General features: G+C 44.2%; 42 protein-coding genes and 2 pseudogenes (2 of these 44 running past the window's edge). 14 read left to right on the forward strand and 30 right to left on the reverse strand.

The annotated features are described in order from the left end of the window. Positions 1-2,202, reverse strand: the 5' portion of a protein-coding gene (locus tag MHH56_RS22700) for an FAD-dependent oxidoreductase (RefSeq protein WP_339203955.1). Its footprint begins 42 nt before the window's first position; 2,202 of the gene's 2,244 nt are visible here — the first part of the coding sequence; it begins with the start codon at positions 2,200-2,202; its stop codon lies off the left edge, out of view. 123 nt (positions 2,203-2,325) lie between these two features. Here MHH56_RS22700 and MHH56_RS22705 point away from each other — a divergent pair, with 123 nt between their 5' ends. Then, entirely contained in the window at positions 2,326-3,132 is an 807-nt protein-coding gene (locus MHH56_RS22705) for an AraC family transcriptional regulator (protein WP_339203956.1), read from the forward strand. A gap of 118 nt (positions 3,133-3,250) precedes the next feature. On the opposite strand, the gene MHH56_RS22710 is transcribed toward MHH56_RS22705, so the two are convergent. The 7 genes from MHH56_RS22710 to MHH56_RS22740 all read right to left on the reverse strand — a co-directional run bounded on the left by MHH56_RS22710 (position 3,251) and on the right by MHH56_RS22740 (position 15,924). Further along, complete coding sequence (locus MHH56_RS22710) at positions 3,251-8,377, reverse strand: S-layer homology domain-containing protein (protein ID WP_339203958.1); 5,127 nt, start codon at positions 8,375-8,377, stop codon at positions 3,251-3,253. A 135-nt stretch (positions 8,378-8,512) separates the two neighbouring features. Next, positions 8,513-9,361, reverse strand: a complete 849-nt coding sequence (locus tag MHH56_RS22715) for a carbohydrate ABC transporter permease (RefSeq protein ID WP_339203960.1) — start codon at positions 9,359-9,361, stop codon at positions 8,513-8,515. Positions 9,362-9,379: 18 nt separating this feature from the next. Continuing rightward, a complete protein-coding gene (locus tag MHH56_RS22720; protein ID WP_339209709.1) occupies positions 9,380-10,249 on the reverse strand; it encodes a sugar ABC transporter permease in 870 nt (289 codons plus the stop codon). Between the two features lie 121 nt (positions 10,250-10,370). Next, positions 10,371-11,723 (reverse strand): extracellular solute-binding protein, encoded by a 1,353-nt coding sequence (locus MHH56_RS22725; protein ID WP_339203961.1) that lies wholly within the window; start codon positions 11,721-11,723, stop codon positions 10,371-10,373. 102 nt (positions 11,724-11,825) lie between these two features. Next, positions 11,826-13,262 carry a response regulator gene (locus tag MHH56_RS22730; protein ID WP_339203962.1) on the reverse strand — a complete coding sequence of 479 codons (1,437 nt, stop codon included), beginning with the start codon at positions 13,260-13,262 and terminating at the stop codon, positions 11,826-11,828. Next, complete coding sequence (locus MHH56_RS22735; protein WP_339203963.1) at positions 13,234-15,048, reverse strand: histidine kinase; 1,815 nt, start codon at positions 15,046-15,048, stop codon at positions 13,234-13,236. The genes MHH56_RS22730 and MHH56_RS22735 overlap by 29 nt, the downstream gene beginning before the upstream one ends. Before the next feature lie 606 nt (positions 15,049-15,654). Further along, the gene (locus tag MHH56_RS22740) at positions 15,655-15,924 is read right to left on the reverse strand and encodes a hypothetical protein (protein ID WP_339203964.1); all 270 of its coding nucleotides are present in this window, start codon (positions 15,922-15,924) and stop codon (positions 15,655-15,657) included. A gap of 814 nt (positions 15,925-16,738) precedes the next feature. Between MHH56_RS22740 and MHH56_RS22745 the strand changes: the two genes are divergently transcribed. From MHH56_RS22745 to MHH56_RS22755, 3 genes are read left to right on the forward strand one after another with little or no spacing between them, the layout of a single operon-like run. After that, positions 16,739-17,593 (forward strand): ABC transporter ATP-binding protein, encoded by an 855-nt coding sequence (locus tag MHH56_RS22745; protein ID WP_339203965.1) that lies wholly within the window; start codon positions 16,739-16,741, stop codon positions 17,591-17,593. Beyond that, a complete protein-coding gene (locus tag MHH56_RS22750) occupies positions 17,586-18,239 on the forward strand; it encodes an ABC-2 transporter permease (RefSeq protein ID WP_339203967.1) in 654 nt (217 codons plus the stop codon). The genes MHH56_RS22745 and MHH56_RS22750 overlap by 8 nt, the downstream gene beginning before the upstream one ends. Beyond that, entirely contained in the window at positions 18,239-18,604 is a 366-nt protein-coding gene (locus MHH56_RS22755) for a GntR family transcriptional regulator (protein ID WP_339203969.1), read from the forward strand. Before MHH56_RS22750 ends, MHH56_RS22755 begins: the two co-directional genes overlap by 1 nt. 71 nt (positions 18,605-18,675) lie before the next feature. Here the strand turns inward: MHH56_RS22755 and MHH56_RS22760 are convergent, their stop codons facing one another. After that, positions 18,676-19,044 (reverse strand): DoxX family protein, encoded by a 369-nt coding sequence (locus MHH56_RS22760; protein WP_339203970.1) that lies wholly within the window; start codon positions 19,042-19,044, stop codon positions 18,676-18,678. A 348-nt stretch (positions 19,045-19,392) separates the two neighbouring features. Then, the gene (locus tag MHH56_RS22765; RefSeq protein ID WP_339203971.1) at positions 19,393-20,271 is read right to left on the reverse strand and encodes an SDR family NAD(P)-dependent oxidoreductase; all 879 of its coding nucleotides are present in this window, start codon (positions 20,269-20,271) and stop codon (positions 19,393-19,395) included. A 165-nt stretch (positions 20,272-20,436) separates the two neighbouring features. Here MHH56_RS22765 and MHH56_RS22770 point away from each other — a divergent pair, with 165 nt between their 5' ends. Further along, positions 20,437-20,907, forward strand: a complete 471-nt coding sequence (locus tag MHH56_RS22770) for a MarR family transcriptional regulator (protein WP_339203972.1) — start codon at positions 20,437-20,439, stop codon at positions 20,905-20,907. 237 nt (positions 20,908-21,144) lie between these two features. Here MHH56_RS22770 and MHH56_RS22775 read toward each other — a convergent pair. Continuing rightward, positions 21,145-21,603 (reverse strand): annotated as a pseudogene (locus MHH56_RS22775) (SRPBCC domain-containing protein). Positions 21,604-21,654: 51 nt separating this feature from the next. Continuing rightward, positions 21,655-22,230: a TetR/AcrR family transcriptional regulator gene (locus tag MHH56_RS22780; RefSeq protein WP_256711031.1), complete on the reverse strand. Its 576-nt coding sequence runs from the start codon at positions 22,228-22,230 to the stop codon at positions 21,655-21,657. 260 nt (positions 22,231-22,490) lie between these two features. On the opposite strand from MHH56_RS22780, the gene MHH56_RS22785 reads away from it, so the two are divergent. From MHH56_RS22785 to MHH56_RS22795, 3 genes are all read left to right on the forward strand, one after another. Beyond that, complete coding sequence (locus tag MHH56_RS22785) at positions 22,491-23,012, forward strand: pyridoxamine 5'-phosphate oxidase family protein (RefSeq protein ID WP_339203973.1); 522 nt, start codon at positions 22,491-22,493, stop codon at positions 23,010-23,012. Positions 23,013-23,089: 77 nt separating this feature from the next. Further along, on the forward strand, positions 23,090-23,833 hold the full coding sequence (locus MHH56_RS22790) for a YggS family pyridoxal phosphate-dependent enzyme (RefSeq protein ID WP_339203974.1): 744 nt from the start codon (positions 23,090-23,092) through the stop codon (positions 23,831-23,833). A 10-nt stretch (positions 23,834-23,843) separates the two neighbouring features. Next, positions 23,844-25,070: a benzoate/H(+) symporter BenE family transporter gene (locus tag MHH56_RS22795; RefSeq protein WP_339203975.1), complete on the forward strand. Its 1,227-nt coding sequence runs from the start codon at positions 23,844-23,846 to the stop codon at positions 25,068-25,070. 62 nt (positions 25,071-25,132) lie between these two features. Here MHH56_RS22795 and MHH56_RS22800 read toward each other — a convergent pair whose 3' ends face one another. The 7 genes from MHH56_RS22800 to MHH56_RS22830 form a co-directional block, all read right to left on the reverse strand. Next, a complete protein-coding gene (locus MHH56_RS22800) occupies positions 25,133-26,563 on the reverse strand; it encodes a PLP-dependent aminotransferase family protein (RefSeq protein ID WP_339203976.1) in 1,431 nt (476 codons plus the stop codon). Between the two features lie 533 nt (positions 26,564-27,096). Beyond that, positions 27,097-27,255 carry a hypothetical protein gene (locus MHH56_RS22805; RefSeq protein WP_339203977.1) on the reverse strand — a complete coding sequence of 53 codons (159 nt, stop codon included), beginning with the start codon at positions 27,253-27,255 and terminating at the stop codon, positions 27,097-27,099. 230 nt (positions 27,256-27,485) lie between these two features. After that, positions 27,486-27,935 carry a DUF1569 domain-containing protein gene (locus tag MHH56_RS22810; protein ID WP_339203978.1) on the reverse strand — a complete coding sequence of 150 codons (450 nt, stop codon included), beginning with the start codon at positions 27,933-27,935 and terminating at the stop codon, positions 27,486-27,488. 353 nt (positions 27,936-28,288) lie between these two features. Beyond that, positions 28,289-30,190: a beta-L-arabinofuranosidase domain-containing protein gene (locus MHH56_RS22815; protein ID WP_339203979.1), complete on the reverse strand. Its 1,902-nt coding sequence runs from the start codon at positions 30,188-30,190 to the stop codon at positions 28,289-28,291. Positions 30,191-30,235: 45 nt separating this feature from the next. Beyond that, entirely contained in the window at positions 30,236-31,105 is an 870-nt protein-coding gene (locus MHH56_RS22820; RefSeq protein WP_076270453.1) for a carbohydrate ABC transporter permease, read from the reverse strand. Continuing rightward, a complete protein-coding gene (locus tag MHH56_RS22825; protein WP_339203980.1) occupies positions 31,102-32,025 on the reverse strand; it encodes a sugar ABC transporter permease in 924 nt (307 codons plus the stop codon). The genes MHH56_RS22820 and MHH56_RS22825 overlap by 4 nt, the downstream gene beginning before the upstream one ends. A 72-nt stretch (positions 32,026-32,097) precedes the next feature. Further along, positions 32,098-33,507, reverse strand: coding sequence for a sugar ABC transporter substrate-binding protein (locus MHH56_RS22830; RefSeq protein ID WP_339203981.1), 1,410 nt, complete (start codon positions 33,505-33,507; stop codon positions 32,098-32,100). A gap of 361 nt (positions 33,508-33,868) precedes the next feature. Here MHH56_RS22830 and MHH56_RS22835 point away from each other — a divergent pair, with 361 nt between their 5' ends. Then, a complete protein-coding gene (locus MHH56_RS22835) occupies positions 33,869-34,759 on the forward strand; it encodes a helix-turn-helix domain-containing protein (protein WP_339203982.1) in 891 nt (296 codons plus the stop codon). A gap of 858 nt (positions 34,760-35,617) precedes the next feature. Here MHH56_RS22835 and MHH56_RS22840 read toward each other — a convergent pair. The 3 genes from MHH56_RS22840 to MHH56_RS22850 form a co-directional block, all read right to left on the reverse strand. Then, a complete protein-coding gene (locus MHH56_RS22840) occupies positions 35,618-43,816 on the reverse strand; it encodes an immunoglobulin-like domain-containing protein (protein ID WP_339203983.1) in 8,199 nt (2,732 codons plus the stop codon). 728 nt (positions 43,817-44,544) lie between these two features. Continuing rightward, a complete protein-coding gene (locus tag MHH56_RS22845; RefSeq protein ID WP_339203984.1) occupies positions 44,545-45,237 on the reverse strand; it encodes a DUF4367 domain-containing protein in 693 nt (230 codons plus the stop codon). Beyond that, positions 45,218-45,778: a sigma-70 family RNA polymerase sigma factor gene (locus MHH56_RS22850; RefSeq protein WP_339209710.1), complete on the reverse strand. Its 561-nt coding sequence runs from the start codon at positions 45,776-45,778 to the stop codon at positions 45,218-45,220. The genes MHH56_RS22845 and MHH56_RS22850 overlap by 20 nt, the downstream gene beginning before the upstream one ends. A gap of 425 nt (positions 45,779-46,203) precedes the next feature. Here MHH56_RS22850 and MHH56_RS22855 point away from each other — a divergent pair, with 425 nt between their 5' ends. Both MHH56_RS22855 and MHH56_RS22860 read left to right on the forward strand, forming a co-directional pair. After that, positions 46,204-46,611: a BlaI/MecI/CopY family transcriptional regulator gene (locus MHH56_RS22855; RefSeq protein WP_339203986.1), complete on the forward strand. Its 408-nt coding sequence runs from the start codon at positions 46,204-46,206 to the stop codon at positions 46,609-46,611. 2 nt (positions 46,612-46,613) lie between these two features. Continuing rightward, positions 46,614-48,257 (forward strand): M56 family metallopeptidase, encoded by a 1,644-nt coding sequence (locus MHH56_RS22860; RefSeq protein WP_339203987.1) that lies wholly within the window; start codon positions 46,614-46,616, stop codon positions 48,255-48,257. 181 nt (positions 48,258-48,438) lie between these two features. Here MHH56_RS22860 and MHH56_RS22865 read toward each other — a convergent pair whose 3' ends face one another. Further along, positions 48,439-48,660, reverse strand: coding sequence for a DDE-type integrase/transposase/recombinase (locus tag MHH56_RS22865; RefSeq protein ID WP_339209711.1), 222 nt, complete (start codon positions 48,658-48,660; stop codon positions 48,439-48,441). Positions 48,661-48,997: 337 nt separating this feature from the next. After that, the gene (locus MHH56_RS22870) at positions 48,998-49,471 is read right to left on the reverse strand and encodes a MarR family winged helix-turn-helix transcriptional regulator (protein WP_339203988.1); all 474 of its coding nucleotides are present in this window, start codon (positions 49,469-49,471) and stop codon (positions 48,998-49,000) included. Between the two features lie 151 nt (positions 49,472-49,622). On the opposite strand from MHH56_RS22870, the pseudogene MHH56_RS22875 reads away from it, so the two are divergent. The 3 genes and pseudogenes from MHH56_RS22875 to MHH56_RS22885 all read left to right on the forward strand — a co-directional run. Continuing rightward, positions 49,623-50,032: pseudogene (locus MHH56_RS22875) on the forward strand (DUF3238 domain-containing protein); the annotation flags it as partial. A gap of 118 nt (positions 50,033-50,150) precedes the next feature. Beyond that, the gene (locus MHH56_RS22880; protein ID WP_339203989.1) at positions 50,151-50,735 is read left to right on the forward strand and encodes a DUF3238 domain-containing protein; all 585 of its coding nucleotides are present in this window, start codon (positions 50,151-50,153) and stop codon (positions 50,733-50,735) included. Positions 50,736-50,805: 70 nt separating this feature from the next. Further along, the gene (locus tag MHH56_RS22885) at positions 50,806-51,432 is read left to right on the forward strand and encodes an FMN-dependent NADH-azoreductase (RefSeq protein ID WP_339203990.1); all 627 of its coding nucleotides are present in this window, start codon (positions 50,806-50,808) and stop codon (positions 51,430-51,432) included. Positions 51,433-51,895: 463 nt separating this feature from the next. On the opposite strand, the gene MHH56_RS22890 is transcribed toward MHH56_RS22885, so the two are convergent. The 6 genes from MHH56_RS22890 to MHH56_RS22915 form a co-directional block, all read right to left on the reverse strand. Continuing rightward, complete coding sequence (locus MHH56_RS22890; RefSeq protein ID WP_339203991.1) at positions 51,896-52,615, reverse strand: suppressor of fused domain protein; 720 nt, start codon at positions 52,613-52,615, stop codon at positions 51,896-51,898. Positions 52,616-53,099: 484 nt separating this feature from the next. After that, on the reverse strand, positions 53,100-53,621 hold the full coding sequence (locus MHH56_RS22895; protein ID WP_339203992.1) for a DUF4303 domain-containing protein: 522 nt from the start codon (positions 53,619-53,621) through the stop codon (positions 53,100-53,102). Between the two features lie 353 nt (positions 53,622-53,974). Next, positions 53,975-54,556 (reverse strand): hypothetical protein, encoded by a 582-nt coding sequence (locus MHH56_RS22900; protein ID WP_339203993.1) that lies wholly within the window; start codon positions 54,554-54,556, stop codon positions 53,975-53,977. A 125-nt stretch (positions 54,557-54,681) separates the two neighbouring features. Beyond that, the gene (locus tag MHH56_RS22905) at positions 54,682-55,161 is read right to left on the reverse strand and encodes a DUF4265 domain-containing protein (protein WP_339203994.1); all 480 of its coding nucleotides are present in this window, start codon (positions 55,159-55,161) and stop codon (positions 54,682-54,684) included. A gap of 105 nt (positions 55,162-55,266) precedes the next feature. Beyond that, entirely contained in the window at positions 55,267-56,025 is a 759-nt protein-coding gene (locus MHH56_RS22910) for an ABC transporter ATP-binding protein (protein ID WP_339203995.1), read from the reverse strand. 4 nt (positions 56,026-56,029) lie between these two features. Continuing rightward, positions 56,030-57,671, reverse strand: partial view of an ABC transporter permease gene (locus MHH56_RS22915; protein ID WP_339203996.1) — the 3' portion only. It continues 680 nt past the right edge of the window; only the last 1,642 of its 2,322 coding nucleotides appear in the window; its start codon lies off the right edge, out of view; its stop codon occupies positions 56,030-56,032.

The raw sequence follows: 57,671 nt of genomic DNA on the forward strand, positions 1-57,671 counted from the left end.
GGGGCTGCCATTCGTACTTTCGACAACCAATCTTAACTTATTGGTTTGTACTTCATTTATGGAATGAACTCTTTTTCTTATTCGGTTATTTGTTTCTCTATGCAAAACAGTCCACCCGTTGTTTACCCAAGCTTCAATTCGGTAGTCTTTGACGAGCTCCGGAATAACTAAAAAAGGCGTTTCGTGATGATGAAGGTTAATTAAATCCTCGTTTACATCATCGTTGAAGGTCACATGGATTTCGGACACATTCGTCGCTTCGATTAAATCAACCTCAATCCATTCGTCAACACAGGCTTTCAGCGGTTCCGATACCCAAATATGCGGTCCGCCGAACGGTCTTGCGTAACCATCGTTTACCTTGTTCGCCGCATAGGCTCCCGTTGCCGCCGAGAAACAAAATGGCTCGCGAACCAGTCGCTTCATGCTCCATTCGGTGACAGGCGTATACCGCTCGTCATCATCGCGACTGGAGTGTTCAGTATGCATGCTCTCGAAAGATAGTACGCCGGTTAGCGGAACAGCCGACTTGAACAAGCTGATTCGGTCGTTTGCGCGGACGATGAGAAATGCATTTTTCGCCGCTTCATCGCTACCCTGCACGAGCGGAATCTCGACCCATTGCCGCTCACCCATGCTTACTTTCACCTTCACACTATGACGCAACGTTGCCGGAACGTAGTTTTCCGCACGTCCGGTATCCCACAGCTCAACGGTAAGCTCACTTTCCCCGCTTGCCGACAGCAGCAGCTCGAACTGTCCCATCTCACCTTCAATTGGAAATAGCAAACCGACGTCCTTTGCAAGGGGGTACGCCTCCGATGGCTGATCCAAGCAAATTCGCGTTAAAGTACTCGAAGCGCTCATGGTTCCTCTCCTAGCCAAGTCCAATGCATCCATGTTCCGTAATCCGATGATTGAAGCATCACTCTTAAGCAAGATCTGCTGAAGTTCAGCAATATGGTACTCACGCAGCTCGCGCGGGGTAACACCTTTCATAACGGATAACGCGGCGCCTGCCCCAGCAGCTTCTCCAATTACCGCGCAAGTTGCCATTACCCTCGTCGTGCCAAAAGCAACATGCGTCGCGCTGATGTTCCGTCCGGCAAATAACAGATTGCTCACGTTTCTTGAATACAAAGAGCTGAACGGAATATGGTAGATTCCATCCGCATGCAGATGCTTAGATCCACTCTCAGATGCATACATGCCTTGAGGGGGATGCAAGTCGATCGACCATCCACCGAAGGCGATGCTGTCGTCGAATGGATGCTGCGCCATAATGTCGTTTTGATTCAACACCGTGTCGCCGATAAAGCGGCGGTACTCTCGCTTTCCCGGGATCGAGCCAACCCATTCGAGCGTCATCGTCTCCGCATCGAATTGACCTGAATTTTTGATATAGTCCCATATCCCATATATGACCGACCACAGTTCATCGCGGATTCGCTCGTTCTCATGAACGCTATCCAGCTCTCCACCCCATTCAATCCACCAATAGTGGCAGCCCGAATCGCCGCTGCGTATGACTCGTTTGATCGGAATGGATGTCTTCAAAATGTCCTTAGCGAATGACGGAGCGACAAAACGAACCGGCTTGCCGGTATCCTTCGTGTAGAACAGCAGGGTGCTGCCTAACGTAATGTCGTCTGCAACCTCTGGCGCCCAATCTTCCTCGTATTCGTGCTGTGCTTCACGCCCTAGACGATAGGCGGCTCCCGCTAGGAAACCGACCAAACCATCTCCCGTGCAATCGAGGAACACTTCGCTCTCGAAACGAATAAGCCGCTCCGAGCCCATCATCCATCCGGTAACAGCACGAATAACTCGCTCTTCAAGCTCTCCATCCGCTTCGACTTCCCGGACGTCTGTGTTCAAGTACAAGCTGATGTTCGGTTCCGCGCGAACGGCTTCCAGCAATGTCAAATCCCACAAATAAGGATTCCCCTCGGGATTGCGGTACTGGTTCTGGATGAACAATTCTCCCATGATCCCTGTCTCACGGGCATAACGATTTACTCCATGACCGGTTGCACCGCATACCCACACTCTCACCTCCGAGCTGGAATTGCCTCCCAGAACTGGACGGTTATGAACAAGCGCCACTTTCAAGCCCAATCTTGCCGCGGCGATGGCCGCGCAGATGCCCGCCAATCCGGCTCCAACTACGGTAATATCCGTCTTCACTAACTCATTTCTCATGGCAATCTCCCCCTGAATATAAGTTGTGTGTATCTTCAATTTCAAATATATTGCTATTCAAAGTATAAGAAAATGCACTATAATTACTTTAAGGATATACTTTATTTCAAGGAGTTTATAAGAATGGATCATCCCGCGCTATGGTCGCACACACCGACTGTAATACACTATAACTATTGGCAAAATATCGATCGATTCCAGCTTTCCGTGGACACTTACGCCAACTGGGTTATGTTCATACCTGAAAGTGGCCGATTTTCATTCCAAATTGAAGGTCAAGAGGGGGAATCCAGCTTTGGCAGCATCGTCATATGCCCTCCTCATATTGCATTCCATAGAGAAACGCTTGAAAAGTTAACTTTTCATTTCATTTTGTTTCATGTAGCCGAAACGAACACCAACATTCACACAACGACAGAAAGCTATCCACATGGCCAAGTAATTATAGGGGACCCGGATCGCCTAAAATCTAATCTTCGAATGCTTCGTAAGCTATCGGGGCATTCGAATCAACAAGCGCAGCTTTGGAAGAACACGATTATTCACGATATCCTCCTGCTTGCCAGCGATCACTTCAATCCATTTCAGGAATCCATGCCAAGCGCGGAAGATCCTATGCTTGAAGCCATACTCGAGCGTTTGCAAACACTCGCCTATACACCTTTCAACATCAATAGAGTAGCCGCTGAATTTGGTTTAAGCGCTGTGCAGTTGACGAGAAAGTTTAAACAAACTTTTTCTGTCAATCCTAGCGAGTACATCACATCCTTACGAATCAATCGAATAAAATCTCTTTTGATGGAAAGCGATTATACTTTGCAGGAAATTGCTGTACAGTGCGGTTATGACAACGGATATTATCTCAGCCGTATCTTCTCGTCACGTGTCGGAGTAAGTCCATCTGACTATCGGAAAAATAACAAAGTATAACGATATGAAAAGGCTCAAATGTTGAAGATTGACCTTTCACTCCTATTCGTTTACTCTGCCAAACGCACAAGAAGCTGTCCATGAACCAAATCGGTCATGAACAGCTTCTTTCCTTCTTTTATTGCCGCAGCTTCTCATTCATTTCAAGCAATCTTACGATGATCACTGCCGCTTCAGCCCGAGTGACAATCCCTTCTGCGGCGAAACGGTTGCCTCCGCGGCCTTCAATCAGGCCGTTCTCTGCCGCAGCTGCAGCATAACCTTTGACCCAGGCAGGGATGCTCTCGTTATCCGAGAATCCGGTATTCCCGTTGCTGTTCTGTTTCACCGGAAGATTCATTGCACGAACAATAATAGCTGTCACTTCGGCACGAGTCATATTGGCTTGAGGGCGGAAGTTTCCGTCCCCAAAGCCTGTAACCCATCCTTCTCCGACAGCTGCCGCAACCTCTGTTGCTGCCCATACGCCGATTTGTTTTTGATCTGCAAAGTCAGACGCAGTTGCTTCATTTGACGGCTTAAGAGCATGCACCAGCATATATACCATCTCCTGACGGCTTACCGTTTTATTCGGCTGGAAGGTATGATCGCTATAGCCCTGTATAATACCTAGCTGCGCTGCCTTTTCGATCCAGGCTTGTCCCCAATGCCCGTTAATATCGGTCAGTAAAACTTGCTTCGGCTCTCCTCCGTCTTTGGAAAATACAGCGAATTTACCTAAACTTCCAATCTCCGCCTTGATCACGTCACCGACAGCTTCCCCGCCGACTTCAATCCATTTCTTTTGCTTCTCGTCATACTGCCATATAGAGGGATATTGCGATTCTTTCAGCTTCTTCTTGTCGAAAGCAAGACTAAGTATCACTGGCTTATGCAGCTTAACTTCCGGCTCCCCTTGTACCTCGATAAGCGAGCTTAGAAGCTGCCGTGACAAACCAGCGTTGCCGATATTCTCTTTATCATCCAGCTCCAGCAGCGACAACTTCGTGCCTTTGTCTGTCGTGCCTTCAAAAATGACCAGCTTCGCAATTGTGCCTAGGCTTACTTCCCCAGCAGCTTTTACCGGTAGATATAATTGACCCGTAAGTGAGATATTTGGACTTGGGCTATGATTATTTCCACCCTGATAAGGAGGTGTAACGGTATTTTCTTCAATGTTGACCTTTACTGTCGCAATATTAGAATATTCGTATCCATCAAATACTCGGAACGTAAAAGCATCTTCTCCCGCTGCGGTGGCATCCGCTCTGTAGACAAATTTGCCCTCACCAGTAGCGACAAGCTCGGCTGTACCTTTCTTGCCGTTTGCAACAATTTCAAATGTCAGCTTTGCCCCTTCTGCATGCTCCGCTCGCAGCGTTCCTTGCACTTCTTCACCTGATTTGACGGTATAAGTTGCTTCATAGACGGATGGAGCTGCCTGATTATACATCCACTGCATCGACCGGAACATACTTGGCCGTTTCTCATTGCCAATTCCAGAGCCCCATTCCAACCAGCCTCTTCTTCCCTTGCCGTCATTCTCATTCACGAGCAGTGAGAAGCTCATAACATCACCGCGCTGGGGCTGTATCGGCGTCAGCTCCGACCAAGGCAGAGCAAGCTTATAGATCGTCAGCTTATGCTCCTCATCCCTTGTTACAGCTGCTTCACCATTTTGCAGCGGCCCTGCCGGCAATCCTCCCATCGTCGTCCAGCGATAAATTTGCGGACCATTCGGCGTATCCGATATACCATACTCATACCAGCCCCGGCTTTCCCCAGGAATTCCAGGAGACAAGGCAAACTGGATGCTGTCATTATTCCATATATCAGCACCGGAGGCCGATGCCGCATGAACATCGTCCTTTATTTTTGCAGTCATGTACAAATGATCCTGATCATAGTGGAGCCAAGCTTGTCCACTCAATTCAATCTGGCCGCTATGACCGGAGAGTAAGACAGGTTTGCCTTGCGATAAATCCATTGTAGGCGATAATGTATCAATTTCTGGCTCTATGCGGTCATTGACCGAAATCGCTCCCTGGTAGATGGGATTAAAACTGAAATTCCCTTCATAAACATAAGGCTCCTGCTCCTCAAACTCAACTCGGATGGAAGCCGGCTGGTCCCCTCCAAGTGCGATCAGGCTAAGCGGAATGCTGAATTGCTGTTTATTGCCCGGAAGCACAGTCATGTTGATAAGCTCTTGTCCAGACTGTCCTCCGACCTTCCAGGTTATTCTGTTAACAGTAAGACCCGCGGTCTTTCTAAAATTTTCTACATCAACGTTCAGCATTTGATTGTATTGCCCATCGATCTGCTGCAATGCAGGTTTAACAGAAACCTTATGCGGTACGCTAGTTACGACCTGATGCTGCAGCTTGCCTATCTTGTTACCTGCTTTGTCCAGCAAGTAAATTGCTACCGAACGGAAACCTTCCCGCGTCTCATTGACTGTCAGAGAAAGCGCTTCAGCTTGCCCTTGCATAGCCACAATTGAATAGCTGCTTTCCTCCATCCTCGCGGTGATATCAAGCGAAGATCCAGTCTCGTTGTTCACGGTTAAGGTGAACGTATGCGAATCGCCTACTGCCGTTTGCTCACCGGCGAACGCAAAAGTATCATCCTTCACAATCCGGCTAATGCTTCCTTTTATATAAAAAGGTTCTCCTGTCAGCGTCATATAAATCTTGCCATTATGCGGTGTGTAAATTTCTGTGTTCCCCATAAAATCCGTAATTTCCAGAGTATTGTTCGTTTCAATTACGGCACCGGTTTCCTTCTGTGCCCATACAACTCGGAGAGCTTCGCCGCCTTGCGTAAACAAATTACTTTTTATCGGATCGCCAAATTGCTCGATCTGCTCGAATGCCGCACCTGCAAGCTGCCTGCTCATTGCAGCATAACTCGCATAGGCTGGCTTTGGTGTATAAGCCCCCATAGGGTCATCCTTATGCCGGACCAATCCAAAATTATGTTCATTGTAATCGCTTTCAAGACCGTCATTCATGAAATCGTACCAGGACATCCGTTCTACTCCGAGCCCCATTCCCGTTACAAATCCGCGAGGCAAATAATTGGCCTGTGTCTTCTCATCGACACCTTTGGCGGATTGGTGAGTCGGCGAACCAAATTCCGTCACCCAGATCGGTACAAGCTTGCCGTCATTGTATTGTTTGATCAAGGTTTTCAGGCCTTCTAATTTTGCAAATACTTCGTCAGGAGCGTTCGGATCCATATAGGTCTGTACAGACACTGCATCCAAATATTTCAGGCCGGCATTCTTGTCTTCACCTTCTCCTACGCCTTTCAGTACACCTTCGATCCAGTTCAAGTCGACGCCCCCTGAGACGATACCGACTACCGGCACATCAGGATACGCTGGCTTGACTATGTTATACGTCTCCTTCATCAGCTTGTAGTAATAGTCCGGCTGTGAATTGGCAGGACTGTTGCCCCTTTTGCCAAATCCTCCGTTGAATTCATTATATACGTTGAACCCGATGAGCTGATCTTTGTAATGACCCACATAGGCCTTCGCATATTCAGCAAGTCCTCTTCTACCTTCATCCGTGAAGGGTGTGCCATTGTTATCGTAGAACGGATTATTGAATGCCGCCACCAAAAGAAGCTTAAGCTCATTCTCCGCAAGCTTGTTCATGTAGTCATCCGGTGTAGGTGAAAAAGTATAAACGCCTTTTTCCTTTTCAATACTGGTCCATTCCATGCCATCCCTAACGAAAGACGCGCCCATATAGCGGATAAGCTTGGTTAGTTCTTTACTCCAGCCAGAGGCAGTCCAGTTCAGATGAGTGCTGACGCCAAATGGCGACTCGCCATTGCCGGGCGGCAAAACCGAGGAAATGACCGCGTAAGCTGTTTTTCGGACGAGCGGTTCGCTCCCGGGCTGCTCAGCGGAAACATCCAGCGTAAAATAGCCCAATTTTGTGAAAGGCACCGTTATTCTTGCTGTTCCACCTATGTTTTGTTCTGTCCCTGAGGATACATAGGATCCGTAAACGTCATAAACCGACCATTGTACCGTCGGCCTAACTGTCCTCACATCAAACGCGATTGATTCATTCTCCAAAAATACATTGCCAAGTGTCGTCTGTTTAATTTCCATTTCTGGCCACCAGTCCCCTAATCGGGATGTAACCTGATCCACAAGAACAGTCGCTGTAGTCCCACCATTCTTAATATCAAATCGATCGAAGAGTATCATTACAGCTTCGGCTGGTTTGTGCCATATCCCGTCATTGGCGCCATTCCAATAAGTAAATGATTTTGATCCCATTTGACTAACTACAACCTGCTGCCAGTCTGATGTATTTTTCAATTCAATACGCTGTTGAAACGTTTGCCCCGTTGTATCTGTTGTTCGTATGCGGATTGACTTCAATTCCGAGGTTTTGACCCAAAACGCAAATTGTTCAATGTCTAGGTCATCCACCTCTTTTTTTATGGACACATATGGCGATCCCGTAGGGCTTTTACTGAAATCTGCTATTAATTTGCCCATATATTTCCCTTTGTAACTCTCAGCTGACTCGATCACATTGTAGTTTCCCTTTACGGCAGGCGTATCACCGAAAGCAAAGAGCCAATTGTCATTCGCTTGCTCAAAGTCACTGATTAAGTGATCAAAATCTACTGGCGGAGCAGTTACTTGAGCTGTGATCTGATCAAGCAAAATAGTGGCATTTAACGCCCCATTCTTTATATCAAATCGATCGAAGAGTATTGATATGGCTCCGGCTGGGTTGTGCCATATCCCATCGTTAGCACCGTTCCAATAAGTAAATGATTTCGATCCCATTTGACTTACTACAACCTGCTGCCAGTCTGATGTATTTTGCAATTCGATACGCTGTTGGAACGTTTGCCCCGTTGAATCAGTTGTTCGTATGCGGATTGACTTCAGATCCGAGGTTTTGACCCAAAACGAAAATTGTTCAATGTCTAGGCTATTCACCTCTTTTTTTATGGCCACATATGGCGAACCTGTAGGGCTTTTACTGAAATCTGCTATTAATTGCCCCATATAGTTTCCTTGGTAACTATCAGCTGATTCGATCACATTATAGCTTCCCTTTACGGCAGGCGTATCGCCAAAAGCAAAGAGCCAGTTATCGTTCACTTGCTCAAAACCACTGAGTACATAATCAAAATCTGATGTGATGTTCTCGAGTTTTTCCGGCTGATCCTCTGCAGAAGCCTGACTGGGAGTGTTATAGAAAAATAGATTAGTCAGTAAAGCCATTATAAGAACAATAGTTAGTCTTTTAATTAGAATGACCTCCTTATTTATTGCCTCTTGGCATTCGTGAGGCAAACAGAACATGGGTTTTCTTGGATCACATACATCCTCCTATTTTTATAGGAGGATGTATGTCGTTTATCCTTTGACAGCAGAACTGGAGAACCCTTGAATAATATACTTCTGGCCAATAAAGAAGACGATAAGCAGCGGCACGACTCCTGCTGTGGCGGCAGCCATCATCATGTTATAGTCCACTCCCGCTTCCAGCATAAAATTCTGCATACCAAGCGGAACCGTAAACAGTCTTTTGTCCAGCAAGAAAATCAAAGCGTTTTCATAATCGTTCCACGTCCATGTAAAATCAATGATAGCAAAGGTTGCCAGAACCGGTTTGGAAAGCGGTAGAAACAATTGAAAGAAAATTCGGAAATGGCCGGCTCCGTCAATGAAAGCCGCTTCAGATATTTCATGGGGAATGCTCATAAAAAATTGCCGAATCATAAAGACGCCAAATACTGTAAACAAACCCGGAAGTATAAGCGCCCAATGCGTGTTGTAAATTCTCATCCATTCAAACATGATAAATTTAGGAACAAAAAGCACTTGTTGTGGAATCATCATCAGACACAGATACAGCACAAAGATAGCGTTCCTTCCCTTGAATGGAATACGGCTGAAGCCATATGCGGCAAAAGCGGCAAACAAGGGGGCTCCGACCATTAAAATCAAGGATATCTTCAGCGAGTTTAAATAAAATAAAAGAAATCCGTCTCCGGCCGTCCAGACCTTAAAGTGGTTAACCCATACAGGATTGAGAGGAATCCACTGAATTGGATAAGTGAAGACGTCCTTTGCTTTTTTAAACGAGGTGCTGATCATCCAGATCATTGGCGACAATAGCAGCAGACTGGCTAATGCCATTAGGATCGTATTAAAACCTTTGATCACTCGTTCTCTGATTATTCTGACATTTCTTGTACCCATTGTGCGTCTTCCTCTCCGTTAGTAATGAACCCACTTTTTCTGAACAGCCCACTGAATAAGCGAGATGCTGAGGATGATCAGGAACATGGTCCATGAGACGGCCGAGGCATATCCCATTTCATAAAAATTGAATGCTTTTTTATAAGCGAAAATAGAGAAAACCGTCGTACTATTAGCAGGACCTCCTTGAGTGATAGCGTAAATCATGCCAAAACCTTTAATGGAGCCTATGAAGCCGGTAATCATCAGAAAAAAGGTGGTAGGACTAACCAAAGGAAATATAATTAGTCTCAGTAACTGCCCGAACGTTGCTCCGTCCATCTTGGCAGCTTCTAACTGCTCCGAAGACATTTCCTGCAGCGCGGCCAAATATATAATCATGTTGTACCCGATGCCGCCTGCTGTCATCATGACCAGCACAGCATACATCGATGTATCTGGAGAAGCGAACCACAGGGGAGGATCACTTACACCAACAGAACGCAGGAATGCGTTAATCGGACCGTTGGTGGGCTGAAACAGCACCATCCAGACAAAAGCAATTGCGATGCCGCTAGTGAAATACGGGGCAAAAAAGAACGCCCGCAGCGTCTTCTGAAAATAGGTTCGATTGTTGAGCATGACCGCAATCAAAAATCCGAGCATAATAGAAATCGGTACGGGGATCAGCACCAGCAAGGTGTTTTTGACCGATACAGCAAACAAATCGTCTTTCACCATCATCCTAAAATTATCCAATCCGATAAAACGCGGGCTTTGCCCGCTAGCGAATACCCAATCCGTAAACATCAAATAAAAGGAGAACAGGGCCGGAACGAGCATAAATATCATCATTCCGATCAGATTGGGAGCAATGAATACATAACCAATCATCCTCTGCCGCTTCATCCAGCTCACGATTAGTCACCGCCTTTCTCTATGTATTATTTATTTTTAGTTCCAAGCAACATGCAGCTTGCGACCAAGGGGTAGCGGCGCCAAAGCCCCGCCTCCACCTGGCCTAGCAGTGTTACTTAGATGACTCTTGCAAATTCTTGTTATGCACCCTCGCTAACTCCTTCGCGCCTTCCTCAGGAGACAGCTTTTGGGAAAATACATTATCGTAGATTGACTGCTGTTCACTTGACGTTTTCCGATCCAGACGACTCAGGCCTAGCGGAAGATCCCCGAACATGACCCGCTTAATCGATTCTAGGTCATACGTGTCCTCTACACCCTTAAACATAAGGGCGACAGCCTCATCGACTGGAAAGTCCTTGGATGAAGGAACTCTTCCGCCTGCCGCCATCGGCAGCATTCCGCCGTCTGCATACCACTTGATGAACTTCCAGGTGGCTTCCGGATGCTTGGTTCGGGGATTTATGGAAACCACGTCTCCCAAACCGCCGGCGTTAATATAATCGGTCTGATCCTTGTTAACCTTGGGGGCAGGTGCTGCCGCCGCCTTGAACGACCGTGGAAATTCTTTCACATTGTTAGTTGTGCGAAAAATCTGGTTCGTGGAGAATAACATCGCGGTTTCTCCCTTCACAAACATTTGATCCAAGGCAGGCTTTGAGGTGATCTGCTCTGTATGTGGCATCAAGCTTTTATCCGTGAACATCATGTCCGAATAAACCTGAAGTGCTTTGACCGTAAGCGGGTTGTCGAAAGCCGAGGTGCCATCGGGATTCGTCAACTGCAAGCTTTGCTTCTGCATGGAACCGTTGATCGGGACATTGAAGTAATAATCGCTTTGCGCTACTCCCCAAACGTTGTCACCCTTCAGCTTGGCAGCATAATCCCTGAACTCGTCCAGTCCCCATTCTGTCGGAACCGGCAATCCCTTAGCGTCGAGCATATCCTTGTTCAACCAGACAAAGGACAAGCCCTTCTGGGTTGGTACACCATAATACTTGTCGTCAATCTTCCACAAAGCGGCGCCTTCGCCCATTTTCTCATCCACGTTGTAGTCGGAGAAAGCGCTCAAATCAAGCGCGTTTCCTGCTTTGATCCGCTTCTCGTAAAGACTGATATCATAGCTAATGTACATATCTACGGGTTGGCTGGATATGAGCGCTGTATCCAGCTTCAGATTGCCAGCATCATCATTGACGAACCGTACGTATTCCAACTGAATATCTGAATTTTCTTTATTCCAGTTGTCGACAACCTCTTGCGGGCCATTTTCTGCCGGCACGGCTCCCCACAGAGTCAGCTTGATTGGGTCGGCGCTTGCCGCCTTGCCGGGCTCTGCGTTAGAAGATGTTTCTGGTGATTTCGCTCCTCCATTACCATTATTGTTTCCGCCACAGCCAGCAAGCATCAGAGACACCGCCACAATCGAAATCAAGCCTGCAACCAATCTCTTTCTGTTTCTCATCTTTCTTGTAACCTCCCTAATCGGATGTTTAATACATTCCAACTATATCAACTCGCTCTTGGGTCTATAAGAGACGAAACTTGCGGATTGGCTGTATAAAACTTATATATTGTTCTCTTTCCTAAAGGAGCTGGGTGTTTGTCCAACCAAGCGCTTGAACACTTTGATGAAGTACGCATCGTCAGTGAAGCCTGTCTGACTCGCGATCTCTTCTACACTGAGCTTGGAATGCAGCAGCAGACGTTTGGATTGTTCAATACGAATGTTTCGCAAATAGGCGATTGGTGTCAATCCCGTTTTTTTGCCGAATACGGTGCTCAAATAGTCTACATTGATCGCTACCAGACTAGCCAAATCCGTAACTTTAATGTTCTCCCTGTAATGCTCCAGCATATATTGAATCACCCGGTTCACCTCTGGATGGTCTGTATAGCTTATATGCTCCTCTTGCTTCTGCCGAATAAGCTCCCGTATTGCTTGCAGCATAAGCGCGCGCAGCGATTCATGGCTTACGGCAGAGTAGATGTCTGTCCTATCCTCCGATTTCCGTCCTGCCAGCATCGTCACAACATGAAGCAGATGGGCTGCTCGTTTTTTCACTTCCACATGAGAAAATGACGAGTCTTTCATGTACGACCAAATCAGCGTTGCTGCCTCCGTGCATTTTGGTTCATTCCTCTCTTCAAAGCAGCGAATCAACTCAGCCTCCAGCTCCTCAATTGGCACCCGCACGTGTTTCTCCCCTATCGGATCAGAATTACGACCGTACCATTCGCCGTTTAATTGATTCAGCGCATGCAGCCAATCATCGGACAAACGGGACAAGTTGCTAATAGGCGTTGTTTCAATCATCCGCTGGGACCGGATCTGGCTGACCGATTCTGACTTCTTCTGAAAACTCCAGCAAAAGAAAGTGGTCTGACCCGCATCATGGAAGGTTTGGACCAGCAGATATTTTTCCGGCCGGATCCCAACTTGATCCATGCGAGCAGGTGCGGCACCGTTTAGAGTGACTACAATCTCTAATCTCAGACTGCTGAATTTCTCCACCGCCAAGACAAGCTCCGCTGCATCTGCCTGAGCCGATACTCCTGTTCCCAAAATAACCGCCCACGTGCGGTGATAATAAGGTAAAAGCGCCTCTCCGGCCCCTTTAAGCTCTGCAAGCAAATCCTCCTTGATTCGTGCCAAACTTTCCAGCAAAACATCATCATTTAAGGATAGTTTCAGCAAATAGTTGGAAGCTCCGTATTGAAGCGCATCCCGTGCATAATCGAACTGGTTCATAGCCGTCAGCATAATAAAGCGGCTGCGTATACCGGCTTTCCGTGTTTCCTTCAGCAATTCGATTCCGTCCATGCCAGGCATAACTATATCGGCGATGACGACATCTGGCTTCAAATCCACAATAGCCGAAAGCGCCTCATTGCCGTTGCTCGCTTCGCCGACAACACAAAAACCATGGCTTTCCCAGTCTAAAATTTCTCTGATAGCTTCACGAACAAACACTTCATCTTCCACCAATAAAATCGTCCACATGTCCGTCATCTCCTTTCTGTGAATAAGGCGCTGCAATCAATAATGGCATACGTATTCGAACGAGGGTTCCTTCCTCGCCCGATATAAGTTCAATCACTCCCTCACGCTTAAAGAGCAGCTCCAGCCTTTCTCTTAAATTGCTCAGTCCAATCCCGTGTCCGCTGCGTCTCCCCTTATTGCGGGCTGCCTCTTCCATCCCAATTCCGTTATCTTCCACTTCCAGAACAAGCTCGCTCCCCTCCGCTCGCGCCCTGACCCATATGGTGCCACGACCTTCAGACATATTAAAGCCGTGGGCGATAGAGTTTTCTGTCAGAGGCTGCAAACTAAATTTGGGAACAAGCGCATACTGTACCGATTCCTCTGTTTCATATTCGATTGTAAACTGTTCTCTAAATCGAAACGCCTGTATGGATTCATAGGATCGCAGTAAAGTGATCTCTTGTTTAAGTGGAATCAGCTCAATATCGGAATTCAGACTAGCCTCCAATATTAAGCCTAAAGAAGTACAAATACCCGCAATGGCGTCCTGTTTCTCTTTTCTTGCAATCCATTTGACAGTGTTCAACGTATTCAAGAGAAAATGCGGGTTCATTTGGTAGAGCAGCATTTGAAAACGGACTACCTGCTTTTGCCGCTCCTCCTGTTTCAGCTTAGCAATTAGCAGAACAACGTCATCAATCATTCGGTTAAAGCTATCGCTTAGAGAACGAATTTCATCTGTTGCACCTTGGTTGATCGATATTTTAACATTCAGCTTCTTGTCCGACGCCTCTTCCATGCTTCGTTTCAAAACATACAACGGCTTCGTTATTCGGGATGCCAAAAAGAAGGTTACCGTGATGAAAACGATTACCAGAATAATTAGAAACATATAGATCATCAGTCTTAATTGCTTCACTTCACGCTGAAGCTCACTTAAGGGCATTTGACTAACGACATACCAATCCAGCTCCTCCACATAACTGTAATTGATTAGTGACAAAGCTCGTTCATCTTTGTAATGTCCATTTTTTGCATGTGAAGAAATGATCCTTTTCATGCTGTCCACACCGAAAGCGGATTCCTTATTTTGCAAAATGATTTCTTCTTGCCCGGTAAAGATGGTTAGATCCTGATTGACCGGATTATCTTTTAGCGTATTGTTGAACCATTCCTGAATGTTGATGCTGATACGTGCTAATCCGTAATTTCCCCGCAGCTCGTCGTCCAGCATCGTATACAGACTTAGCAGCTTATTTCCTTGACTTCCTCTTACATCATTCCAGTCGTTCGCCACCCATCGGTAAGGACGCAAGCCGATTTGCAACTTATTTTGCCACTCCTGCAATTCTTTCCGTTCGTTTGTCAACTGGTCATTGGGAGCATAGGAGGTGTATACATTGCCATTACGGTCGATAAAACGAAAATACAGCTCCGTCTGATGGAAGAAAAAGCTGTTGTTGATTCCGAACATTTTGCTTTCTATTATTTTCTTTCGAACAAAAGGATCATATTTATCAGGAGCGTGCATAATCTGGATCAGGCTTTCATCCTGACTCAGCATGGTATTTGCTTTATATGAAAATGCCATCATATCCGTCAAGGATATATACACCTGCTGCATACGCTCAGACATGCGGTCGATCATATCATTCTGCCGAATCGTTTCGAAATGCTGGAAAAGATAATAAATTGCGATGCACAAAGGAAGCATCAGTAATGTGATATACGCGATAAACAGTCTATATTTCAACGTATTTGGGAGCCATTTTCTCCGATATTGCATCATTTGTGTATCATTCACTCCTCATATCGTTTTTGAGCCTATCAAGCGCACCTTTCATTTTATCACACCCAAAAACTGAACCAGCAGATTAAAAACTTGTATTTTTATATAACAATTCTTAGAAATTGAGCACTAAGGAGATTTATCTCGTCTAACTGGCTGATCCAGCTTGGGTTCTCCTAGACTTATTTAATTGCTGAAGAAGATGACATAATGAGGAGGTTTCGCCTTGGATTCAGACGGTGTGCTCCTTCATTCGATTCAGCTTTCTCTGTTCAATCCGTCAACATGAACTGACGCTGTAGTTCACTCATTGGGCATTCCAACATATAAAAAAAATCACGCCCAATGGACGTGATTTTTTTATTGGTGCAGTCAAAAGGTGAGTCAGCACTAGCCTCATCACATTAAACTACTTGCATTTTCATCCGGATAGTTCTGTAAATTACATTAAACTTATCCGTTCACAATTTTGAAAGAAATCCTAAGAACTTATTTTCATAATAAGAATGGAAGCATTTGAATTGATTTGAGTTCCCCCGGCATTGGTTTGTAAAGTAACGCTAGAGGCGCTGGAATGATTTCTTAAAGTTAGTACATCACTAGCGGCAGCAGTAATAATAATCATGCCTGGATTAGATTGAGTACCAGCACCCGAACCATTGTCTCACCTGTTGATCCTGTTTCACCTGTCGCTCCACCTGGATTTCCTGTTTGACCAGTTACTCCTGTAACCCCAGTTGCCCCTACTGATCCTGTCACACCTGGATCACCTGTTGCTCCTGTAACCCCAATTGCTCCTGTTGCTCCCGTTACTTCTGTTGTTCCCGCTACCCCTGTTGCTCCTGTTGTTCCTGTTGTTCCCGTTGTTCCCGCTACCCCCGTTTCTCCCATTGCTCCTGTTGCTCCTGTTGCTCCTTTAACACTCGCTGCTCTTCGCTTTGCTTTGACATTTACTATAACTTCCTGTCTAATACCGCACTTACAATTCCTTTTCTTACACTTTTGGCATCGTTTTTTTCTAAATTGAAAATGCCTGTGATTGTAACGAGCAAAACGTTTTTTTGTTGTTATCTTCTTCAGTGATCTCATCTCCTTAGCTGCACCATATGAATCAAAATAGTGTCAGAACGCCATTATACAAAGCCTTCCTAAACAGCGATAACCAAGGCAATATCATATTAGACTAAACCTTGATCCCATCCCTGACTACGACCGTTTTCCCTCCAGAACTGGTTTCACATCTACACTATTTATTAATAAGGACGAGTCAGCGCCGCTGGCTTGTCTCGCCCATTTGAGAATAAAAAGTTTGGTTAGCTTATCGATGTTTTGAATCTTCACTGACTAAGCCACGCCAAATAAACAAGTAAATTCGGCTGGTGTTATTTTTAGCAGCTTCGGATTGCTAAAACAACTCAACCAGTAAGCTCCGTTTTTAATTTAAATAATCACATCTCTCATTGAGCAATTGCTTACTCTGTCATTTAACATAAGGCACTGTATATCGTATGAAGGACATTCGTATAGGGGATGGGCCAATGTTCTAAAATGAATTTTATTACATGATGGTTATATGGTTATAACAAACTACGATAAACAAGAAATAAACAAACTCATCCATAAATTTCTTGTTATTGACATGCGAATGACTTCAGTGATATATTGTGCATGCACAACATACACAATTAACAAAGGAGTTGATTATATGCTTGCCTTAGAAATCAAAAATTTAAATAAAAAATATGAGCATTTTCATTTAAAAGACGTATCTTTTCAACTGGAAAAGGGTTATATTATGGGATTTATCGGAGCCAACGGCGCAGGAAAAACAACGACAATAAAAGCCATTTTGAATTTGATTCATAAGGATAGCGGCGAGATTAGTATTTTGGGCAAGGAGATGACCAAACACGAGCTCGAACTAAAACAAGAAATTGGCTCTGCCTTTGGTGACATCAATTTCTATACTCGAAACAAAGTCAAAACATTAACTAATGTAATCAAAAAGTTCTATCATAATTGGAATGATGAAGCCTATTACAATTATCTCAAGAGATTTAATTTGAATGAAAACAAAAAAATAGCTGAATTATCAACCGGGATGAAAGTGAAATACAGCTTAGCCATCGCTTTATCACATGGTGCAAAGCTGCTTATTCTTGATGAACCAACAAGCGGACTTGATCCGGTTGCAAGGGACAATTTATTGGATATTTTTCAGGAACTAGTGGAAGATGGTGAAATCAGCATCCTGTTTTCCACTCATATCACAACTGATTTGGAAAAATGTGCCGATTATATTACTTTTATAGATAACGGACATATTATCAACAGCTCTGAGAAAGAAGAATTTATTGATACCTACCGCTTGGTGAGCGGGAAAGAAGAACAATTGGATTTGATAAAAGACCAGTTAATTGCCTACAAAAAGAATTCATTCGGCTTTACAGCCTTAATCCATACTAAAGACTTTGATCCCTCTTGGAATATTAAATCAACTTTGCCTAGTCTTGAGGAGATTATGATCTATTTCGCGAAAAAGGAGATTGTGCATGTATAATTTACTAATGAAAGAATTAAAGCTAGGCGTAAGCCCATTCTTTTATATCATGCCTTTTTTGACGGGTGCTTTAATGCTAATTCCCTCATGGTTATATTTCCTTGTCATCCTCTACTTCTGTTTCCTCACGATACCGAATATGTTTGCAGGGTATAAATCTCAGAATGATTTGATATTTACAAACATGCTGCCTGTAACCAAAAAAGACATTGTAAAAGCAAAGGTATACGTTATTGTTATTCTGGAATTAATGCACATCATTGTTGCCATGATATATGGTTTGATTACTATTCGCTTATATCCAAATCTGACCTATTTTTTCTTCAAACCATCCTTTGGTTTTTGGGGACTATGCTTCGTTATGATTGCAATCTTCAACATTATCCTTATATCGATGTATTATAAAACAGCCTATAAATACGGCGCAGCAACGATTGTGTCCATTACAGCTGCGATACTGTTTGCAGGAGGCGCAGAATGGCTCGGAATACAGAATTCATTTGTGTATGATCTTTTCAAAGGAAATGGTACTGATCAATTGGGAATTCATCTATCCATCTTGTTCTCGGGCATCGTCATATTTGCGATATTTACGATAATCGCTTATCATATTGCAATCAAACGTTTTCAGAAAGTGGAAATTTAATGAACATTGCTATTTCGAACTCATCTGATAAACCGATCTATCAGCAGCTTTTTGAACAAATTAGCGCACAAATTCTAAAAGGTGAACTAGAAAATGGTTATAGCTTACCTCCCATACGACAAGCCGCCACAGAGCTTCGTGTTAGTATCATTACCGTAAAAAAAGCGTGGGAAGAACTTGAACGGCTTGGCTTGATTTATACCGTAACCGGCAAAGGCTGTTTTGTAGCCGAGCTCTCCCCTGATGAGATGCTGAAAAAACGCAACGAAATGATTATGAAGCAAATGGTTCTAGACACTTCCTATTACAAAACCTTCGGCCTTACTTTAGAGGAAGTTTTCGAGCTTTTGAAGGAAATTTATTGAATAGGTTTAAAACAAATCAACCACGTCCTATGGGCGTGGTTGATTTGTTTTATTGGTGAATCCCACTATCCTTACCCAAATAGATTGGACAGTTCATCTGCATATAAAAGCACTACTGCAGCAGCTATCAAAAGATTTAATATGGCAGGGAATATTTTTCCGATTGGATGTTTGACTCTGAAATGTGTGAGGCATGCCAATAGCATCATGACGCCTACCAATAATGCGGTCCATGCCGCAATCTCCGCATACCAATAGCCGACAATGAGTCCTATGCAGGCAACAATTTGAACGTAGCCCGTAATGACGCGAAACCATTGAGGAAGTTTAATCGAATCAAACAGTTCAACCTGATGCTTTGCTCCTACAATCTTGCTTCCTCCAAAAAAAGCCATGGAAAAAAGCAGCCAGCTTTGAAGAACAATGGCTAGTATATGCATTTAAAATACTCATCCTTTCTATTTTCTAATAAGACACCATTTGGTGTCCTATTTCATAATAGTACACCCACATATGTCTTGTAAAGCATTTATTACGATGTATTTTATGAAAATTTTATCCATTTAACGGTTTGGATTCTTAATACTCCGCATGCCAGCTCATCATAAAACATGACGCTTTTATTTTGGCATATTTTAATGGTGCATCTCCCCATAAGCTATCCACCTAATGAACAGAAAACCACGTCCGATGGACGTGGTTGATTAGTTTAGTATGGTGGAACTTAGAGGGTCCCTGATTTCTACGAGCTAAGCGCTCTCCTCCTATGGTTAGTTTCACTGCTCCGATCAATTTCCAAAGAAGCCTTTCCGCCTTAGAATATCACATGTATCATTCCATAATTTACTTTGCATCTCCTTCATTCCCCCAGGATGCACGGGTACTATGGGATCGCCGGCTCCTACATTATAATATCCGCCCGATTTTCCTTGATAGTTAGGATCAGTCATTAGACGAATAATGATATCGGCTCCTCTTCGCGGATCCCCAATACGAAAGAAATGGAGTAAACGCTCCAGCAACGAGGCGAACCATAGTTCTCTTCCAAGACCCGTAACATTAAATCCCGGATTCAGTGCATGAATGCTGATTCCTGTTCCATCCCATTTACGAGCAAGTTCAGCAGTAAACATAATATTTAAAAGTTTGGTTTTCCCGTATACCGCGGATGAGCCTCTAGAAGTAAAAGGAGCTGTATCGAGTAAATCCGCCGGTATCTTAAGCTCCCCATGACGGCGAGAAGCCTCAGAAGCAACATTAACAACAGTTGCACTTCCTGCTTTTTTCAAGGAATGATGCAAGAGATGGGTCAATAACCATGGCGCAAAATAGTTCACAGCCATCATTTCTGCTAATCCGTCTGACGTAATCCTCTGTTCAAATGCATGAAGGCCAGCGTTATTTAATAACACGTCAATCTTGGGAACTGCGTCTGATATTTCTTGACCCAAACGATTGACATCCTTCATTGATGACAAATCACCATAGAAAAAGTTAATTTCAGCTGTTGGTGTCAGCTCCTTGATCATTTTTTCAGTTGCTTCTGCACGACTCTTACTCCTCGCGGTTAGAACAAGATGAGCGCCTCGCTTAGCCATTTCGATTGCAACAAGCTGCCCCAAGCCACTTGTAGCGCCAGTAATTACAATTATCGGATTTGCTGTCATCTTCATTCTCCTTTATATGGATTGCATGTTTTTCACGGTCATTTTGACATCTTATTGCTGAAAATATATAATTGATATATATCAACTATATATAAGTGATTGATATATGTCAATTAAATAATGAGTGTGCTTTCTTTGAAAAATCTAGGTTAGGTGGTACCAATAATGAATGAAGAACGTAAAGACACGCTGAGAGGACAATTAGAGCTGAAGCTCGGCGAACAAATTAACGCCCTCATTAGCGCCTCGCATGCGCTGAATGTCAGAACTTCTGCTTATTTCGATTCCTCAATACAACCTGCGGCTTTCCATATTGTGAGATGGCTGTACTCCCATGGTCCAACAAGCGCCTCTATCTTGGCAGATTCAACTGCTATGGACCGAAGCTCGGTCAGCCGTCTCGTCAAACAACTAGAGATTTTGGGTTATGTAAAAAGGGAAAGCTCTCCGGATGATCGCCGAGCGATACTTCTTACTCTCACAGAACTTGGACGCAAAAAAATATTTGATGCTCTGCGGGATAAGGAAAACGTTTTTTATGAACGCATATCCCAATGGGATAATCAACAACTTGATACATTTATCGAAATGCTTAAGTCCATTAATGGATTTGAGCAAAATAATGAGATCCTTTGAATTGGCCAAGGCTGAAAAATGTACGACATGATCCTAAAAAATCGCCTAATTGGGCTTGCTCGATCATTGGATCCCCTTGCAAGGCTCCACCAAACAACAAATAAACCACTTCAGATGAAGTAGTTTATTTGTTGTTTGGTGAAGTTTATTTGGGGCCTAACCTCTGACCTCATCGCGCAGCATGCTTTCCAAATGGTTTACTCGAAGATTGATATGACTGGGCTTATTCATATTTATTTATCTCCTTTCATCATTTACGGAATCACTTGTCTTAAGTCTAATGGCCATCAGTACATCTTCCCAATAAAGCTTCATTTGTTCACGCTTATTCGGATGATCCAGATTCTCTTGATGGAAACTGATCGTTGTTTTGTCAGGTTTATCGGATAGCAGCCGGATTTGCAGCGTAGATGTTTTCTCCCATTCGTTCTTCTCCCACTTTAACCGAAGCTGCTGAAACGGTTATACAACCCTAAATTCGCCAGAAATACCTTCAGGAGTCGTAAAAGTCTCTCCCTTGTGCAAATTTAAGAAAGATAGGCTGCCGAGCCATAATTTCAGCCCTTCGGTAGAGGTGAGAAACGCCCATGCTTCTTCTTGCGAAATCGGAAACGTTCTCCGAACACCAACTTGATAACCCACCGATGCCGTTTGACCAACTATTTTGCCTGATTCGGAATATTGTTTGTTACTCATTGCAACACCTCCCAAATGGTTGTTGGTACTCACTAACTAATGCTTAAAAAACTACGGAGTCAGAGCTCTAACAAATAATTCAATGCTCGATTGCATAAAATTTTGCTGGGTCACCTTAGTGATGGATGACGCACCAAATAGCTGTGTTATGAAAGCTCCATAATTCATCCACATGAAGGTAATCGCCTGTGTTTCCGCATCGGTTGCAATCAGTTTGTTCTTTTCCTGCATGTCTGCAAAATAATTCGTCAATAACTCCAATAGTTTCCGCGGATGCTTCTGCGCCTTCTCACGAATCTCGGCCAGCTCGTTGTCACTCAAGACAATGAGAAACAGTTTACGGTTTCGATCCATGATCTCATGATACATTTGGCTTATCATGAGCAAGTCCGCTCTCAAATCCCAAATTACTTTTTCATGAAAAATCTTAGTCATTTCAATCGAATAATGATAATGATCGACTGCTTTGTCCAGTAGATTTTGCTTGCTTCCAAAATTGCGGAACAAGGTCATCTCGCTGACGCCCGCCGCTGCAGCTATCTCCTTCGTTGATACGCCTTTGTAGCCTTTCTCAGCCATTAAATCGATTGCTGCCAGCATCAGCTTGCTTTTATTGTCGGTGGTCATCCTGTTCTCCAAATCCTCATTTATTTTATTAAATCCCAGGTATTTATAGTTAGTACTCACTAACATAATTTCTTTTAGAATATCGTTAACTTTCAGAAATGTCAACAGGCTCGTTGTTCCTCCGAGTGGCAATGCCATAGAAATTTCCGAACCACCAAATAAATATGGATTGCTCGATAAACGCATTTTTGGATCTACTTACTCATTCCAATAACTGATATGCTAGCGAAAATAAATCAGTATTGAAGGAGTGGTTGAGAATGGATATGGTTCGTTACAAGATTAGAGAGGTGCTCGATAGCAACAAAATTAAAGCTTTCCTGAGCAAAGCGCGAATTGGCCATCTGGGTATGGTTGATGGTCAGTTGCCCTATGTTGTTCCGCTCAATTTTGTTTGGGCGAATGAGAAGCTTTATTTTCATGGTGCTGCAGGCGGGAGACGCAATCAGATCATGAGTGCGAATCCAGAGGTTTGTTTTACGGTTTGTGAAGAATATGGAACCATTACCGATCCAGTACCGGCTAAGACGGACACAGCCTATATGAGTGTCATGATTTTCGGCAAGGCCGAGCTCATCGTTGATCTGGACGAAGCTACATACATGTTGCAGGAAATGCTCCACAAATATGTGCCTGGTTATTATAACCGCCCATTGTCCAAACAGCATGTAGATAAATACAGGTCTGCTGTTTTCAATACTTCTGTTCAGGTGTACCGAATTGACCCCCATCATATAACAGCAAAAGAAAATCCGATTGAGGCAGAAAAAATGTACAAGTAAAAAAAGTCTAAAGGATGACTATACAGAAAAAACATTGCGCATAGTCTGCGCGTTTCCAGAAAGAAGGCTGAACGAACTTGGTCCATTTCGTTGAACAAAATCTTAGATCCGTAAGGGATCAGATGGAATTGGCTTGCCAGCACTCAGGACGCAAGAAAGATGAAGTGAAGCTTTTGTTAGCGACAAAAACGGTTCAGTTTGAAAAGTTGCGCATTGCCATACAAGCGGGTGAAGTATTATTTGGCGAAAATAAAGCTCAAGAACTTCGCGAGAAATTCCCACTTATGCAGCAGTACAACCAAGTAGAATGGCATTTTATCGGACATCTGCAAACGAATAAAGTGAAGGACGTTATTAAATATGTCACCCTCATTCATTCTGTGGATCGTTTGAAGCTCGGAAAAGCCTTGCATCAGCAGCTCCTTAAAGAAAACAAAACTTTGGATATCTTGGTACAAGTCAATACATCATTTGAAGAAAGCAAATTCGGTGTTTTACCGGAATCTGCACTGGAGTTGGTTCAACAATTGTCTCATTTTGAAACATTAAATGTTAAAGGCTTGATGACTATTGGAAAACTGAATGCTACAAATGACGAGACTCGACATTGCTTCCGCTTATTAAAAAAAATTCAATCACAGATTATAGAGAAGGAGCTGCCTAGGGTAGCAATGGATATTCTATCGATGGGCATGTCTGGGGATTTCAAGGTTGCTATTGAAGAAGGGTCAACCATTATAAGAGTAGGGACAAGCGTATTTGGCAAGCGATATTTACCGGATGAGTATTACTGGGATGAAACCGCACAACAGAATGATTAGGAGAGAGAATATGGATACAATATCATCTTCACTGCGCAGCCGTGATTTTATATCTCCTACCATAGCTGCTTTAATATCTGTCATTGTCAACTATGGCGGGACCTTTGTTCTCGTATTTCAAGCAGCCAAAGCAGCTGGTCTGAGCGCTGAAATGACTGCTTCATGGGTAATGTCGATCTCCGTCGGTGTGGGAATTACTGGTATTTGGCTAAGTTATCGATACCGTGAACCGATTATTACGGCTTGGTCCACACCAGGTGCAGCTTTTCTCGTTTCAGCATTAGCGGTAACCCCATATTCTGAAGTGATTGGCGCTTACATCATCTCTGCTTTAGCGTTTATTGCTTTGGGATTATCGGGAATGTTCGAGCGTTTCGTACGGCTTATTCCCTCAGGCATTGCTTCTGGTTTGCTGGCTGGCATTCTATTGAAGTTTGGTATTTCAGCCTTCGGTGGAGCGGAATTTGACCCGTTACTTGTCGTTGTCCTATTTGCTGCTTATGTGATATTAAAAAGGTTTACATCCCGTTATGCTATCATCGGTATTTTAATAATTGGACTTATCTACTTGATTAGTGTGAAGAATGTAGATTTCAGCAATATCAAATGGGCAATCGCAACACCTATATTTGTTGTTCCCGAGTTTTCATTTGATACTTTACTCAGCGTAGCATTACCTCTATTTGTTATTACTTTAACGGGGCAATATATGCCTGGAATGCTAGTATTGCGAAATGATGGATTTAAAACGAGTGCGAATCCGATTTTGACAGTAACCGGTTTAGGCTCACTCCTTGCAGCACCATTCGGGTCGCATGCTTTTAATGTAGCAGCTATTACTGCAGCGATTTGTACAGGTAAAGACTCGCATGAAGACTCAAATAAACGTTATATAGCAGGAATTGCTTGTGGTATTTTTTACATTATCGTCGGCCTATTTGGTGTGACGCTAGCTGCTTTGTTTCTGATTCTTCCTGCCACCTTCATCGCGACGTTAGCCGGATTGGCCTTGCTTGGAACAATTGGCAGCAGCCTTGCAGGCGCTTTAATTGATCCCAAGGGACGTGAGACAGCTCTGATTACTTTTTTAGCAACGGCTGCAAATGTTACATTACTTGGTGTTGGCGGTGCATTTTGGGGTCTCGTTGCAGGTTTGGCCGCGCATATTTTGATACATGGACAATTCCGCCAAAAAACATCCAGAATGAGTAGAATAAAACAAGCTCAGCAGAAATAGTAGGAAACATGATCATAAATACAGAGACAGATCGACTCACCCAAGAGACGGAGATGTTCGAATTATAGCAGCATCTCCGCAAGACGATAAATCCCTTTTTTTATTGCTGACTCATCTACTTTAGCAAAACCAAGCACCCACCCTTTTCGATTACTTTCCAAACAATAATGGCTAAGCGGATAAACGCGTACTCCCTTTTCTAACGCTTGGTTCGTAAAGGCTTGTTCGTTAAACGAGTCTTCCGCTTCTAAAAACATGTGTAATCCCGTTTCTACGCCGCTAAGCTTGAAACGTTCTCCTAAGCCAGATGAGCTAATGGCTTTCGACATCGCTTCATGTCTGCGCCGATATACGTTTCTGACCCTTCTCATGTGACGCATGAAATACCCATGTTCAATAAAGTGTGTAAGCGTTAATTGCTCCATAATCGGAAGGTGACGATAGGTTAGCTCTTGGACTTGTGCTAGCTGGCGAATGGCTTTTTGGGGTCCAATGATTGCGGATATTCGTATACCAGGAGCAATCATTTTTGAAAAACTCATCATATACAATGTGTTCTGAGATTGCTGGCTAAACAACGTAGGCAACGGGTCGCCACGATACCGAAATTCGCTGTCATAGTCGTCTTCCACAATCCAAAATTGCTGCTGAGCAGCCATATATAGCAATTGTTGCCTGCGGGGCTCCGACATGATCACCCCAACTGCACACTGATGTGAAGGCGTAACATAAACAAGCTTTGATTGTGGATGAATGTGGTCTACCTGTAATCCGTAATCATCAACAGGGACAGGTACAACATTCATCCGCCGATATTTCATGGCCATCCATGCGGCGGGGAAACCGGGATCTTCTACGGAAACCGTTTCTCCTTCATTTAAAAGTGCTTGAGCGATCAAATCAAGGCTATGTTGTGCGCCCGAAGTTAAAATAATTTGATCGATATGCACGTGAACACCTCGCTCGAGTGACAGATAACGCCCAATCTGTTCGCGTAGTGGAACGAAACCATAAGCGTTGCCATATGTCCAACTGTCAAGGTCCGTTTCTTTCGAGGCTTGCAAAAATGAGTGTCTCCAGTTTTTCTGAAAATGTTGATCCAAATAAGGCTCATGCGGGCTGAAATCGATCTCAACATTTTGATATTCTTTGCCTCTAAACCAGCTTTGCAAATGACTGACTGCTTCGTTTAATAAAGGTAACTCTGGGGTGATAGGCCCTTGGGGTTTCACATCCTCTGTAAAACTTGTTCTGCTGGTCCAGTCACTCACCCTTGTTCCGCCGCGCCTTGAAGTAACCGTGTAGCCGCGACTAAATAATTCCTCATAAACAATCTGTATCGTTGAACGAGAGACACCCACTAATAGTGCGAGTTCACGAGAAGGCAGCAGCAACTCGCCTGGCTGCCATTTACCGGTTGTGATATTATGGATTGCTTGATCAAGCAGTTGTTGCCATATTGGACGCTTGTCCTCACGGTTAATTTTCAGCATCCTGTTCACCTCTAGTTGTATTCGGATTAATTTATGGATTGCTTTAATTTCTTCTAATAATCATTTAGCAACATTCCATTACTTGAAATACTATCATGCTTCTAATTGCCCCAGCAATGTAGTTATAAAAAATAACCGATTCCATCCGACAATACTGCATTCAAATTTCTGCCGCAATAAATAATTTGAGGTAGTTGAATTCTTGCCTCGGTTTCTACGATGACTACACAATGTTGAAAATCTAGCTATAGAATTTAGATATGAAGCCTTTCGGAGTTTATTCCGAAAGGCTTTATTCATTATTTTCTAATGGAATATCATACACACAAAGATCAAAATAAAAAACGGCATCTCTGCCGTTTCTGTAGAGAAACTATCTAGGTATTCCGTTTCATCCCTAATCACATATTGTTTGCCTACCAAACTTTTATCTTCGAAAGCCGTCGAGAGAACAATTAAGGTCGTTGAAAACCCGAATGGGCTGCACCTATCAAGAAAGTTGGTCATTGATTCTGTAGTTTCGGATAACACCTTCATATGTCAAGATTCCACATATCCGGTTTTTGCTGAATAGACCGTCTTGCTTCATCGCCATCCGTAAAGCTGCTAACCTGCCATCCTTCCTGTTTTAAGTAATAAGCAAGAATCTGATTCAAGTTCATATCATCCTCAACAAGATAAATCGTGTACATTGCGTGATCTCCTTCATGTTTCTATGCTTAGTCTAACAAACGATTATCGCCAAAATACCAAAAAATTATGGGAAATTGTATGAAAAAAATATATAAGTAGAAAACGATTGTCACAAATAAATAAACCACTTCAGCAGAAGTGGTTTGAATTTATGGTTTAATGGAGACTAGCGGGATCAAGCCGCTGACCTCTTGAAATATGCCCTAGCCCGAACATCACACAGAGAAAACTAAACGCCAAACTGCTTTAAATGATGGTCCAAGTGCTTATAGATACCGATGCCCCACTGCTTGGGGGGAAGCTTGCCAAAAAAGGGGTGGGGATGAGTCGTACACCTCTCCGGTCCATTGCGCTGAAATAAGTCGGTTTTTTGTTTCAATAATTCTTTTTCTTTCTCGAATTCTCTTTCATCTGTAAATTTAATGGTCGGGATCGTTGACATATTGTGGGGCAATGTTTTGTCATTATACATTATTGGTTTCACGAAGCCTCCAATCACGACCCCAAGCCATCCTCTCTTTGGGAAAGAAACGCCCGAGGCAATGTCCTGGAATGCGGAGCAGTGAGCCAGCATTTGAGCAGCATTCATCTGCCCCCAATGTGATTCTGAATGACCCTCTAACTTATCGATACGTGCTAAAATCTCGTTCGTATCGTTTCGATCAAAAATACTTTTCATTCATTGCCGTCCCTTCTCTTTAAATGAGCAGTTCATAGGAACCATATTGTTCAGAAATAATCCATATGAGAATCGGACAAGCGAATCATCCGGCTTTTCAGTCGAGTTTATCATGATTGCAGGTTACCATATAGACAACCTTCTGTCGATCATCCACCATCCACTACTTCCGAGCGGTCGAAATTATAGGGGGATTACACACCCCGAAACTCAAGCAGATCACTTTGATCATACAAAAAAAGACTTCTGCATAGCAGAAGTCTCATTACGGATTAACAATATTTATGAGAATGAAAGAGGCCATCGGTTCAAGCGCAGTGTCTTAATCCAAAAAGCATTTCGTTCGACTTTTTTTATTTTTCGCGAATCCAAACCGTCATTTCGCCCGGGTTCCGATTACCCCAAAATGCGTATGGCACAGCCAAGATTGGGACGCTCTTCTTCTTTCGCGTGACCGGCCTGTACAGATCATCTTCCCAACAAAAATCTGAACGCAGCCCCTCTCCGGTTAACACGACAATACCGCCTAGAACATCTTCCTTATACACTGCCGTTAATTCAGAATCTTCGGGAAAGCAGATATCCGTAAGATCCGGGCCGTTGTCCACTTCCTCCATACAATAAACGAGTGGACCGTATTGCAAAGCGATTTTGCCAGCATTCTCGTGCACTTTGGGGTTCGACTCAATACGCTCGACGATCATCGGGAAATACAGCTTGATCTCGTCGTTTTCCATCCACGTTCTGCTGATACGCGCATATCCGCTCTTGACGATCGTATCCAGCGCTTGCAAGTTCCCGTTTACCTTGATGTAAGGATCTCTACACCATGAAGGGATTCGGAAAGAAAGCGTGCAGTCGGTCGGCTCATCCGTTTGCAGTCGGATCTGGATATTTCCGTCCCATGGATAATGAGTTTCCGTATGCAATATCATCTTTCTTCCTTGAACATCGAATGTACTCTCATTGGAAGCATAAAGATGCATAGCGATGTCTTTGCCTTTTTGCGTAAAGAAATAAGTATCCAAAGACGTTAGCAGCCGCGCAATATTAGGCGGACAACAAGCGCAGCCGAACCATGGCACGCGTTCGGTTTTGACGTGTTGCATATCGTAACGGTATTGAGTTACAGCAGGATGAACCTCCAATGGGTTGACGTAAAAATAACGTTTGCCATCTAGCGACATTCCGCTCAGCACCCCGTTGAATAGAACGCGTTCCATCACATCCCCGTATCGGCTGTCAGTTTCAATCTGGAGCATTCTAAATGCCCACATGGCAAGTCCGATGGATGCGCATGTTTCGGTGTATGCCGTGTCGTTAGGCAGATCGTAATCAATCGTAAAGCGTTCGGCATGACCTTGCGAGCCAAGCCCTCCCGTTATATACATCCGCTTGGAAGTCACATGAACCCATAGTTTGCGAAGCGCTTCGGTCAGCGTTTCGTCTCCGTATGCAATCGCGAGATCCGCCATAGCCGAATACAAATACATGGCACGCACAGAATGTCCTTCTGCCGTTTCCTGCTCTCTTACGGGGGCGTGAGCCTGATGGTAATCCAGATCGAACCAGCGATCCTTGGAAGGTCCGCCGAACTCGGGCTCCTCCTTCAGGAAACTCGGCTGCTTTCCACGCTCCTCTACGAAGTATCGGCTCAAATGTAAATACCTTTGTTCTTTCGTTGCCTTGAACAGCTTTACGAGCGCGAGCTCAATCTCCTCATGACCGCAGTACACTTGCATTTTATCCGAATCCGGACCCATAATCCGGTCTATATAATCGGCGTAACGGCACATCATATCCACAAAAGACCGCTTGCCCGTGGACTCGTAATAAGCCACCGCGGCCTCGATCAGATGGCCCGCGCAATAAAGCTCATGCCCGAATGAAAAATCCTTCCAGCGCTGTTCCGGTGCAGCGACTGAAAAATAAGTGTTCAAATAGCCGTCTGACTGCTGGGCACGTCCCATCAGATCAACAACCGCATCGATGACGGCTTCGAGCTGCGGATTCGGAAAGTGCCGCAGGCTGTACGCGGCAGCTTCGATCCATTTGGCTACATCACTGTCCTGAAAAACCATTCCGTAGAAAGTTCCTGTCTGTTCTCCTGCCGAGATGCGGAAGTTTTCTACGGCGTGACTCGGCTCCGCGCCTTCGATTTCATCATTCAGCGCCTTCCATTGATAGGGAATCGTTTCCTGGATAGTTTGCCGAACTCTGGGCTGCCAAAATTGGTCATTAAGCCTCACATTCATATCGATAATTCTCCTTTCAATAGGACAAAGCGACAATGATCCGAACTAATTTTTCAATCCGGTCATCGTGATTCCCTCTACAAAATACTTTTGACCAATCAGGTAGAAAATGACACCCGGAGCAAAGGATAAGCACGTGGCGGCCATCGTCATCGACCAATCTTGCTTTAATTGACCTCTGAAATTGGTGAGCCCCAACGCGATGGTGAATTTATCGCTCGAATTAATGTAAATCATCTGTTGGAGCAAATCATTCCACAAGCCGATGAAAATAAACAATGCGACGACGATCATGGCGGGCTTGATCGCTGGAATAATAATATTGAACAAGATGCGGAAGTATCCGGCTCCGTCAATCGTTGCCGCTTGGTCGAGTTCTCTCGGTATGGAGAGAATAAACTGTCTAATTAAAAAGATATTAAACGCGCCGCCTCCGCAAAAATATGGCAAAATCAATGGCAGATAGCTGTCATGGACCCCCAAACCCCGCGTCCATCCAATGTACAGCGGAATGAGCGTAACCATGGTAGGCAAAAGCATTGAACCGACACATAGGGTCCAGATCAACTGTTTCCCCCGAAACCGCAGCCTCGCAAAGGCATATCCGCACAAGGTGGCCGTAAACGTTCCCGCCAAACAGGAAGGAACGATGATTATCATCGTATTGCCTAGATATTTCCAAAATTTAAATACCTTCAGCGTATCTTCATAATTGGAAAACAACCAATTTCCCGGTAATAGGGATGGCGGATATTTGTAGATCTCGGGATTGGTCATCAGAGACGTACGAAAAATCCACCAGATCGGAAAGAGCACGATTAAAGCAAATAAAACAACGACTACAAACATAATCACGTTTATCGTTCGTTCACTGCGTTTCTTGCTCTTTAGTCTGACGTACGCTGCTTCACTCAATTGCCATCGCCTCCTTCAGAAAAGATCCACAGATTTGATGTCTTGAACAAAATACCGGTAAACGCGGCAAGGATGGCGAAAATTACAAAGGTCGTCGCACAAGCATAACCCAGCCTGTAATTGACGAAAGCCTGATCGTACATCAGATAAGTCATGAACCTTGAAGAATTGCCCGGGCCGCCATTGGTCAGAGAAAGAGCTGGCGTAATGACTTGGAGATTAGCGATCAGGCTCATCAACAAGTTGTAAAAGATAATCGGGGTCATGCAAGGCAAGGTGATATGCCAGAAGCGTTTCCATCCGCTTGCGCCATCCATCTCAGCTGCTTCATGATAAACGCTCGGAACGTTCTGAAGCCCGGCCAAAAAAATAACGATCAAGTTCCCCGACAACCAGACCGCAATCAAGGAAAGCGAAGGAACTACCCATCTGGAATCCGCAATAAAGAGAATTTTGCTCAACCCGATTTCGGAGAGGAGAAAGTTGAAGAAACCGAAATTCGCCTCGTAAAGCCAGGACCATCCTACGTATATAGCAGCAGCCGGCAAAACGAACGGCACATAAAATACGGCTCTGAAAAAACCTCTTGCCGGAATTTTACGGTTCAACAACATTGCGATGAAAAACGAATAAATCATGCTTCCGGCTACGGATAATACGGCGAAGTAGACCGTCGCGATAATCGAATCTTTAATGTACGGATCGGTGGTAAACAGCTTGATATAATTATTGAGGCCAACAAATTCGGGGTTGGCTAACCCTGTCCAATTCGTCATGCTGATTCCGAGCACCCCCAGAAGAGGCAGGTAGGTCAGGAAGATCAGTCCGAGGAAGGCCGGAATCAAGCAAATATAAGCTACTCTTGCCTCGCTTGAGTAAAAGCGAGAACGACGCTTCAGCGGTTTGTTAATCGGTTCCATATCTCGCTCCCCACCTCATGTTTGAAGGAAGACCGCCACTTGCAATATATTGGCGGTCATTCCTTTCATCCGTTATTTATTGCCTGTATGAGCCGCATTCAAAGCATCGAGATTTTTGGTTATGGCGTCCTTAGCGGTCGTCTTTCCGGTCCAAACATCCCCTAGAGTTGATCCGAGCAAGGTGTTAAAGTCTGTCGTATGATTTGTATAGAACCACGATGCGGGTCTCGCGGCGGCGGATTGCGCATAATCGACTACCGCAGACTTGTATTCGTCATACGGAGGGAAGTTCGGATTGTCGACCCATTTATGGGTGAGAGTTTCATCCGTATACCACTTTTGCAGCGTTGGCATCCAAATGCCTGATGAGATGAGCCCCCAGTTGTTTTCTTCGGAATTGTACCATTTGAGCCATTCCATCGCTTCTTTCGGATGCTTGGTCTGGGAGAATACGACATTGGCGCCGCCCGTGTTTAGAGTAACCTTTTCCTTCATATAAGGCAGTACGGCTACGCCATAGTTCAAACCTTTCTCCTTGGCTGTATTCAAGCTGGTTCCTACATTCCACGCACCGTTTGTGGCCATGGCAACCGTTCCTGCAATGATGGTGCGCTGAATGCCATCATCGGTCTGACCAACCGACAACGGGGCAACATGATCTTTCAAGTATAGATCAGCAACTTTCTGAATCGCTTCCGTACTGGCATCTTCTCCGATTCTCACTTCGTTCCCGTCACTCGAATAGAAACCGCCGCCATTGCTAAGTGCCCAGGTTTCCAACTGCCACGGTAGATTTTCAATAGAGGCGCCATACTGAACGATGCTCTGCGATTTAAAGCCATCCTCGTCAGGATGTTTGCCATTCTTGTCAACCGTCAGCTTTTTGGCCGCAGCTACGAATTCATCCCATGTCCATGCTTGATCCAGTGCGGATGGTGGATAAGGCACATTCGCTTTGTCAAACATGTCTTTGTTGTAATAAAGGAGGAGGATTTCATTGGCAGCAGCATATGCTACGGTTTTGCCTTGATATTTGTAGGCCAAGCTATCGAGCGGCTTGCTGTCGCTTCCATCGTACATGGAGCTCACATCATTCAACATGCCGTCGGAGGACCACTGGATGACGCCATCCTCCTTCAATATCCCCGTATCCGGCAATTGGCCTGCCGTTGCCTGTGTATTCAACTTTGTCATGTAGTTTTCCCAAGGAATTGCCTCCACTTTTACTACGATTTTGTCTTGGGAAGCATTAAACTTATCTGCCGCCGCCTGGACGGTTTTCCCTTCTTCTTCGCTACCCCACATCGAATACGTAATCTTGACCTTTTCCGTTTTGGAAGGCGAATTCTCTGGTTTACTTGAAGCCTCTCCTGCCGATGGTGTTGTATTTGTCTCTTTGTTACCGTTGTTCCCACAGCCTATTGCACTGAATGTCAGTACAGCCAAGATTAGACCTACCCCAAGTCTCTTTCCTACTTTCATTGCCCCGTTCTCCCTTCATCAATTGAATGATGTTAAATGCTAATCGTTTGAATGAAACGTTTAGCCTTACTACGCCTGACCAAACCGTCGTGTTTTTCCGTTGCAACATGACATGATTCAGGAAAGCGCTTTAATAGAATTGTGACATGAAGTACCTTGAAAAAAAACAACATTTTCCAACCTGATTTTTAATATTTTCAACCTTCGTTCTTACGCCACCGATTTCCCGATATCGGGAAACCGAGCTTATGCTAGACGATCAGCAGGAAACACTTTATTTAAAAGACAACTATGAAGTATTATAAAAATAACAATATTTTCTACCTTGATATTCACGATTCCAATCTTAGGAGGAAACAGTGTGGACTCTACGATTCTTCATTTTATCTCACCACCGATTCCCTATTTCGTGGATTGCGGTTATGCCTATTACGAGGTAGGAGATACCCATATCGACCGAAATTGTATCAATGTATTCGATCTGATTGTCGTCCGCAAAGGGGTTCTCCCCATTGCCGAGAATGACCATACCTGGGAAGTCAATGAGGGAGAAGGACTCATCCTTCTCCCGAATGCTCATCATTACGGCAATGCTCCCTGCAAAGCCGATACGGAAATCATCTGGATTCACTTTCAAACCTTCGGCAGCTGGCAGATGTGCCGCGACATGAACGAATGCCAGAGCAACCAGCTGGAATTGATCGAGGAACACAAAAAGTTAGCGTATGTCAATCACGCCGATGTCTGTTCCATCTTCCTCCCCAAGCACATGAAGCTGTCGACGAAAGCGTTGGAGGCGCTTGAGACCTTCTTTCAGCAGGAGAATGAACCGCAGTCGCTTCGGAACTGGAAGCGACAAGTTTCCTTCCAGTTATTTTTGCAACATTTGGATCGCGATCTCGCTTCCCCCACGAACGCCACCGCGATACAGCTCGCAGAGCGGATCGAACTGTTTATCCGTCAGAACTATGCCAGCGATATCACGAACTCGGTGCTGCAAAAGAAGTTGAACTATCACCCCAATTATCTGGCTAAGGTGATGCTGAAAATGTACGGAATGACCCCAATAACCTATCTTCAATATTACCGGCTTGAACAATCCAAACGGCTGCTGCTGCAAACCTCCAAATCTATTGCCCAGATCGCAGATGAAGTTGGCTTCCATCATATCTCGCATTATTCCACCTGTTTCTCCAAGAAAGAAGGTCTCTCTCCCTCAGGCTTCCGCAGCAAATTCGCCAAGAAGCGCTAGATGCAGCGAATCCGGAGGACGTTCCGCTACAGCAATACGAGAAGAGCGTTCAGCTTGCCTTCTCCGATTCCCGGCTTTCTGCACGACACTAAGCTGAAGCTCAGGCCCTAAAACCACCCAAGATGATTCGGGCAGATGGAGCTCGAAGGATTCGTGACCAAGCAAGCATAAGCCCAATCATTGCGCTGCCCACGAAAGGCCAGTTTTGCTGTGAGCATTTTTCACCATATGTGCTCTTGTTTTTTCGCAAAAAAACACGCCATCTATTTGGCGTGCCTATTATTTCTGTTTGGTGAAGCCAAGGGGGATCAAGCTTCGCTCTACTTGTGTTCTCAATTAGGGATGTCTGAATCTCTTTTTCAACGGCTGATGAAACTTACTCGACGAGGACTTTTAGCGGTAGATTCGACGCCGTGCTCCTACACTAGATGTAATTGCCGCATGTAAAGGATGATGCATGTTGCCCGAGCTGGAAGATACTTGTCTTCTGTATAGCCAGTTATAACCTTTCCTTCGATAGATTTACCCGAAGCTCTAGCTAGCATGAGTGCATTCTCTGCACGTGTAATCGGATCATTCGAATGGAAAGCACCTTCTTTGTACCCTGTAATTATACCTGCTTGCTAGATTTAACCATGATCCACAATTAAAAAAGACAACCTGAGGGCGGTCATTATTCGTTGCGTTTTACGGTGATTAAGTGTTCAGGACAAGTACGCGCAGCCATTGCAATAGCGCTTCAATGCCTAACCATACAAAGGCAAATAAAAAGGATGTCAGACTTGGCTAATCGCCGCTGACATCCTCACTGATTAAGACTCTACGATCCGCTTGCAACAATTCTGCTGACTGATCTTCTTAATTCTCATCCAGCTCCAAAATACGGAGCAGAATTGTAGTTACTTCCGCTCTGGTTGCCACTGCATTGAAGTCAAACTTGCCGCCTTCCTTGCCCTGCATAATCCCCATTGCAGCTACTGCGCCAATCGCGCCTTTTGCCCACTCTGGCAGTTTAGCTTGGTCAGTAAAGTTTGCTGCTTTGTCCTTTTGGTCTTCCAGCTTCAACGAACGAGCTATCATAACTGCAAGCTCAGCGCGCGTCAAACCGCTATTTGGACGCAGAGTTCCATCCGCATAGCCGCTTAAAATCCCCGCTGATACAGCCTGCTCAAGCGCTTCTTTTGCCCATGGAGCAATGTCAGCTTCATCATTAAAGGCATGCTGCTTTCCATCACTTTGTACAGTCAATGCACGGGATAACATCACTGCAAATTCCGCACGGGTTACCGCCGCATTTGGCTTGAAGGTTTGATCCTTGTAGCCAACTACAAAGCCTTTAGTCACTGCTTTACGAATCGCAGCTTCTGCCCAGTGTCCCGCAATATCCTTCAATTCAATCTGGTTCTCTTGATTTCCGCCGGTGTTGCTACCGTTGTTACCTCCGTTGTTGCCGCCGTTGTTGTTGTCAGGCGTGGTATCAACTACTGTAATCGTCAATACCTGCGGCTGTCCTGCGCTAAACTCAAACGTTAGCTTCGCAGTACCTTTTTGTAATTTCGCCAAGTAAGCCGTCGTAAACGTGATCTGATCACTATTCACAACATAATCAGTTCCAGCCTGCAGCTGTGTACTGCCGTTCTTAATGGCTGTCAGTGTATTCCCTTTAAGCTCCAGCTTTATTGCAATTGCTTGCTGCTTGCTAGGATTCAGATCAAATTCAGCAGCAGCTTTGCTGATTTCGCTATCCTGAACGATAGGTTTGATTTTGCTAAGAAGATCCGTCTTAACTTCGCCGTCTGCCATAATCGTGACAAAGTTGCGAGCTATAGCGATATCGGCAGCTGATCCAGACGCGAGAGCCTTTGAAACGGCAGCGCTTGCCGATGCTTCAAGCATTTCATTGTATTTGCCTGCGCCTAACAGATATACATCTGTAAATGAACTTGAATTTTTTAATTGTCCACTTTCAACTTCAAAGGTGGATCTGGTGCTGTCTGATTCACGCGAGCTGTCAGATTCATTGAGCATGATTGATATTCCGACTCTTCCGTTCGTGAGCTCCGATGCAGGATTATTATGAACGGTATTAAACGGAATCTTTAAATCGTAAATCGTCGTTTTCGTTTCTTCATCTCTCGTAATCTTTGCTGCGATATCAGTTATCGGAGCAGTCGGTGCATTGGCGCCTGTGGGACGAGTCCAAGCCCATATTACATCTTTGTTGTCATTGGTGAGCGCGAACCCCAATTCATTCCGCGTAGTACTGTTCGTTGCGGGATTGCGTAAATCAATGCCTAACTGCAAATTATCCTCTCTCCATATATTTCCTCCGGTTTGGCTATTGAAGTGCACGTCGTCTGTAACGACAATGTACGCGTATAAATTGCTGTCGTCCCATGCGAAACGCGATCCTACGCTGAGGTCTTGCGGACCATCCCACGTTCCCGAAGTGACATAATCTTTGGTGTCCATTACAAATGCCGGAGTTGCAGCACTCTTTGCCGGATTTTCTGCACCTGCAGAACTTACCTTTTCGGCGTATGCTGCGTCAAATTTTGCCGTATAGGTGTATGCTTTTCCGTCTTCGAGTTGAAGCTTGAATGTGATCAGACCTGCAGCATAATACGGTAAATCTACGGTTACGGATTCGCCTGCCGCAAGCGCGTTAAATTTAATGGGAGTGAAATCTTTAGCATAAGCAGCCGGGGAAACAATTGTTAATGTTCCGGGTGCAGAGGCTCTTCCTCCGACATTATACTTAACGATGAATTGTTGTTTATCTCCCTTTTTGGTTAGGTTAAATACAAACGGTTCCGCCAATAAATCTGAGCCGTAAATGCCGTACGGATTGCCCGCCGGGGTGCTGTTTCTCAAGCCGGATGCGTAATAATTGTTGCTAAGTTCTACCGATGTGCCGCTCTCGCGCAGCATGGCATACACATTATTATTCTGGCCGTTCTTGGACGGCTGGAAGTAAGAAGTGTATACATGTGCCTTACCGCCGTGGACATCAATACCCGGATTGTTGCCGGGCAGCTGAGTGAAGTTTGCTTGCTGTAAGCGAACGACACCGTTATTTACGATTGCTCCAGCTACGGTCGGGCTTCCCCAGAACGCGCTGTTGTACAGGACTAGTTCAGCGTCTTGGTGGATTTTCGCGGTATTAGCTGCATCTCCCATTCTGACATACGCTCTATTCGGCTCCGTCGTGATGTTCGTATTAACCAATTCCGAGTTGATCGCGATTATTTTGGTGTGTTCGTCAGCGTCTTCCACATAGAGAGCATAGGTGGTTCCATCCGAACCGTGACCAATCATCGTCATTTTTCCAGGGTATGCGAATTCGCCGTTCCCCAGGTCTCTTTTCAGGAAGTGTATGCCGTATACCGAACCGAAAACGAAATTATTGAAAATCGTCTGGTCTTCCACATCGGCGAATTTGAGCGCACTCATGTATCTTTGTACGAATCCGTACAAATCGCCGGTAGGTGCCGAATATCCTTGGCCTCCCGGAAGTCTCAAAGCGTAATGCGGATTGAATTGCATATTTCTAATAAATCCGCCTTCGGCGCCTCCTCCGACCCAGATGCCTGCTCTGAGGAGCGTGCCGCCTAAATAGTCTACATAGTGACCATCTGTTTTATAGGAAGCCAGATCTATTCCTTTATCCCCAATTGGGATCGTTAAATTGATTGCATATACACCTGCGCCTTGTCCCTGTACCAAAAACGGAGTTTTTAGCGTTAGGTTAGGGTTGTCGAGATTGACGCTGGTTATATTCGTTTGCGCAATGTTAAGTCCTCTGAGCCCAGCGTTTGCCTTAAGCTGTATGAGGGAATTTCCGTTTTCTCCCTCAGCCCCGCCGGTGTACGCTGTAAAGATCGCCGTGCCGCCGCCTTGAGTATGATGCTGTACGTCCCATGTTCCTCTGAGTTCAACACCCTCGGGAACGATGACGGGATTATTCAGTCTATATCTTCCACCAGGTAAATAGATCGTGCCGCCGCCGTGATTAGCTTTAATATAGTCAAGAGCTTCCTGCAGCTTTGCAGATATATCCACGGTCGGCACGTTGCCGGTTAACGAGCGTGGAAAGTCAAGTCTAAGCACTGCGCTTGATGTTGGTCTCGGGTGTACGTCAATATCTGTTTTTACGTCTTTCGGAATTGGTTCAAACAGATAATCAACATCATTAACGATTTGTACAGCGGTGTTATTACCGTCAGCCTTAACGTCAAGTTCAAGGTTATCGATGTGAGCGGCAAGGTTAGCGCTCTCGATGTTAAGGTTATAACCTGAATTTACCGATTTGAATGTTCCGAAGTTTGCTCCGAGCTGTGCATGTTTGTCTGCCTGTTTAAAATTGCTCTGACTGACTAATGCGTTGCCTCGGCCCAGGAAGTTCAGCGCATAATTGTCATATTCGTCGAACGTACTATCCTCAAAGGATATCACTCCGCCTCTGGCGTTGCTTACAATCGGACCTTTGAATGCAACTCCGTTGAATTGAACAGAAGTGTCGAAACGTTCGTTGAAATATACTGCCGTGTCGCCTCCGAATTCCGAGTTCGAGAGCAGCAAGCCGAAACCATTAACGTTGTCAATGTATATCCCCGTTTGGCTGTCTTCGATTTTCAATCCGTAGAACTGCGCGTTCGGTGCTTCGTCGCCGCCAGGTTCTCTTCCGATCCACATCCCCGTCTTATACCCGGAAATATTCAATCCCGAGACATATTCCCAATCTGATCGGTGCATCATGAATCCGGTAGCGTTCGCTCTTGTGTACGCTCTCGCGTCCGAAAGAGACGGTGCGCCGTCAAGACCTGAATTCGCCCAGTATTTCGGGTCAATATCAACGTTCTCGATACGCCCGATATCTGTACAGGTGTGAACCACGATGCCCTTGTAGAGAGCCGTCATATTGCTGTTCACAACATAATGCATTTCGCTCGGCAGGGAAATGAATCCTCCCCAAGCGTTTACAAGAGTTACGTTATCAAGCGTCACGCTGTTTCCGGTTCTCTGATAGAACGTCCACGGATACGGAATTCCTTTTATGTCCTCAAATTCCCCTGTCTTCTGACCATCTGCGTTCCTCTTTTCAACAGTGGTTGTAGCATTAATATCTTGATTCGGATACCATACGGAAATGTTTGTTACACCTGTGCCTTGTTCCATGTCTATGAATCTATCGGACACGTTAGCTACTTTTTTGCCGCCTGTCTGATTTTCTCTCTCGTCAGAGTCAACATACGTGTCATAATTGGCTGAATTATGTCCGGCATAGACTGCGAGAATGGTTCCGTCGATTTTACCATCGTAATCGTCCGCATCCGGATTATCCCATTCGCCACGGAGCTGTACGCCTGCCCGCAAATTTAAAACCTGTTTATATTCATAGGTTGTACTGCCTGTCGTGCTTTGAACGCTTATTGTGCCGGTAGTTTCCGTATGGAACGCAAAGGTTCCCGCCGGAATATAGACTACGCCGCCGCCGTCATTATAAGCCGCATCAATCGCCGCTTGGAAAGCCTCTCTGTTATCGAAATTAACTAAGCCTTCCGCTTCTGCCATCTCTACTGTTTTCGCACCAAAAGCGAGTACGTTAAAGTCCGATATCGCCCAATCTTTCGCGTCGTATTCCTGAACGATTGCCGCTCTCATGTGTTTTGCGTAATCATATCGACCCGGAACTGTAAGCACAAAGGTTTTAGTCTGGGTTACAGGAGCAGCTACCGGACCTCTTTTTACCGTCGCCGTAAGCGTTACCTCGCCTCCGCCGTCCGAACGGTTTGTCGGTATCACGCCTGCAGTGGTTATAAGGGTAGCAGCGGATGTCGTCCATGTAATATCCGTCATATTTTCACCCATGGACGGAAGAACTAAGTTCGTTGTCACATTAGTCTCAGAAGCATTCACGCCTTTGATTAAATCCCATGTCAGTTTATTCAGCATATCGTTTACCGCTTCCTCGTCGGTTCCGGTCCCTGTTCCGCGAACGACGATATTAAATGTTTTAACAACAGGTGTTGCCGTTCCTTTGCTTACTGTCGCCGTGAGTGTTACGGATGTATTCACTCCTTGACGAACTACTGCGCCAGTGTTGCTGTTGATCACCGTGTTATTGGTAGATGCCCACACAATGCTCGTACTCGCTGAACCCGCCTTAGCAAGATTCAAATTGGTTTCAACCAGATCCTGTCTGGTATTCGTACCCTTGATCGCGTCCCATGTCAGCGCGTCCGAAACAAGTTTTACCGCTTCTTCATCCGTTGGAGGAATTTCGGTTAGTCGTATGCTCTGTATGATTGCTCCGGCTGCACCGATCCGGAAGTGCGCACCTTGATTTTGTGCTCCTATCGCAAAATTAGCTCCGTTAAGCACACCCTTTGAAGTCACCCAAGCGTTTCCGCTTCCTGTCGCCGGAAGGCTCGCTGATCTATACGCTTCAAATCCAGAGAAACTGCCGGGATATATGGTGTTATACTGTAACGAAATACCGCCCGCTGCGCTCGGTCTCCAGTATGTGACCGCTAATTCAACCTTGTTTGCTTGCTTAAGCTTAAGGTCGTCTACAATGACGTACATAAAGTTGCCGATCTTCACAGCATCTACGCCGCTTTGAGTGACTACATCCACTGCGGTGCCGCCGTCTCCGATAAGGCTGACGCCTATGCCGTTGCCTTGTAGTCCTTTGTACGGCCCGGCCGGATCTCCACCGTCGCCGAAACCGCTTCCAATGGTATCAACGGCATCAAATGATTCAGGATCATTGAAGTCAATGAACACTTCAGCAAGTTCGTTAGTCGTACTGGCTACTGTCAAATTGAACATTTTATGAACAGGTGCTGCATTACCTTTGGTTATTTTTGCCGTAAGGGTTACGGCTTTTCCTACGTCAGGGTCGCGAGTTACACTGCCAGTTGCGGTATTTATGATATCTGCAGGTTCAGCCGACCATTCTATAGCCGTATCGTTCGCACCCGTTGTCTTAAGAGTCAACCCCGTTCTTACTTCGGATTGAATAACATTCGAATTCCTAATCGTGTCCCATGTCAGCTTATTTGCTGCGTCCGATATTGCTTGATTGTCGTCAAGATGCTCCACTTTAACTCTTGTATGCGTTCCGTCGAAAGGATATTGCGTATTTTGAGCTGTGCGTGCGAATGTATAATAGATGTTGCCTGTTGGTTTTGTAAATGAAGCAGTATAAACGCCTGTACCCAGAGTACCCGTCGTCCAATCGCCGACCGCAGGAGCGTTACCAGTGGTGTTGATTGCAAACTGCACAGCCTGACCGTTTGTTGGCGCTTCTGAAGATAACGTAACGTTGCCAGTTGACTCAACAGCTGTGGGAATTGGTTTCGGCGAATCCACGGTATTCTGAAAACGCGGGTTCTTGATATAGATGTCGCCTTGAGGCACGGATGACCATTGCATTTGCAATCTCCCCGCCTGTACCGTGTCCAAATGAACGGGATTGAAACCATTCGGAGAATTGGCTGCTGATAATTGCGCATAAACTGTAATCCATTCATTAACCTTTCCATTTTTGATTTCGTTAACATTAAGATTAAGACGCGAATTGGTGTCAAGATTGTTACCGCCACTTGCCATGGCGATCCAGTTATTGCCGCTGAGCTTTAAAAGGTCCGAATGTGTAACATACATATCAAAAACAAAATATTGATTTGCATAAGCTGATAAATCCTGATTGCCGCTGCTGGTAACAAAGCGGGCATCCCAAAGCCGTTCAACGCCGGCGCCTATTTTTCCAGCGCCCAGCTTAACCGCGTTATTTCCGTCCGGCGCAATAGCGCTGCTTGTTCCCTCTTCTATATTAGGGAAATACGTCGCAGCCCGGGCGTTGACCTCCGCCGGCACAGCTCTCACCGTCAAGGTAAAAGTTTGTGTAGCGCTTGCATTACCCTTGGTTATTGTCGCCGTGAGTACTACGGTTTTGTCTACTTCTCTATTCAATAAACGATTTACGCTTCCGGTGCTGCTTATTGCCGCATTGTCCGAAGACCATGCTACGTTAGTTGTTCCTATTGCTGTCGGAAGGCTAAGTTGTGATTTTACATCGTTATTCGAAGTATTACTGCCTTTAATCGCATCCCATGTCAGAGACGCCGCCGCCTCATTAACCAATGTTTGTTCGTCAATAGACGTTACCGTAATTCTTGAAGATGCGCCGATGAAGTTGTAACTGTTGTCTGCTTTCGCGCGCGCGAATACATAATAAGTCTGCGCTGAAGGCAATGTGGCAAATTGATGAGAATAAACATTACCGTTTTTACTTCCATCCACCCAGCCGGCTGCAGGAGCGATCCCATCTTCGCTTATTGCGAATTCCACTGCTTGCCCGCTAGCCGGTGCGTTCGCAGTTACTGTTTTTGTTGCTACATCAAGTGCGGGAGCCGTTGACGGTGAAACCGGTACGCCTAGCGTACTTTTCTGGAAACGCGGGTTTTTTATGAAAACGTCAGTGCTAGGAACATTAGTGTCCCATTGCAGATGCATGGCCAGTCTGGTTACTTTGTCTAACCAGGCGTCATTGAAATTCCCGGCTACGGCACTTGACGTCGATAACTTCGTATAGACCGTCGCCCATGTGCCCACTGCAGCATTTGTGACGCCGCTTAAATCAAGCTGGAGACGAGAATCGGCGTTGAACTTATCCGCAGCGGGATTACTGTCGCTTACGATGACGAGCCAGTTATTGCCTAGCATATTTTTAAAGCTCGCATTTGGAATATACATCTCGAAAACGAAGTATCCGTCCTTGTAAGCGGATACATCTTTTAGAGGCGCCACGCTCGGCGTGAAGAGGTTATCCCAAGGCCCCCCGCCCTTTAAGGTTCCGGTGTTTAAACTCCACGCTTTCTGTCCGTCCGGCGCATCGGCGTTTGTCGCCGTATTACCATCTGCACCTGCATTTACGGTCAAAAGAGATACGTCATCTCCCCACGCCGCGCTGACTGCCATAAGCGGAGAAAACAAAGTAAATAGCATCGCTGTCACAAGTAAAGATGCTAATAATCGTCTTTTTTTCATTCTCAAATTTCCTCCATATATCCTATTTTTTGGTTTTGAAGAGATCCCTTAACTCTTTAAAACTTCTCCACTTAAATCCTAAATTCAAAACTTTCTATGATTTTATGTAGTGCACAAAAAAAGTGATCCTTTACACCCGATATGAACCCCTCATGTGTGGCCTGACAACACTTTCCCGCTTTTATGCTAGCTGCCGCATCACCTCTACTATTCCATATGTCCAGTCTTGTAAATGCGCACCCGTCCTCAACTGACCGATGTTAGCGTTTTCACGAGATCAAAAAAATAACAAGATTCAAAGAGCGATAAGCGTACGTGCGAATAACGTAATCTCACTACTTCTTTTAACCCTGTAATAAGTTCCCGGAACACGATTTGTATATTGGGGACTTATCTTATCATACGAGTGTTGCAATAAAGTTCCAATGAGGTAGTCTTATCCTTTACGGGGGCAATATTAATTTAAGTAGATTGAATTCAATCTTGATTCCAATCCTAAATTTCAATTCCTCCTGTAATCTTCTGAAGCAAATAAGCTTCACCAAAAAAACCACTTCAGATGAAGTGGTTTGAATTAATTTTTTGGAGGAGCCTAGGGGGATTCTCACCGCTGACCTCATATCTGCCAGTGATATGCTCTCTCATGTGGGGCTATTACACTACCCCAATTTATCTAGCATTCGACGGGTAGGCGTTCCATTCATTCACGATATACACGCATCAACTCATTAAGGCTCCACCGATTCGGCTACCTTCATCGCCTCGTCGCCCGAAATCGGACCGGACACGCCATACTGAATGCCGTCAACCACCCAGAACAGCTCTGTGAACTCGGCTTGCTCGAAAATCAAGCCGTCCGCTCCACCCACTTTGGTCTGTGTGAACAGGTCCGTCGGGAACGCCGCCGGCATGCGGCTCGCGCTGAACGTCACCGTCTTATCACCCGAACCGTATGTGAAGTTTAAATCTCTGAGCGGTTGGTCCTTCATTCCCACGCCGACGATCTCAGCCAGCTTGAAGCCTTCCGGGGCGACTTGAGGCACAAGCACACTGGAACCGAAAGCTGCTTTCGCTGCCTCCGCCGTTCCTAATGGAGTTGTAATCAATTGGGACAACTCCGAACCTGTGGCTCCTCCGTTTCCTGGCGGCACGATTTCCGACGAATTATCCGTTGGCGTCGGGACTGCGGCGGGCTCTTGCAGCATCGGCAATCCCGCCACTATGACGACTGCCGCGACCAGCGCTGCCGCTCCTGCAAGCCAGGCTTTCGGAAGAACGAATCGGCGGCGGCCTCTCGCTTCCGCGGCGGCTTGTTTCCTGATCTTCTGTTTAACGCTATCGCTCAATTCCATTTTAGAAAACAACATATCATCCGACTCCTTTTGCAAATGTTGACGTAAATTACGCTCCATGTCCGTCATCGGTTGTCTCCTCCTTGCGCATTTCCCGAGCCAACGCCTCGCGCGCCCGGTGCAGTCTGTTTCTCACGGTACCCTCGGGCGACGACGTCGCTTTCGCAATTTCCCGTGTGTCCAAGTCCAGATAATAATATAAATACAAAGCCTCCTGATACGGCAGAGGCAGACGCAGCATATGCCGCAAAATCTCGCTTTTCTGCAATCTTTTAAGCGCTTCTTCTTCTACGTTGAATATCCGTCCCCGCTCCATCAGGCTGGGATCGGTCGGCTGTTCCGTAAACATCCGTACGCCCATCTTGTCCCGGCAAACGTTGATAGCGATCGTCGTCAACCAGGTTTTAACCGCGCTATCTCCACGAAACGAGTTCCAGTTGCGATAAGCGCGAAGAAATACCTCCTGACTGATATCCTCGGCAAAATGCCGATCCCCGGTATAAAAATAAGCGGTGCGCATGATCGTCGAGCCAAAGCTTTCCATCAGCTGCTCTAGAGCTTGAGTGGGATCTTTCGGGAAATTTCCCTTGTTATTCGAGCCGGCCGGCATCACTGAATCATCACCTCCACCTATTAGACGGCCTGAGCGCATTTTTCGCTGCACTTCGCTTTAAATCTGACAGTCCAATAAAGATTTCGCGAATTTGAGCTTAATTCCCCATACTCCTTCTTGCTTGAATTTATAACGATAAAAGCCACATGTACAGTATGCCTGTTGATGCGGCTTTTCGACTTCATCTTTGGTTTAAAAGATCCCCAATATCCTTTTTATACTAACACTATTTTCTCTAGATGACCTCTTCGCTGCCAGCGATGTGATCTCCCACCTAGACGTATTACACATCATAATTATTATTATTTTCGTCGTTATAGGAAGTGAATGGATGTTCGTTGACACAATAGGACTACACGTGTAGTATATGAGTTGTAGGCCTACAATTGTGATCCTTTTACATGTAACGGGAGGTTTCGAGTATGACAAAATTACCACAAATCACAGATGCAGAATGGGAAGTTATGAAAATCCTCTGGGCGAGGAAGGAATGTCCATCCAGCGAAATTGTTAAACAACTAACGGAAACAATGGACTGGAGTCCGAAGACGATTCGTACGCTGCTTAACCGTCTGGTGCAGAAAGAAGCGGTTGGAATCAACAAAGACGAATCTCGACGAGCCCAAATGTTTTATCCATTGGTTTCAGAAAATGAGTATTTGCAAAGTGAAACCAAAAGTTTTTTGCAAAAATTGTACGGTGGAGCCATTAAACCGATGCTTGCGAACTTCCTTCAGGAGAAAAAACTGACGGAACAGGAAATCAATGAGTTGAAACAATTATTCGATGATAACAAAAACGATGATAACAAATCGAAGACAGGCAAATAGCCATGACATATGTGCAGATGTATATGCAAGTGTTTTTCGACTGGGTGATTCGGGCTTCGCTGATGGCAAGTGTGCTGGTTGTTCTCATTGTCATGATCAAATGGATGCTCAGAAACAAGTTGCAGCCGAAGTGGCAATATCTCCTATGGTTTCCTGTTGTCATTCGGCTCGTATTGCCTTGGGCGCCAGAAAGCTCGTACAGCGTATACAATCTATTGCCAATGAAGCAGCAGTTGTCTAATGAATCCCTTTTAGGATCGCTCGATGATATTTCCAATCTTTATGAACGAAAGAATCAGTTGAAGAACAACGTGGATTCACCGAGCGAATGGACACTCAAAGATCCATCCGATGTCATAGTTCATTCCTCTGCGAATGTTCCTGAAAAACAAGTCCTTGCAAAACAATCGTTTGTGGATCGATTATCCAAAATAACGCTGCGAGACATCCTGTTGTTTGGTTGGTTGCTAGGGGTCATAATCTTGAGCATTGTAACGCTTATAGCCAATATCAACGTGTATAGACGAATTAAAAAACAGCCCAGTGTAACCCATCCGGCGGTATTACAAGTATTCGAGCAATGCAAGCGCCAAATGTCGGTCAAACAACCGATTCTTCTGACCGTAACAGATGCAGTGCCGAGTCCTGCGGTTTATGGGTTTATGAAACCAAGGATTTTATTATCCAGTTCGTTGATTCGTTCGATGGATGCCGATCAATTCCGTTATATTTTCAATCATGAACTGGCACATATCAAGCGCAGGGACATTGCGATGAATTGGCTCATGCATGTTCTGGTTATTTTACATTGGTTTAATCCGATAATGTGGGTTGTCTACGCACGAATGCGAGCAGATCAAGAGGTAGCCTGTGATGCATTAGCCTTGTCCTACATCCATGCTGAACACAAAGCAGCTTACGGCCAGACGATCATTAATTTGTTGGAGCATTATGCAGGAGCCCGGAGATATCCAAGTTTGGTCGGATTATCGGGTAATTACAAGCATCTCAAGAGGAGAATACTCATGATTAAACATTTCAAGAAAAATTCTATGCGCTTATCTGTACTAGGATTAGCAACGCTATTAACTGTCTGCTCATTCTCATTAGTAAATGCTCAAGGGAATACCCAATCAAATGAAACAGTGGAAGTGGCAAAGCTATCGAAGCCTGGAGGCGGCCAAATCCAAAGCCTGACAGTCAATACTGCAGAAGAAGCTACTCTCGTATTGCAGAAGTATTTTAACCTGACTGGTTTTTCACTTATAAAAGATGAAAGAGAAACTGCCACTTATGTAACCGCAGACGACAGTATGCGTGTATGGGTTGGTCAAAATAATAAAATAATTGGTATTAATGATATGAAGGCAGCTAAAGAATCAAACAAAAGCAATGAAATACAAAAAGAACAATGGATTTCAATAGACCAAAGTAAAGAGAAAGCGACTCAATTGGCTCAACAATTCTTGGACGTTAGTGTTAAAGAAGTACAAATCACAACAATAGAGCATAGCTACGCCAATGACTCACTTATTTTATTTGAAATTAGACCTTCTTCCGCAGGCAATCTTACTAGCGATGGCCGGTTTCTTGTAACAGTGGACCGATCCACTGGAGATATTACAAATATTAACCCTTTTCTGTGAATGAGCTGAACGACTAGCGGCTATCAACTGCTACCGCAAGGCCTTAGGGCAACAAATGTACAATCGGAGAACGATAGTTAAATAACCAGTGCAGCAGTCTGAACAAGACTCCATTTTGTAGACAATAAAAAAACCTATGCTGCATGGTCAAGCCCCGATTTTGTAGACATTGAAAAAAGCCCTAGGAAACAAGCTGGCGACGGTACTCAACCGGAGTCAGCTTGTTAAATACCTTTTCAAACGTTTTTAAAACCAACGAATTTTCATTGTTGAAACTCATGTGATAAGCAATAATTTCAGTATTAAACAAATCCTTAATAACGTACAGGTAAATCTTCTGATCGAACACGCGGTACTGAATAATATCCGTGACCCATTTCTGATTGGGTTTGTCTGCTGTAATATCATGATTAAGTCTATTATCCGCTACACGTCCTGCATACGGCGCCCTCTATTATCCTTAAGCCTGTACTCTCCGAGTTGCTTGTATTTACGCATCCATTTCTTAATCTGACCTTCATCTTCAATCCCCAATTCCTTTATTATCTCCCTTTTTGTTTTGCCACCTAGCTTTAGCTCGATTGCTTTTAGCTTGGTCTCCTAACTGTAACGTTTAAACTTCTGTCCTTTTGTAGCCAATTCCAAACACCCCCTAAAATAGTTTAGATTAACCCAGGTTTTTTCTAATGTCTATTTTTGGGGTGCAGTTCAATCATAGGAGAGGTTTTAATTTTCTATGATTACCAGACAGGTCTTACTCTTGTTGGAAAATTACCTTCATTTGCTCCATAAATTAATTTTGATAAATCTTCTTTGAGCATTTGCAGTCGTTCTGCTCCAATGTTTTCAATCCAACGTTGCTCAATCTCAGTTAGAATCTTCTCTTTTGCTTTCACTACTAACCAACCTCGTTCGGTCAAAATAATAATTTTCCCTCTATTATCAGTGGGATGAGCTTTGCGTATTACATAACCACATTGCTCGAGATAATCCACCATTTTACTCACAGCTTGCTTTGTAACTCCTAAATATTCGGCTAGTTCTATACCTGTTGCTCCATTAGGATTGATACATTTAAACATAAAACCATGTACAGGCCTAATATCATCAAATCCCAATTCACTCAATCTGTTATGTAGTTCATTAATCGATACACTAAAAGATAATGACAAAAGGGATGTAAGATCTAATTCACTAAAAAATTGATTATTCATACATATTACCTCCTTAAACAAAGTCAACTAGGTTGACTTTGTTCAGAGTTCATTGTACTATGCGTAATATAGTCAATCAAGTTGACTATATTACGATTGTGAAAGAAATAGAATTTACCGAGACAAAATTAATAAATTATGAAGGGTTCTCATGGCTAATATCGTTAAAATTAGAGGAAGTGTATTTGCACCGTATGCTTGGTTGGAACCTATTAAAGATCCTTCAACTGGAAGGATCTTCGAATATACAGGTGATGCACGCGAATTTACACCTTACGCTGTAAGCAAGAAGTGATTATTGATATTTATAAAAAAGAAATTTTCACATTTGCAGATGCTTGTATTTCGACTGTGAAAATTACAAATCCAGACGGTTCTATCGACAATAAAAAAGGAAAAACAAATACACAAAACATTGTATGTACGAATGTTATGTGGGGCGCTGATGATGTTTCTTTTGGGGATGCACATATCGAAGGTTTACATGATGGGTTCCCTTGCTATGACTTTTATAAACAAACAGATTTCGGTCCATTTGAATTCATATATACATATGATTTCTGAAAAACTGGTAACACTCCAGCAGCGCTAGCTGGGATTGCAAACAGCAAATATTAAAGGAAAAGCAAGCATTTAACCAAACGAAAAATAATATTAAACATTACAGAGGTGTATTCTCATGACTACTATCGTTAAAGTTAGAGCAAGTGTATTTATTCCAACATCTTGGACTGAACCTAGGAAAGATATTCAAACGGGTAACACAATCGAATTCGAAGGTGACTCACGTGAGTTTACACCTTATGCAGTAAACACTTTGCGTTCAAGAATTGAACAAGAAGTCATTGTAGATTTCTACAAAAAAGAAATTTTCACATATGTGAATACGGGCATAACAACAGAAAAAACCACAACTCCTGATGGTTCCATTAATAAAAGATTAGGAAAAGCTAGTACGGAAGGCATTTTGTGCACGGATATTGTATGGGGGTCAGACGAGGTCAAATTTCAAATGAGTGCAAGTGCTAGCAACCCATTAAATGTATTAGCACCTCCTGTTGACTATCTATTAACTGTACTTGTCAAAAAAGATGGTATTGTCGACATTCAAGGGGAACACGATGGATTCCCTTGTTATGAATTTTATAAGCAAGTAAATTGGGGTCCGTTTGAACAAATTTATACCCATGATTTCAGAGAAACTGGTGATACACCTGCAGCTATGGGTGGGGATATGGAGTATAGATTCAAAAAGATATTGTGAAGCTAATATGATGAACTTTTTAGTAATTAAAAATAAAACACCTTAGAGTAGTGAACATCAGGAGGAACAAATGACAACAGTTTTATTCGTAAAAGCAAACAATCGCCCAGCATATCAATCAGTCAGTGTAAAATTATATGATGAATTTTTTGCGAGTTACAAAGAATCGCATCCAAACGATAAAATAATAGAGCTTGATTTATACAAGGAAGAATTGCCATATGTAGGCGTAGATATGATTAATGGTACTTTTAAAACGAGTAAAGGACTTGCGTTAACAGCAGAAGAAGCAAAAGCAGTAGCTGTTGCTGATAAATATTTAGATCAATTCCTTGCTATTGATAAAGTTGTGTTTGGTTTCCCATTATGGAACCTAACAATCCCAGCTGTGCTACACACATATATTGATTATTTAAACCGAGCAGGTAAAACATTTAAATATACACCAGACGGTCCAGTGGGACTTATGGGGAATAAGAAAATTGCATTATTAAACGCTAGTGGCGGTGTATATTCTGAAGGACCAAAAGCTGACGTTGAAATGGCTGTTAAATATGTAGCAAGTATGATGAGATTCTTCGGAGTAAATGATATAGAGACAATTGTGATAGAAGGCCACAATCAATTCCCAGAAAAAGCAGAAGAGATAATTGTGGATGGTCTTGAAAAAGCTCTTAAAGTAGCAAGTACGTTCTAATTAGCAAAACAATTCTCACTGAATATGGCAGTATCAACACTTTTATAGTGGTAGATTCAGACGCCGTGCTCCTCCACTAGATGCATTTCCTTCGAAGCTCACTCACTTTATTACGTCCGCGCGGACTGAACCCCTGACCTCATCGCCGCCAGCGATGCGCTCTCCCGCCGTTACCGGTTTCACAACCAAAAAAAATCACGACGGAATGAATTTCACTCCACCCAGACGGGCTCTTAATCAGTTAATCCATCTTACCAAGAGAAATCTTTATTGAGAGCCTCCAGTTCATCTATTGGCCAGAAGGAGAAGTAGCTCGATTCCCGGTCCCACGAGGGCATGCCCGGCTGCCCCTGTAATGCCTGACACCGGCGACCTTATGGGACAAGGCGCCCCATGTGGGCCTATCCGGTGTCAGTTGACAAGAATCTGTGCCCTTATTCATATTCGCTTTGCTTCCAAACTTCTAGCCAGCTTTGCACGTATTGCGCCGATTCAAATCGATAATCTCGTTAATGCCGTATTCTTCGAATTTATCCAGCAGCGGGTCGCTGCCGTGCATCAACTTGAAGTCCATTTCTTCCGGATATAGCGGGACGATGGCATAGAAGTGTACGGTCCGCCCATCCTCCATGTCAAGTGAAAGAAAATCTTCGTTCACATCAAGGGGAGGCAACAAAATGATTCCGCTCATTTCCGTTTGCTGCGATAGCGGTTCGGCCGGATCACCATTAGGCACCGTATGCTCCCAGCCTAGCCAAGTGTCGTAGTCATGGGGAAAACCGGCCAACATTTTCAGCCATCGAATAGGCCAATAGTGATCCGGATTTTGTAAATCTTCTTGCGAGATCCGCCAATCCGGCGGCAAGCAGATCATCAATTCCGCGTATTCGTAGCCTTCCGCTCCTTCTGGCGTATTCATGGGCATAAAGCTCATGCCCGTTGTGAATAAAGTATAATAATTGCGTTCGGGAGTTGGTTTTATGAAGTGGACGTCAATATGAACGACATCCGATAGGATTTCGTGGAAAACGGAATCGACTTCCCCGATATGCTTGCGCACGTGGTCTTCGATTTTCTCGATCCATTCTTCTTCCCCGTATACCGGAGGCCGCCATTCATGCTGTCTATCGCTATAGCGATAGATTGGGTTCCCCGACTCCGAATATTCCGTAGATTTAGACATGTTCGCCTCTCCTTTTCTTCCTCAATTTTCATCTATTTCATCATAGCATAAAGACTATATACAAGGGATAAATCCCATCTTCCCAATACTCTTCATGCTTTTGGACTTACAGGCGTTTATCTAGGTCTATGAGAAGTGATTTCGATCCCCGCTTAGTCACAGACAAGCGGGGATTCATCAAACCTAGTTATTTAAGTGCCGCTCAGGCTAACTCCCCTTCCCTCCCACTGTTGATCATCCGTCGGGAATGGGACAATGCTCTTGTCACCATCAAATGACAAGAACTTGAGCCCATAAATCAAAAAAGCCACGATTTACGCAACTAGTTATGGAACAAAGTTTCTGTCAACTGACACCAGCCGTACTAGCTTGCGAGGGTGCCCTGCTTGTACTGGCCATCAGCGTGGATCTGTAATGCCGGCGGATATCAATGAAACTTTGCAGTGTTGCCTAAACCACCTTTTCTAAAGGTATGGTGAAATAATCAATCTTCTTGATCTTTAACCAAATTTTCGAATTCGGATGCCTCTTTGGGATCATTTAGACGATAGATCCAAGAAATCTCTTTTTCATCATCTAAATAATCTGTTACGGAAAAAACAACTATACATTTTTGAAAAAATCCATCTGATCTCAACTGTTCCAGAGCGAGTATGCATGAATCATATAGGTATCCCTGAAAATTGGTAAACTGTTCATCTGTATGGGGTGATTTATGAAACTGCTCGATGACTTGCTGTACGTCATTAAACCACTCATGACCAGAGAATTCATACTTCCACTCGGCGGGACTCCATTTGTAGTACAAGGGTTCGTCCGGGTCTTTTTCGCATTTCTCCTTCAGATATTCTTTTGTGTTTGCAGAAGGGCAAACAGTCATTGCTCCTTCATCTGAATAGAGTCCGAAGGCGCAAAACTCATCGGGTGGGTTAGATTTTCGTAATTCGGAAAAGGAGTTTTGAGCTGAGTCTCTAATTAATTTCACAAGATCGATATTTTCTAGCATTTTTCACCTCATAAGAATATGTCTCTGCCTAGCAAAGGTCTTGGGTATTTCCTGCGCTGCTCTTCGGTAGCGGCCTTCCATTCTGATTCCAGCTTGGCCAGAGGACGAAGCCGTCGGGCTCGTAGAGATACTCGGAAAGATGAAAGCCGTGAATCACTCCAGCAAGCAGGCCCAGCGCGTCATAGCTATGGCCGCTGATGCCGTGTAGTACGTTTATTCAATGTGATTACAAATATCGATTAAAATTCATGAACCTGTTAAAAGGAAGAGTAAAGTAATAGAGTTGATGTCGCAGTATGCAAGTCGTTAGCAGAATCTGGATTCTACCCTTGAGTGCTTATATACGAAGTTACTTAGTTTCCTTTCGATGATTGTTGCTTAATGACAGCTTCTTTTGCTCTAAGGACAATATCATCCACATCGGAAAACTGACGCTCAATAGATGCTAGTGCCTTCAATAAAAAAAGGCCAAGATTTTTATTTCCTAGGCATAATTCCGTTTCGGCGAATAATTCGATGTCTTCGAGTTTTTCTATACTTTTTTTGTTATTGATGTTTTTAGGATATTCGATGTATTTATGGAGGGTTAAGACTGCATCTTCGCCCTTAGTTTTAAAATCGTGAACAATTCCATTGAATATGGTGTCTTTGAATCCTTCCTTGAGCCTGCCTTTTTCATTCCATGCATCCGGATGAAATGTCGCCAAATAATTTTCGTTTCTTATAGCCTGATCATTGATGATGTAGGATATTTTTTCTTCGTCAAGAATCTTTATTATTTCATCAATTGACTTAAACTTTAGTCTTGCAAATCTTGCTGGAGAAAATTGCTTGCGTAAAGAATCTTCATTATTTGAAAGATATGCCCTAAAAGAGATTTCAGAATTTCCTTCTAAGAGTTCTTTGAAATAAACAAGATGCCTTTCATCTACCATATCTGCCTCCTGTACTTCTTGAGCTTTTGGGTATATTATGGTCACGCATCATTTTTTTTGATCCATCCGTCAGAATGAATATCAAAATGTAATGCATTGGTGATATCTGCAATCTGTCGAACCAATTAATCCAGATCTCTAGCCCAACTAACTAACTCTTCATCTTCAAAATTATATGGATTTTTGTAAATATTAGAGTAATAGTATTCAGAATCCAATAAATTTCTAATTTTATTGAAAACATTATTGGTGGCATGAAATCCATTGCTGATGGGAGCGGTGAAGGCAAGTGAACCATTATGAAATCCATCTAAAGAACCCGAAAGCTCTCGCTTGACTATAGATTCAGCTGCTTTTATCTTTTCTTTGATAGGCTGTTCGTTGTAAATTTGAATGCAGAAATTTCCACCATGTTTTATTAATTCAAAATCTCCGCTCGGATGGAGTTTTATTGTATCTCCTTTCGCAAGGCCTAGAGCTAGCCCTGGTGATGCACATAATTTGAATTTTTGATCGCTTAGGTATTCTGCAGGAAGCTCTTCTAAAACAGTTCCTTGTGAATTTGTGTCAGCAATAACCTTAATCAATGTTAATTTATCTTCCATATGATGCTCCTCATCTACCTCTTAGGATAAATTCCGCTAACATAACGGACCTCCTTGAGTCGTTTGTATATTTGATTCCGGTTAGATCATTTATTTTTAATCAAATCATATTCCTATTTCCCACATTTTCACCAATACTTTATCGACCCTGCCATCCATATCTGTCCCGTCAAACTTTGGAAAGTTTAGTTCGCTTACGATTTTTCCGTCTCGCATAAACATAATGCGCTCTGTCCTCGCCGCAACCTTTGCATCGTGAGTTACAAGCATAACCGCAGTGCCGTCTGCGTTAATTTCAGAAAATATATCCATAATCTGCTCCGCAGATTTTGAGTTGAGCGCACCCGTCGGCTCATCTCCGAAAATGATTTTTGGGCTGTTCATAAGTGAGCGGCATATTCCCGCACGTTGAAGCTGACCGCCCGAAACCTGTGTAACATCTCGCTTTTCAAGCTCCGCAATGCCCACCCTTTTCATAAGCACTCTTGCCTTCTCTGATATTTTTTCGGCGTTTTTTCTGTTGTCGCGCATTGATGGAAGAATGATGTTGTCAAGGATATTTAGATTTTTTAGCATAGTCGGCTGTTGAAAAACAAATCCCATTTTTGTTCTACGTATATCTGAAAGCTCATTCTCAGAGGCCGCCGATAATTCCCTGCTGTCAAAAACGACCTTTCCACTGTCAACTTTGTCCATTCCGCTCAATGCAAACAATAACGTCGATTTTCCCGAGCCAGAAGGTCCCATAACCGAAACGAACTCGCCCTCGTTTATTTCAACGGACACTTCATCAAGAACATTACGCTGTTCATCGCCCTCGCCGAAAGACTTTACTATATGATCACCGATAATAATCTTAGTCATATGTCTACTCCTTTATATTTTCGGATATTTTTATTTGTCCCGCGCCCGATGTGCCGATCATTGTTGCGATAAGTACCGCGCAAATCATCATTAGCGGACTAAACAGATACGCCGAAAGAGGATTTACTGCAAAATTAAACGTGGACGCTCCTAACGACGAAATAATTAAACCCGCAAGCATCTCTCCGAGAGTGTTTGCCAGAAGCGTGCCGAGAACAATTCCGACAATCAGAACGAATACCGTACGCGAAACATACTGCGCCTTAATATCCGAGTTTGTAAAACCGAATGCTTTCAGTACGGCAATCGAATATCGGTCCTTTGCCACAAGCATTTTCATAAATAACAATGTAACTAGTACCGTTATAACTAACGCAACGACGACGGCGGCGTAGGAGGCCATTTCGACGGAGCTTATTGTAGAGCCAAGGGTCTGTGTAACAAATTCATCAATGTCTGAAGTCTTTGCAAAATCAAACTTGTCCGCATATTCCGCAACCTTCACGTCAACAAGGGATTTATCCGAAAGTTCAGCGCTGACAATGCTCCACATAATGCCCGCTGAATTGTCGGCAAATACAGCCTTGGCGGTTTTGCCACCGTTGGTAATGTCGGAATAGATTCCGCTAACCGTGAGATCTTTCTCCAGTCCCTCAATCACCAGCGTTATGACATCGCCAACCTTTTTGCTCATCTCATCGGCATATATAGTCGAAAATGCAATTTCATCATTTGCTGCGGGTGCTTTGCCCTTAGAATATACGATAGGAAATATCGAATGGTCGCCAAGCTCAATTTTAATATTTTCCTCTGATTCGTTTTCCGTTTTTGCCTTGAATGTTTTTGTTGTAAGAACGCCAACCTTTGATATGGCTTGATCGCTTTTCATCGTCTCAACGATTTCAGTGACTATTCCAGAGATATTATCGATATTGTTGGTCTGTATGCGCAGATCGTAGTTTCCAATCCCCATATAACTGATGAAGCTTTTTGAGGAAATCGTGTTGTACAGGTTCTGCGGAACAATCATGATAAATGCCGAAATCACCAGCACAGCTAGCATTGTGGCGTATAGTCTTTTCCTTGAGAGAACATCTTTGATACCGAGAAAAATATTCGTCGTGTTAAACAGTCTGCTTCCGCTCAGGGTAAAACGCTTAGCACCCCTGTTTTTGTCCTGGGAAGTGCCAAAGCGTATGGCTTCCGCGGCTGAAATTTTCCGAAAGCGTTTCAGCACTCCGTTAACATAGGCCATAATGGCAAGGAATACTAACAATATACCGATAATTCCTAAAACCACGGCAAAAGAAGAATTTTTACTTTCCCCCATATAAAGCCGTATATTTTCAAGAAGCATGCCTTTGAAAACAAATGAAAGAACAAAACCGAGAATAGAGCCTGCCGCCGCAATTGCCATGTATTTCGCTAGATAAATCTTCTTGATGTCCGAGACACGCAGCCCTATAGCTTTCATAACACCAATCTCGCGATAATCGTCTTCGATTTTTGCAAGGAGCGTAAAGCGTATGCACATGAATGCGACGACCACGACAAGCAGGCTTACCAGAAGGATAACCCCAATCATCATCCCGTCGGAAATGGCATTCATCATTTTAAAAAGCGAATATGTAACCGTTGGCCCGTTC

Source organism: Paenibacillus sp. FSL K6-3182 (assembly GCF_037976325.1).
In the GTDB taxonomy this organism is placed as follows: Bacteria; Bacillota; Bacilli; order Paenibacillales; family Paenibacillaceae; genus Pristimantibacillus.

Excerpts from the sequence above, each read along its gene's own strand:
- MHH56_RS22710 (WP_339203958.1), bottom strand. The coding sequence starts at position 8,377 with ATGGCTTTACTGACTAATCTATTTTTCTATAACACTCCCAGTCAGGCT.
- MHH56_RS22750 (WP_339203967.1), top strand. The coding sequence starts at position 17,586 with ATGTATAATTTACTAATGAAAGAATTAAAGCTAGGCGTAAGCCCATTC.
- MHH56_RS22885 (WP_339203990.1), top strand. The coding sequence starts at position 50,806 with ATGACAACAGTTTTATTCGTAAAAGCAAACAATCGCCCAGCATATCAA.
- MHH56_RS22825 (WP_339203980.1), bottom strand. The coding sequence starts at position 32,025 with ATGGAACCGATTAACAAACCGCTGAAGCGTCGTTCTCGCTTTTACTCA.
- MHH56_RS22880 (WP_339203989.1), top strand. The coding sequence starts at position 50,151 with ATGACTACTATCGTTAAAGTTAGAGCAAGTGTATTTATTCCAACATCT.
- MHH56_RS22795 (WP_339203975.1), top strand. The coding sequence starts at position 23,844 with ATGGATACAATATCATCTTCACTGCGCAGCCGTGATTTTATATCTCCT.
- MHH56_RS22745 (WP_339203965.1), top strand. The coding sequence starts at position 16,739 with ATGCTTGCCTTAGAAATCAAAAATTTAAATAAAAAATATGAGCATTTT.
- MHH56_RS22765 (WP_339203971.1), bottom strand. The coding sequence starts at position 20,271 with ATGACAGCAAATCCGATAATTGTAATTACTGGCGCTACAAGTGGCTTG.
- MHH56_RS22905 (WP_339203994.1), bottom strand. The coding sequence starts at position 55,161 with ATGGAAGATAAATTAACATTGATTAAGGTTATTGCTGACACAAATTCA.
- MHH56_RS22900 (WP_339203993.1), bottom strand. The coding sequence starts at position 54,556 with ATGGTAGATGAAAGGCATCTTGTTTATTTCAAAGAACTCTTAGAAGGA.
- MHH56_RS22860 (WP_339203987.1), top strand. The coding sequence starts at position 46,614 with ATGACATATGTGCAGATGTATATGCAAGTGTTTTTCGACTGGGTGATT.
- MHH56_RS22780 (WP_256711031.1), bottom strand. The coding sequence starts at position 22,230 with ATGACCACCGACAATAAAAGCAAGCTGATGCTGGCAGCAATCGATTTA.
- MHH56_RS22730 (WP_339203962.1), bottom strand. The coding sequence starts at position 13,262 with ATGTGGACGATTTTATTGGTGGAAGATGAAGTGTTTGTTCGTGAAGCT.
- MHH56_RS22720 (WP_339209709.1), bottom strand. The coding sequence starts at position 10,249 with ATGAAGCGGCAGAGGATGATTGGTTATGTATTCATTGCTCCCAATCTG.
- MHH56_RS22785 (WP_339203973.1), top strand. The coding sequence starts at position 22,491 with ATGGATATGGTTCGTTACAAGATTAGAGAGGTGCTCGATAGCAACAAA.
- MHH56_RS22850 (WP_339209710.1), bottom strand. The coding sequence starts at position 45,778 with ATGCCGGCCGGCTCGAATAACAAGGGAAATTTCCCGAAAGATCCCACT.
- MHH56_RS22725 (WP_339203961.1), bottom strand. The coding sequence starts at position 11,723 with ATGAGAAACAGAAAGAGATTGGTTGCAGGCTTGATTTCGATTGTGGCG.
- MHH56_RS22740 (WP_339203964.1), bottom strand. The coding sequence starts at position 15,924 with ATGGGAGAAACGGGGGTAGCGGGAACAACGGGAACAACAGGAACAACA.
- MHH56_RS22870 (WP_339203988.1), bottom strand. The coding sequence starts at position 49,471 with ATGAATAATCAATTTTTTAGTGAATTAGATCTTACATCCCTTTTGTCA.
- MHH56_RS22715 (WP_339203960.1), bottom strand. The coding sequence starts at position 9,361 with ATGGGTACAAGAAATGTCAGAATAATCAGAGAACGAGTGATCAAAGGT.
- MHH56_RS22810 (WP_339203978.1), bottom strand. The coding sequence starts at position 27,935 with ATGAAAAGTATTTTTGATCGAAACGATACGAACGAGATTTTAGCACGT.
- MHH56_RS22800 (WP_339203976.1), bottom strand. The coding sequence starts at position 26,563 with ATGCTGAAAATTAACCGTGAGGACAAGCGTCCAATATGGCAACAACTG.
- MHH56_RS22770 (WP_339203972.1), top strand. The coding sequence starts at position 20,437 with ATGAATGAAGAACGTAAAGACACGCTGAGAGGACAATTAGAGCTGAAG.
- MHH56_RS22890 (WP_339203991.1), bottom strand. The coding sequence starts at position 52,615 with ATGTCTAAATCTACGGAATATTCGGAGTCGGGGAACCCAATCTATCGC.
- MHH56_RS22855 (WP_339203986.1), top strand. The coding sequence starts at position 46,204 with ATGACAAAATTACCACAAATCACAGATGCAGAATGGGAAGTTATGAAA.
- MHH56_RS22755 (WP_339203969.1), top strand. The coding sequence starts at position 18,239 with ATGAACATTGCTATTTCGAACTCATCTGATAAACCGATCTATCAGCAG.
- MHH56_RS22760 (WP_339203970.1), bottom strand. The coding sequence starts at position 19,044 with ATGCATATACTAGCCATTGTTCTTCAAAGCTGGCTGCTTTTTTCCATG.
- MHH56_RS22815 (WP_339203979.1), bottom strand. The coding sequence starts at position 30,190 with ATGAATGTGAGGCTTAATGACCAATTTTGGCAGCCCAGAGTTCGGCAA.
- MHH56_RS22895 (WP_339203992.1), bottom strand. The coding sequence starts at position 53,621 with ATGCTAGAAAATATCGATCTTGTGAAATTAATTAGAGACTCAGCTCAA.
- MHH56_RS22910 (WP_339203995.1), bottom strand. The coding sequence starts at position 56,025 with ATGACTAAGATTATTATCGGTGATCATATAGTAAAGTCTTTCGGCGAG.
- MHH56_RS22805 (WP_339203977.1), bottom strand. The coding sequence starts at position 27,255 with ATGTACACGATTTATCTTGTTGAGGATGATATGAACTTGAATCAGATT.
- MHH56_RS22840 (WP_339203983.1), bottom strand. The coding sequence starts at position 43,816 with ATGAAAAAAAGACGATTATTAGCATCTTTACTTGTGACAGCGATGCTA.
- MHH56_RS22830 (WP_339203981.1), bottom strand. The coding sequence starts at position 33,507 with ATGAAAGTAGGAAAGAGACTTGGGGTAGGTCTAATCTTGGCTGTACTG.
- MHH56_RS22845 (WP_339203984.1), bottom strand. The coding sequence starts at position 45,237 with ATGACGGACATGGAGCGTAATTTACGTCAACATTTGCAAAAGGAGTCG.
- MHH56_RS22705 (WP_339203956.1), top strand. The coding sequence starts at position 2,326 with ATGGATCATCCCGCGCTATGGTCGCACACACCGACTGTAATACACTAT.